Source organism: Tangfeifania diversioriginum (assembly GCF_900141875.1).
Lineage (GTDB): Bacteria > Bacteroidota > Bacteroidia > Bacteroidales > Prolixibacteraceae > Tangfeifania > Tangfeifania diversioriginum.
Genome location: NZ_FQZE01000033.1, coordinates 1 through 45498, shown reverse-complemented (window position 1 = coordinate 45498; position 45498 = coordinate 1). Strand labels below are relative to the sequence as shown.

The window sequence follows — 45498 nt, the reverse complement described above, 5'->3', positions numbered from 1 at the left end:
GAAAAAGCCACTTTTGGAGAGACTGAACTATTCATAAATTTTAAAAATATGAATAAAGTTCAGGTTAATCCCGACTTAGATGAAGTTGAACTTTTTTAAAAAAAGTTTTACTGAATCTTAGTCGTCCCGATAGTCATCGGGAGAGATAGGGATTATTTGTGAATAATCCGGGCTGAAAGTGTGATGAGGATAATTCTGAAAAATTAACCGGTTTTGGAACTGGTTTTATGAAATCAGGATCAGCTGCAAAAAAGCCCCGGCAAATCACAGCTTTTGTGGGAAGCTCATTTGCACCTGAAAAAACCTGCAAAACAACACCACACACCTAGCCTGTTTGGCAGCGAACATAAAAAGTTTCAGTTGCCGGCATTTCAGCATGAAAAGCTGGAAGACGCTTACGATGAAATTGAACTGCTGGGGTTCCCGCTGAGCGTAAACAATTTTGATATGCTGCAAACCAGCTTCAGGGGGCAAATAATGGCCAGAGACCTCGCAAATAATATCGGCCGGAAGGTAAAAATGACCGGCAACCTGGTAACCATAAAATACGTGCGTACCATCAAAAGAGAAATTATGCATTTTGGCACTTTCCTCGACTATACCGGTGAATTTTTCGACACCGTTCATTTTCCTGATTCATTAAAAAAATACCCGTTCAGGGGAAATGGCGTTTACCTGATATAAAATGCTTTCAATATCGAAAACTTCAACTGATGGAACAGAATTCCGCTTGATAGGCATACTATTCGGTGGCAACTGGTACACTGGCGGTCATATTTGCGCTTCCCCTTACAATAGTTGATATGTCCACAATTTGGGCTAACAAAACCATTCTCCAATTTCAATTCAATGAGATATTCATAACAGGCATTTTCGTCAGGAAAACGTTGCTGAAATTCAAAAATCGTTCTCTTTGTCGTCCACAATGATGAAGGCGGGCCTGCCCGACTGAAACCAACCAAACAAGCCTGCCATTTATTACCTTGATTTATAACTGCTTGAAGAAGTCATTCCCTTTGTTATCAACGATGATGAAGGCGGGCCTGTCCGCCGGAATCTCCCCAGTAATAATTTTATTGTAAACCTTAAAGCTGTTGAAAGAAATCGTTCCCTTTGTTATCAACAATGATGAAGGCGGGCCTGCCCGACTGCGTCATTCAGGCAGGCCTGCCCGACTGAAACCAACCAAACAAGCCCGCCATTTATTACTTTGATTTACAACTGCTTAAAAAAGTCATTCCCTTTGTCATCTACTATGATGAAGGCGGGCCTGCCCGACTGAAACCAACCAAACAAGCCTGCCATTTATTACCTTGATTTATAACTGTTTGAAGAAGTCATTCCCTTTGTTATCAACGATGATGAAGGCGGGCCTGTCCGCCGGAATCTCCCCAGTAATAATTTTATTGTAAACCTTAAAGCTGTTGAAAAAAATCGTTCCCTTTGTTATCAACGATGATGAAGGCGGGGAAATTCTCCACTTTAATTTTTCGAACAGCTTCCATCCCCAGCTCTTCAAAATCGATTACCTCAACCGATTTAATGCTGTCTTTGGCCAGGATAGCTGCCGGTCCGCCGATGGAACCGAGGTAGAAACCGCCATGTTTTTTACAGGCATCGGTAACCTGCTGCGAACGGTTGCCTTTGGCCAGCATCATAAGCGAGCCGCCCTGACTTTGGAATTCATCCACATACGGATCCATTCGCCCTGCCGTGGTTGGTCCAAAACTACCGGAAGCCATGCCTTTTGGCGTTTTGGCCGGGCCGGCATAATATACCGGGTGTTCTTTGAAATAATCGGGCATCGGTTTACCTTCGTCGAGCATTTTTTTGATGCGGGCATGCGCAATATCGCGGGCCACAATCAACGTTCCGCTAAGATTCAGCCTTGTTTTTACAGGATGTTTCGATAACTCTTTGCGTACTTCCTCCATTGGGCGATCGAGGTCGATATCCACCGCCGGCTGTAAATGAGGTGCTTCTTTGGGCAGGAACCTTGCCGGATTTTTCTCCAGCTCTTCCAGGAAAATACCCTCGGCGTTAATTTTGGCTTTGACGTTGCGGTCGGCACTGCAACTCACACCCAAACCAACCGGACAGGAAGCTGCGTGGCGCGGCAAACGGATTACACGCACATCGTGCACAAAATATTTTCCGCCAAACTGCGCTCCCACTCCGCTCTCACGGCAAATCTGCTCCACTCTCTTTTCCCACTCCAGGTCGCGGAACGCCTGGCCGCCTTCGTTGCCTTCGGTAGGCAGGTTGTCATAATATCCGGCAGAGGCTTTTTTTACTGTGGCCAGTGTAGCTTCGGCCGAAGTACCTCCGATAACCAGCGCTAAATGGTAAGGCGGGCAAGCCGAAGTTCCCAAATCCATAATCTTTTCTTTCACAAATTTCGTCAGGTTTTCTTCGGTAAGCAACGATTTGGTTTGCTGGTACAGGAAAGTTTTATTTCCTGAACCTCCTCCTTTGGTTACAAATAAAAACTCGTAACTGTCGCCTTCTTCGGCATAAATATCGATTTGCGCAGGCAGATTGGTTCCGGTGTTTTTTTCTTCGGTCATGGTAAACGGAACTACCTGCGAATACCTCAGGTTTTTATCTTTATACACATCATAAATTCCCTGCGACAAATGTTTGGCATCGTTGGCTCCGGTAAATACATTCTCGCCCTTTTTGCCAATTACAATGGCTGTTCCCGTATCCTGACAAGTGGGAAGTTCACCTTCTGCCGATACCACCTGGTTCAACAGCATGGTATGCGCCACAAAACGGTCGTTATCCGTGGCTTCCGGATCTTTCAGAATATCCGCCAGCTTTTGCAGATGGGCGGGCCTCAGGTAAAACGACACGTCTGAAATTGCTTCGCGTGCCAGCAGTTCCAGGCCTTTCGGATCAACTTTTAAAATTTTACGGCCATCCAGTTCACTGATTGAAACATAATCTTTGGAAAGCAACTTATATTTCGTATCATCTTTCTGAATGGGAAATGGTTTTTGGTATTTAAATTCGGTCATCTTTTAAGTGTTAAAATTCAACTTATTCACAAATATAAAACTATTCGCTATTTTAGATTTCAATAATTCAAATATGAACAGGAAGTTTAACTTTCTGCCAACTTTATTAATTTCACGGCAACCGAAAATGATTATTTGTACATTTATCATTTTTAAATAAAGGTGTATCAAAAATGAAAACAAAGCTGCTACTTCTCTTTATAATTACCTTTTTCACTGCCCGGTTCCTGATCGCCCAAACCAGTTCACTCACTGTAAAAACATGGATTTCTGAAGAATTAAAAACGAATACAAAACCCGAAGGCCGGATTTTTCTTTTTATAGCAGAAAGCAGTGGTCGCGAGCCCCGCCTGAGTAGCTCGCCGGGCGGTTCAACCCAAATATTTGCTACCAATATTGAAAACTGGAAGGCTGGCGAAATATTCACGTTCAATAGTTCAGCCGAACTATCCCGGTCGAAATCCATTTCGCTGGATGAAATCCCCGACGGGAATTACAGGCTGCAGGTTTTATGGGATCAGAACCGCGAAGCCTCACACATAAATGCCGCAGGAAACCTGTACAGCCAGGTAATGCGGATTCAACTTTCGGGCAACCTGGATGTAGAACTCTCGCTGGAAAATAGTATTCCACCGCAGGAACTGGCAAAACACAAGTTACTGAAAGAGGTAAACATAAAAAGCGAAATACTGACCGAATGGTGGGGCAAAGAGATGCGGTTAAAAGCCGCCGTTCTGCTGCCGCCCGCATTTCACGATGAACCGGAAAAGCATTTCCCGGTGCGTTACAGCATTGCCGGATACGGCGGCCGCTACACGCGGGCCAACCGCTTTGTGGAATGGGACACCAACTTCATGGACTGGTGGCAATCGGATGAATCACCCGAGGTGATAAATGTTTTTCTCGATGGCGAAGGCCCGTTTGGCGATTGTTACCAGCTCAACTCCGAAAACAGCGGCCCATACGGAACTGCATTGACCGAGGAGCTGATTCCGTACATCGAAAATAAATACCGGGCTCTCGGAACACCAGAAACACGATTTCTCGACGGATGCAGCACCGGTGGCTGGGTTTCATTGGCATTGCAGCTTTTTTACCCCGACTTCTTTGGCGGCTGTTTTTCCTATAGCCCCGACCAGGTGGACTTTGAAAACTGCCAGCTCATTAACATTTATCGCGATAAAAATGCTTTTTACAACGAATACGGTTACCTGCGGCCAATTATACGCGACGTTACCGGTGAGCCGGCGGTTTCGCAAAAAGCGTTTATTCAGCATGAAAGTACGCTGGGATGGAACAACACCTACACTACTTCGGGCGGGCAGTTTGGTGCATTCACCGCACTGTTCAGCCCCAGGGGAAAAAACGGATTGCCGGTGGCGCTGTTCGATCCTGAAACCGGTGAGATTGACCACGAAGTAGCAGAACACTGGCGTAAATACGATTTGAAACATTACGTGGATACCAACTGGGAAACGCTCGGCCCGAAAATACAAGGTAAAATCTGGATTTGGATGGGCGACATGGACAACTTTTTCCTCAATCCTGCGCTGCGGGCTTTTGACGAAATGCTGAGAACAAAAACCAATCCTGAATCGGATGCAGTAATTCACTTTTCTCCAATGGCAGGGCATTGTTCAGAATACAGCCACATTAAAGTGCTGAATCAGATAAAAGAGAAGCTGGAAAAATAGAAAATTTGAAAATATCCGTCGAGCGGTTGGAACCGCTTGACGGGTAAAACCGCTTGACGGATGTGTTATGATTCCAGAATCTTTTTCAGCAAGTTCACCGCAAACAGGAAAACAATGGCACCTATAACAGCAGTAACAAGCGTACCGATAATTCCGTGGCGGATGTAAATTCCCATTTCAGGAAGGAGCCAGTTACCAACAACAGCTCCGATAATTCCAATTACAATATTCAGCAAACAACCATAGCCTTTGCCCCGCACAATTAAACCAGCAATTGCCCCGGCTGCCAGCCCGATTAAAAGTACATACAACATATTTCAGTTTTGTAAAATTCAAACAAAAAAGAAAAGGTTGCTTCCGGTTATTGTAACCCAGGAAACAACCTCTTCAAAACATTTTATCGCACAACTGCTTCCTCCTCAGGAGCATTCTGTTTTTTATTCTTTATCCAAATAGAAAAAATAATGAACAGCACTACAAGGATTACCGGCAAAATGGCCATATTTCGTAGTGTTACCTGTGCCCCGGACGTGCCTATTGACTCGCCCATAATAGGCAGCACCATTGAGGTGGCCACAAACCCGGCTCCTCCCAGAATCGACATTCCCAACGCTCCGGTTTTGGGTGTATATTCTGCTGCAGCGCCAATCATTGTGGGCCAGAAATAACACACACCAACGGCAAATACAGCGGCTGAAAGAACGGTTAAAACAGGTCCGTTGGTTACACTCAGCAACAGCAATCCGGCAACTGAAATAACTGCAGACCCCAGGAGAACACCCGGTGTATTTAAACGATGAATTAAACCGCCGGCAAAATAACGGCCCACCGCCATTAAACCGGTCACCACCGCCAGAATTATCATGGGATGAATCCCTTTATCTGCCAGTAAAAGTTCAATAAATTGTGTGGTCCCCAGTTCTGTTGAGGCGGTAAGCAGCATGCAGGCAAATATGAAAGGAAACAGCAGTGTTATTTTGTTAACGGCTTTTCCTTCAATAATTATAAAGACAGCAATTACGGCAATGATTATTAACGGCACAGAATAATTTGCAGTAATGGCATGAGAAATGGACGAAACATTGGCAACCAGTATCATAAAAATTACAGCAAGTGTTATTGTAATCGGAGCACCTACATTGCGCATCATCTCTTTATAACTCACCCCGGAGGCAACACGTTCGGTTTCCGGGATTTTCTGACCGAAAAACAGGAATCCGTAGATAGCAAGCGGAATAAACAACAGGCCAACCAATACCTGCCACGGCAAATTCAGACTGTCCATTACAATTGCTGCAAGCAAACTGCCGATGACGATTCCTCCCGGGAACCACACATGAAACCGGTTCAGCATTTTCGATTTCTTCTCAGGATAGAGTGCCGTTACCAGCGGATTACAGGCAGCTTCCACACTGCCGTTTCCAAGCCCTATTAACACATTGGCAAGAAACAATGAAGTGTAATCTTTTGCTAAAAGCAGCAGCACAATTCCCACTAAATGCAGGCCGAATGCCAGCCAAACAATGGTACGGGTTTTAACAATATCAATAATATAACCGCCGGCGAACATCGCCACGGCAAATCCCCAGAATGCAGGTGCCAAAGCGCGGCCAACCTCCTCGGGGGATAATCCATAATCATCGGTAAAAACAGATGCGATTCTGGCTCGGATGGCAAAAGTGATGGCTGTTACCAACAACGCCAGGCAGCTCGCCACAAAAAGTCTCGTTCGGTTTACATTCACATTTTCCATAATTTTGATTTTAAGTTTGAATTTCACTTATCAATTTATTATATTTCATTCAGTATTGTTTCAATATCATAAATCAATGGTTTCTTTATTTTAGATGGGTTTTCATCTCCCAGATAGACAGAATGAAAACTAAAAGTCAATCCGTTGTAATTTATAATTGTATTACCATTTTTAAAAATGAAATATTTTGACGTAAAAATCATTACATAAACTATCTTTTGAAGCATTGGATTAGCATTTAACCTTTTTGAATAAATATCACATTGGGTAAATGCTGATTTTATTTTTTCTTTTAATGCTGATTGTAAAGCAATTTGGGATTTAACTCGTAAAATTTGTTTATATTCAATGAGAAATGCATTTGTATCATTTGTAGCTAAGGTATCAATCCTAGCATTTTTCAGTTGAACCTCCGACAGTGGAAAATATCCTTTATTAAATAAATACATTTCAAATTCTTTTTGCAACTGTCTCTCTCCTTCATGATAATCAGAAGCATTTCTATAATTCTCCATGAATGCGATAAAATTTTTGATTGTTATGTCAATGGAAAAGCCCTCATCAAGTTTCTGAATAATATAATTTTGTAATTTTTTGCAATCACTTAAATATTGTTCATCATTTTCAAAGTCTGTACCCGAAACTATCAAATTCTCGAATATACCTTCACTTGCACTTTGTGGAAGATGCATAGGGAAAATTGCATTATATAGATGATTCAACCTAATTGCACTATTTGCTCCAATATATTCTTTTTGAAATCCCGTTAAGTGTTCCAGAACAAACAATTCTTTCCTACAATTATTTAATTCAGTGACAATTTCAGTTAAATCGGATGTCTTGATGTGGTCTTCCCATCGTTCATAAATGGAAACAAGAATACTATAATTTTTATTAATGAATTCAATTTTTTTTGAAGAAATAAATTCTGGTATTTTTTCAATTTTGTCTAAAAGCAAACTTACTTCAATAGGTCTATGATCATTAAAGGGATTTTTCCATCCACCATTGCACTCAACTTTGAATTTTTTAAAATCTTGATGCTCTTTTAATAATCGAGAAATTTGTCTTAAATGCTCAATTGTTTTAATAATTGAATTGACATACTTTTCTGATAAATCTATAGTATCGTTGTACTTAAGCAATTCTTCAAACAAAGTTTGGGTCAAATAATTATTTTTTATGAAATGAATAAAAAAAGCAATCTCAGTTCTGAAATTTATGTTTGCTTTTCCCTTCGAATCTTTATCGGCTGTTCTAAGAACGTTTTGGTAAGCATCGTTGATATATTCTATACGGGAATCTAAACTATGTATCAAATTTTTATGAGCTGTCATCTGTTCTCAATTTGGAAATAACAGTTAGTAAATAAAATTAAAATTCATCCTTAATTATTCTTTTCAGCAAGGTATTCAATAGCCTGTGAAATTAACCGGCGATAAGCCGAAGATTCATAAGTATGATAATCATGCCCTGGTTGAAGGTACACAATGGTTGAGTTATTGTATTTATTCTCCCAGCCAATAATCGGTGAACTTTCGGGATGGCTGGTTTTCAGCAAAGGCGTTACATCGGGTAATACACGGTAATTTCCATACACTTCATCAAACAGCCTGAAATCATGAAAGCCTTTGGTAACCGGATGTTGCGAATCGACAACCTCAATATCAACCCACACATCGTGTTTGTAAGTCGAAAATTTTTCCGGCGGAATTCCCTCTGCTTTTTCCACGTACCGGCCACCGATTATTTTTTCAAACTCGTCCCAGTTCTGGTACGATACGATGGAATGGTGAAAAAACAGGAAAGGTTTACCTTGTGAGGTTAAATCGATATAAGCCTGCTTTTCCTTTTCAGAAATGGGTTGCCACATATCGTAAAAAACCAGCACATCAAAGTTTTGGGCAGCACCTTCGGCAATGGCTTTATTGGCCGCCGGCTGATGGAAATGTTCATACTCAATGCTATCAAGTGCATCAAAAAGTTGAAAAAACTGAAGCGTGTCGTAAGAGTGACCGCCGGTAATCAGCATTATTTTAACAGGTTGGGATTGCAGCGATAAACACATGAAAAACAAAGCAGCAAATACAACTAACTGTTTCATTTTATTTCGGTTTAATAGTTTTTCAGTTTATAAGCAAACTATAAAGCAGTGTTACTTCACTTAGCGCAATCACCGGACGTAGTATTAAAAAATTTCCGGGTCAATGTATAAAACAGAAACTGCTCTATTGTTTGTAAAAATAACAATAATATTCAGTCAGCCACGAAGTTCCTCCGATTTTTAAGCCGAAAAAGTTAGCCCACAAAACTCAAATAATTTTTGAACCCGGGTATTTTTTTTCCGGTTGAAGCAACCCTAAAAAAATTCTAATATCTTTATGTTTGTAACGTTATTTATTAAATGACCGAAACGGCAAAAAAAATACGGAAGATTTCAGGCTTGATACTAACCACCACTGCGCTTTTAGTTGTAGTTGCAGCCATTGTGGTGTGGATTCTTTTGCCCGGCTTCGCCAATAAAAAACTCACCAAATTTGTAACTGAAAAATCGGGTGGAAACTATCATTTAAGCATTCAAAAAATCGAACGGAAATATTGGCCATTTTCGATTAAATTTCATGAGGTGAGCTTTGTCCCCGATGAAGATTTTTCAGCAAAGGCGGTACAGGATTCAACAGGAAAAACCACCTATTCTGTTCGGGCAAAAAGCATTGAATTTGAGGGAATAAAATTCAGAAAACTGCTCCGCAACAAAGCATTTTTGTGCCGGAAAGTCAGTGTTGAAAAACCTGAAGTTTCACTGGCAGGTGATGAACTGGCGCAAAGCAACTCAGAACAAATGGCCGAAATGATACTTGCCCAAACCAGGCCCTTTATCAGCAATTATTTAAATGAAATCAACATCAGGCAAATTGAATTTACCGATGCAAGTTTCGGATTGTATGGCCCTGCCGGCGATTCAGCACTCGTTTCGGGAACTGATCAGGTTTCGCTGGAAGTGCTTGGTTTCCATACTGACACAGCCATGATTTTTCACCAAACCCATTTCTTTAAAACCGATGATGTGCTGGTAAAAATCACCGATTTCAACAATGAAATGGGCGACAGCCTCCACTTCGTAAATATTGACACCCTGGCTTACTCTCTGAAATCGACCGACATAAGGGCGGTTGGATTCCGGCTGGCCCCGCTTTACCGCAACACGGCAAAAAACCTGTACGAAGTTGACGTGCCCGAAGTATATGTAAAAAGCCGGAGCATTACCCACTTCGCCCTCAACGACTCACTGAAAATCAGTTTCCTGGAGTTCAAAAATCCGAATATACGGTTCTTTCAGAAAGAAAATCCGGACCGGCTTAATCTGGAGGACCTTAACCGGTTCGACTTGTACACCCTCATTCAAAATCAGTTTACCAAAATGGAAGTGGACAGTTTTCAACTTACAAGTGCCCGGCTCGAAATTTTTCGACAGCCTGATTATACCAGCTATCAGCAACAATTCGGCGCAATAGATATTACCCTGAATGGATTTGCACTTGATTCCACATCGGCACAAAACACTGAAAAACTGCTTCATTCCGATGAAATTGAAATGCGAGTAAGCGATTATTACCTTAGGCTGGAAGACAATCAGCACGATTTCAGGGCCGACTCACTCGTTGTTTCCACATATTCGGATCAGCTGGGTGCCTATAACATTAAAATTTCTCCTGGAATACAACAGGAAATGCAATCGCGTACCGAAGTTAACATTGCATGCGAAGCGCTGAATATTGAAAATGTAAACCTGCGAAACCTCTACCATACAAGGAGTTTGCCTACCTCCAAAATTGAAATTCAGAAACCTGATGTACAGCTGAAATATCATATCGACCGGGAAAAGCAAAAAAAACAGGAAGAGACAGGATTGCTCTACGAACTGGTAACCGACTATCTCGAGGGTGTTTATTCCAACCTGGCTTACATTGATAAAGGGAAACTGAACATTGAAAACCACCGCAACGAAAAACTGGAAGGTTATTTCGAAACCGACTTCACTTTCAGCCTCACCGATTTTTCGCTCGACTCGACCAGCCGGCAACGTACCGACAAATTTTTCTTTGCCACCAATTTCGACCTTCACTTTTCAGATTACGAGATGCAGCTGGTTGACGATTTGCACAAACTGGAAATCGGGCAGGCAACAATTTCAAGTACCAACCAGCATGTTCAGATTGAAAACCTGAAACTACAACCGGTTATAAACAATGTTTCCATAACCACAATGGAACAGTACAACCGTTCGGAACTGTACAACATTTCAATTCCTGAAATCAGCCTGAATAACGTCCGGCTGAACGATGCCTTTTTCAATAAAAAACTAAAAATAGATCACTTTAAAATTTCGACCCCAAAAATCTATTTTGAAAACTTTGGCACCCTGCGCAAAACCGGAGAAACCACGGATTTTACCGAATTTTACCAACTGGTATTCAATTACATTGAAGATTTCGACATCAACAAATTTTCGGCACCAAACGGCAAACTGACCTGGGTAAACCACACCCGCAATGGAAAAACCATATCGTTCGATAATGAATTTTCAGCATCGCTCGATAAATTCAGGCTGAATAAAAATGAAATTGGGAAACAGCGGTTATTTTTTTCCGACAATTTTGATGTAACCATTAAAGACCAGCAGTTTGAGCTTTCTGACAGTGTGCATATCCTGAAGGCCGGGGAGATTAGACTTTCTTCGGCGAACTCGCTGGTGAGCGTTAAAGATGCCCTGCTTTATCCCGGAATTACAACCGAAAATTACCATGAACTGGCAACAACTTTCCAAGTGGCCATTCCGGAGCTGATCATAAGCGATTTTAATTTTCCTGAAGCCTACTATTCGAGGCAGCCCAACATTGAACTTCTGGAACTTGTTTCGCCCAGATTCCAGGTGTACAGGCAAACGGACAAAGCCAAACCGCTGGACTTAAACAAATACCAATTCCCGCTTCCCGCTTTCCTTCAGTCACTGCACCTCAACGAACTCAAAATCAGCGATGCAAATGTGGTTACCTACGCAACCAAAGGCATTGACCACCGGGCCGTGGCCAACTTCAGCTTTAGCCTGTCGATGCCCGGATTGGTGCTGGAAAACAACGAACAGCAACAAGCACAAATATTGAGCAGCAACATTCTTTTAAACATTTCCGATTTTAAAGCACCTTTGGGCGAAGACCACAATTTTTCTGCAGGTTCACTGAATTTTAACCGGGACTTGAAAACAATTTCAATAGGAAATTTGCAAATTGATCCCTTCATGACCGGCCCCGGCAATAATCGCTTTTCCATTTCGGCCCCAAAAATCGAATTTACCGGTTTCGACCTGGCAACAGCATTGAAGCAAAGCAACTTTAATTTTGAAAAGATAGATATTCAGACCCCTTCTGTAGATATTGAAATCAACAAACAAATTCAAAATGATACCATCGAGTTTCTGCAAACCCTCGATTTGTATCCGTATGTGGAACCACTTTTAAACCAGATTAAAGTGAACAACCTCAGCCTTACCAATGCAGAACTCAACCTCAACTGGTTGAAAAAAGAGCTGTTCAACAATAAAATCAATCTTAGTTTTAATGACATTTTGATTGCCGAAAACCAGCCGCCCTCCAACTTTTTAAACTCGGCAGCATTTGAGATTTCCACAACCGGCCTGCAAACCAAAAGCAATGACAACCGTTACCGGTTCAGTGCCGGTTCGTTAACCTACAACTCATCGCGGCACCAGGTGTTGCTCACCAACCTTGCCATTGAACCACTGATTGATAAAGAAAAATTCCCCAAAAAGGACGGTTATCAGACAGATGTGGTGCAGGCCACCATAGATTTTGCCCAGTTGCAGGGAATTAACGAACGCAGGTGGTTAAACGATAACATTCTGGATGCCGAAATGCTGAAAATCGGCCCGGCCCGGCTCAATATTTACCGGAATAAACGCTATCCGTTTAACCAGCAACAACGCCCACCCTGGCCGCAGGATCTGATAAAAAACATCAGGCAGCCATTCGTGTTCGATTCCATAGTTTTGATGCCTTCGCACATCAGGTACAGCGAACTGCTGGGTACCAGCGACGAGCCTGGGTTTGTAGATTTTGGTAACCTCACGCTAAATGGCGGGCAGTTTACCAACATTGCGGAAGTGCTGCAACAGCACAACAATTTCATCATCGATGCACGGGCCGAACTCTACAATCAATCGACGCTGAGCGCCCGTTTTAATTTCGACATGACAAGCCACGATTATTATCACACCGTTAAAGGCTCCCTTGCACCTATGCCGCTAACCCCAATTAATAAAATGCTCGGAAGGGCTTCCCCCATGATAATTGAGACCGGAAATTTAAACCGCCTGGAATTTAAACTGGAACTCAACGCCACAAACTCGTCAGGATTGCTGTATATGGGGTACAACGATTTAAAAATTGCCGTAATGGAATACAACAGCAGTGAACAGGGGAAAGCCGGTTTCGCTTCATTCTGGGCCAATAAAATGATACTCAATTCACAGAATCCCAAAAAAGGTGAACTCGAACCGGCTCCCATTTATTACGAGCGCGATATCAAACGCTCCATTATTAACTACTGGTGGAAATCGATCTATTCCGGCACCAAAAAAGTGTTGGGCATAGAACCAAAGAAATAGTTCAACATAACGAATACGATTAGGATAAAATATACGTTAAAATCAAGTATGCTGTCAGCTATTTTTACAGGGAAGCTTTCCGGCAACAATTCTTTTTGCGTAACTTTGAAAAAATAAATGTAAAAAATAAAGACATGAAGATAAAATTCAATACACTTACCAAAACACTATTATTGAGCCTTTTAATATTTTCCTTTTCAGCCTGCCACAATTTATTTAACAACGATGACGACGAACCGGTTAATGAATATTTGGTTAGCTACGAAAATGTAAAATCATACCTTCCTGTATTTGTGAATCAGGCTTTCGACAAGATTTCAGAAGAATACCCGGCAGTTGCGCCTGCTATTTCCCCCATAAAAAATCGTGCGGAACACGGAATTATGGTTTATAAAATAACGTACTCCACTACTTTTCAGGGGAACCCCAAACTGGCATCCGGACTGGTTTGTTTCCCCATGGGCGAAGGCACTTTCCCGATAATGAGCTACCAAAACGGAACCAACACACTGCACAGCCAGGCCCCTTCAGTAAATCCAAATAATGAACTTTACCAGATGCTCGAATTTGTGGCTTCCACCGGATTTGTCATTTCAATTCCCGACTACCTCGGCTTCGGGGCTTCCGACAATATGTTTCATCCCTACCTGGACAAGGAATCAACCGTTCAGAGCGTGCTCGACATGCTGCGCGCAGTGGAAGAGTTGGCAACCAACTACCTCGATATTGACCTCAAAAACGACCTGTACATTAGCGGCTATTCGCAAGGCGGCTGGGCTACCATGCAGGTACAGAAAGCAATTGAACAACAGTTTTCAAACGAATTTAACCTAAAAGCAAGTGCCTGCGGAGCCGGACCGTACGACCTCAGCTACATTAACGAATACATTCTAAGTCAAACCGAATATCCCATGCCTTATTTTACCGGCTACATGCTAAACAGCTACACCAATCTTGGCGATGTTACAACTCCAACCGACACCGTGTTTAACGAACCCTATGCTGATAAAATTTCCACCCTTTACGACGGATCAAAATCGGGCGAAGAAATTAACGCTCAACTCACAACTTCTGTCGAGGATTTGTTCAATGCCAATTACATTGAAAATTATGCCACCGATTCCATTTACAATTCCCTGATGGAAACCCTGGAGGCCAACAGTATTAACGCCTGGGGCACTTCAGTGCCCACTCGTATTTACCATGGCCAGGACGATGATTTTGTGCCCGCACAGGTTTCGCAAAACATCTACCAGGAATTTCTCGGTGCCGGTGCAAACCAGGTTGAAATATATCCCTTACCCGGCTTGGATCACAGGGATGGGATTATTCCTATCGGCCTTGCATCTGTGAATTGGTTCCTTGAACTTACCGAGTAACAAATGCCCATTACAATTACAAATTGCTTGTTAATTTACATCGGTGCCATTTTTTCATAAAAAGAATCAGTTAAAGTTTAAAAATTTCCCAAATTCATTTTTATATTAGCACTCAAAATTGAGTAGTTATTTTATTCAATTTTAAACATCCATTCAACCTGCTCGGGCTGCTTTATGTAACTGAGGGGGCGGAGCTGTAAGAAAACCACAGGAAACAAAACCATAAAACCCTAATTACAAGCACACTCAAATATTATCATTGCAAATGATTGAATCATTAATTACATCCAAAACCCGCATTAAACTGCTGCTGAAATTCTTTTTCAACAGCCAGACCAAAAGTTACCTGCGAAGTTTGGAAAAGGAATTTGGGGAGTCGTCGAATGCCATCCGGATTGAGCTCAACCGGTTTGAAGAGGCGGGCATGTTAAAGTCGGAATACGTGGGCAACCGCAAATATTTTCAGGCCAATACAGAACATCCGCTTTACAACGATGTGAACAATATCCTGAAAAAATTCATTGGTATCGATAAAATTATTGATCGCATTACCAGCCAGATTGGCGACCTGGAAGCAGCTTATGTGACTGGGGATTTTGCCAAAGGCCGCGATTCAAAAATCATAGACCTGGTGCTGGTGGGCAAAAATCTCGACAACAATTTTATTGGCGATTTGGTAGAAAAAGCCCAGGAACTAATCGACAGGAAAATCCGGTATATTCTACTTACCGCCGACCAAATGCAGCAAATTTTCAACCAGAAACCGGCACTGCTCATCTGGAAACAGGATCAATAATACCCCCGCCAACTCCACAATTTCGTAATTCAACAGTGCTTTCAATTTTTACAATTTAACCGTTTAACAATTTAACAATTCATCATGCTCAACACTGCCATAAAAGCGGCCATAAAAGCCGGCCACGAAATACTAAAAATTTACAATGCCCCTGAAGCCAACTTTTCGGTTGAACGAAAAGCTGACAATTCGCCGCTCACTGTTGCCGACAAAGCCAGCCACCACGTTATAAACCAGCTGTTAAAAACCACAGGTCTGCCTGTTTTAAGCGAAGAAGGCCGCGATATTACCTTTGATGAACGGAAAAACTGGGAAACCTTCTGGATGGTTGATCCGCTCGACGGAACCAAAGAATTTATTAAACGCAACGGCGAATTTACAGTGAATATCGCACTCATTTCAAATAACCAACCTGTTTTGGGAGTCATTTATGTTCCGGTTACGAATGTACTTTATGTTGGAGATATACAACAAGGGGCCTGGAAACTGGAGAAAACACCTGAAGATGCATCGTTTCAGACTGTGAAAAATGGGGGAACCAAATTACCACTTGAGATTCAAAATTCTGGCTACACCATTGTGGGAAGCCGCTCGCACGCCAACGCTGAAACACGTGAATACATCGAACAACGAAAAATAGAACATCCGCAAATCAACATCATTTCAAAGGGGAGTTCATTAAAAATTTGCATGGTTGCCGAAGGAATTGCCGAAGAATATCCGCGTTTTGGCCCCACTATGGAGTGGGACACAGCTGCCGGCCACGCCATTGCCAACGCCAGCGGCAAAAAACTCTGGTTTACCAGTCTTGAAAAAGAACTCAGCTACAATAAAAAGAATCTGCTCAATCCGCATTTCATAGTAAAATAAACCATGACTTTCGATTCCTGGATAGTAATAATCGCGCTGGTATTTCTAATCGTTGCCTTTCTGCTGCGGGCCATGCGTCCCGGGCTGATTCTCTTCAGCGCGGCAGCCATTTTTATGGCCACAGGTATTATTACCGACCAGGAACTCATTGCAGGATTTTCAAACAACGGGGTTATCATCATCGTTGTACTGTTTTGGGTGAACGAAGCCATCCGTCAATCGGGACTGATAACCCGGCTGGCCCAGGCTTACCTTCCCCGAAAGAGAAACCCCATGGCATTTCTTCTGCCGCGTCTCATGGTTCCGGTGGCCTTCATGTCGGCTTTTCTCAATAACCTGCCCATTGTGGTGAATATTTCACCGGTGCTCATACGCTGGGCCGACGGGCTGAAAATATCGAGCAAAAAATTTCTGATTCCGCTCTCCTATGCTGCCATTTTCGGGGGAATGTGTTCCCTCATCGGCACCTCCTCCAACCTGGTGGTGCATGGTTTGATGATAGAAAACGGCTTTAGTGGGCTTCACCTTTTTGAACTGGCTAAAGTGGGCGGAATAATTGCCTTCATCGGTTTTGTCTATATGGCCGTTTTCGGAAATGTTTTGCTGCCCGGAAAAAAAATAAAACCCCAAAAAATAAATACCGAAGCCAAAGATTACTACTACAATCTGGTGCTGCCCCAAAACAGCCAGTTAGCAGGCCGTGAACTGGAAGGCCAACGGTTGCCGGGCCTCAGTCGCCTCGAAGTACACAGTATTGAACGCGACAATAAGCTTATTCCTCTGGAAACAAAAAATATTAAGTTGCAGGAAGGAGACGAAATACTGGTAAAAGGCGATGCGCAGAGCCTCAACTATATTCTTTCACACAAAGAAATTGAAATTAAAGGAATCGACTACCTGCGCCATGAAAAACCGGAAAACCTAAAACAATATGAAGTTGTGCTTTCTCCACGCTTCAGTGGCCTCGGGCAAACCGTGAAGGAATTTGATTTTTTCAACCATTTCAATGCAGTTATCCTGGCTGTGCACCGTAACGGCGAACCGATTACTGCCAGCCTCAACAACCTGAAACTGGAAGTAGGCGATAATGTGGTGCTGCTGGCCGGCGATAAATTCATTGAAACCTGGGAGTCGTCCACCATGTTTTACCTGGTGAACTATGTGCGCGACCATTACGTCAAGAGAAATTCGCTGCAACGCTGGACGGCACTTATTATCCTCACTGCGATGGTGGCCGGTATTGTCATCAACGAAATTGTATCGTACAGCTACGGAATGCGCCTGAACATTCTCGTGTATGTTTCCCTGGCTGCCGTTCTGCTGGTATGGCTAAAAATACTGCCTCACGAGAATTACACCCGCTCGGTGAGCTGGGACATGGTTATTGCCATTGCATCGGCGTTTGCCATAAACAAAGGTATTCAGAATTCAGGTATTGCCCAGGCCTATGCACAGGATGCAGTGAATTTTGTCAATTCACTTGGCCCTGTGGGAGTGCTTGCTGTTATTTACATTACCACCACCATACTTACCGAGATTATTACCAACAATGCCGCGGTGGCACTGGTATTTCCGGTGGCGGTTATTGCAGCTCAGCTGCTCGAAGTGAACCCGCAGCCTTTTTTCGTGGCCATTGCCATTGCCGGCGCCGCCAGCTTCATGACTGCCGGTGGTTACCGGGCAAACCTGCTCATAAAAGGATTCGGAAAATATACCCGTGGCGATTTCCTGCGCATCGGTGCCCCCATGCAGCTTATCGCGTTTTTTGTCAGCATGTGGCTCATCCCGTATTTCTGGCCATTCTGAATGAGAAGGAGGCAATTTTCAGTAGCAGTAGGCAATTATGTGAATAATGAGTTTAGAATCGCGTGAGAGGACAAAAGACTGGGCACCCGTCCGAAAAAGATTTTCAGCCTTGACTTTTTGGTACTTTTGTGTTAAGACAAAAGTACATCAATTAATAAAATTACATTAAAAAATACATCATGAACAACATCCACCCTGTATTCGACCGCATTAAATACCGCACAGCGTATGGAATGTCGATGGATAAATTAATGTCTGTCTGTCCCGAAAAAGTAGCGACTCAGGGTTCCAAAATCAGGGATAGCGTTGCGCATCAGGACAACTCGCAGCTAATTAAAACTAATTCCAAAATTATTATATTTGCTTAAAACAAACAATATGGTTACAACGATAAAAAAAGGAACATCCCGGAAAAAAATTATTGATGTTCTGAAAAAAAGAAAGACGAAAACGAAAGGCCTGGATCTAAAAAAATATTGTGGTTCCATTTCATTAGAGGAAGACCCGCTGGAAATGCAAAAAAAATGGCGTAATGAATGGGAATAATGTTCTTCTGGATACAAATGTGATACTTTATTTTCTAAATGGAGAAGAAACACTAATTCCAATTCTCGAGCAAAAAAGTTTGTTTATCTCATTTATCACACAGCTTGAACTTCTCGGAAGTAAAAATATTAAACATTTCATTGAAGAATGCACGGTAATTGATATCACTCCCGGGATTAAAGAAACTGCTATTCTGTTAAGAAAAAAATTATTCTTTAAAACTGCCTGATAGTATTATAATGGCAACTTCTTTGTGGCTTAATATGCCACTAATTACAGCAGATAAAGATTTTAAAAAAGTAGAAAATGCTGATTTAATTTTCTTTATACCTTAATTAAAATTCAATAGAAGCGACAAAAATCAACCCCCTCGCACACCCCTGATCCGCCAGCTGGCAGACAGCATGACGTGCAATTAATAAACATGACACTTTACGGATATTCATTTAACAATAAAATTATGGACAAAAATATTTATACAACATTCGACAAAATTAAAGACCGCACAGCGAAAGAAATTTATTTAAAACAGAAAGCAAAAGTGATCTGGTTTACAGGTCTCTCCGGCTCCGGGAAAACCACCCTGGCCAGCATGCTGGAGAAACGGTTGTTTGAACTCAACTACTTTTGCCAAATCCTCGATGGCGACAACGTGCGGTCAGGCATCAACAAAAACCTGAAATTTACAGAAGAAGACCGCATGGAAAACATCCGCCGGATTGCAGAGGTCTCAAAACTCTTCATGAACTGCGGCATTATTTTAATCTGCGCCTTCATCAGCCCAACACGGGAAATGCGCGAAATGGCCAAAGAAATTATCGGCGAAGACGACTTCCTCGAAATTTTTGTGGACACGCCCATTGAAATATGCGAACAGCGCGACCCAAAAGGATTATACAAAAAAGCGCGCTCCGGCGAAATCAAAAACTTCACCGGAATATCTTCCCCTTTTGAAGTGCCCAACAAACCTTTCCTGGTGGTTGACAACACCAATCCAAATATGGAAGATACCGTGCGTAACATGACAAAAAAAATCATTCCCGAAGTCCGGTTCGATCCAACTCCTATACTTTAGACCAGGTATTATTTGGAACAATTTCACCTCTACTTTTTATTCTATTCAGTACATTTGAATAAAACTTTTATCATGGAAACAACAATAAGAATAAATTCGAATGAAATTACACCGGAATTAATTGAAGGAATAAAAAAATTATTCCCAAATAAAACGATAGAAATTAATATACAACCAGCTGATACAACAGATTATATTCTAAGCAATCCAGAATACGTAAAAGTACTGGAAGAAAGAATAGCTCAATACGAAAACAAAAAGAAAACCATTTCTGTAAAAGCCAGCGATCTGGTATGAAAACAATTGAATTTGTTCCAGAAGCATTTAAGGAATATCAGCATTGGATTGAATCTGATCGGAAAATTGCGCTAAAAATTGGAGACCTCATACGCGATATTATCAGAAATCCATTCAATGGATTGGGCAAGCCTGAAGCTTTAAAGCATCAGTTTAAAGGGTACTGGAGTAGAATAATTAATCAGGAACACAGGCTTGTATATAAAGTCACAAAAAATTCAGTAGTAATTATATCCTGTTTTTCACACTATTAACCGCACTGGTACGAATTTGATATGAAGTGATCTCAATGAGGAAATCCACACCTCAGCTTTACCCTGTGAAATAAAATCGAAGATTTTGATGCGCAGCATCATTTCACAGGGTAAATCCTGTGAAATAAAATCGAAGATTTTGATGCGCAGCATCATTTCACAGGGTAAATCCTGTGAAATAAAATCGAAGATTTTGATGCGCAGCATCATTTCACAGGGTAAATCCTGTGAAATAAAATCGAAGATTTTGATGCGCAGCATCATTTCACAGGGTAAATCCTGTGAAATAAAATCGAAGATTTTGATGCGCAGCATCATTTCACAGGGTAAATCCTGTGAAATAAAATCGAAGATTTTGATGCGCAGCATCATTTCACAGGGTTAACAATTTAACCTTTTATCAATTTGACCATTTAACAATTTAATACATGAACTACAAAAAACAAATTCTCGAAAAAATTGCCACCAACAAAGAAGTGGTTGGAGTTATCGGCCTCGGATACGTTGGCCTCCCCCTCGCAGTAAACTTCGCCGAAGCGGGTATCAAAACCATTGGCTTCGACAAAAACCCGGACAAGGTGGACAAAATCAACCACGGCAGTAACTACATTGAAGACATCCGCGATGCCGTGCTGAAAGAAGTGGTGGACAATGTATCACTTAGTGCCACAACCGACTTCAGCCGAATGGCCGAGTGCGATGCCCTCATCATTGCCGTGCCCACACCACTCGACAGGTTTAAAAAACCCGACATGAGCTACATCGAAGCCGCCTGCACCGACATCGGCCGCTACATGAAACCCGGCACCTTTATCAGCCTCGAAAGCACCACCTACCCCACCACCACCGAAGAAGTGATGCTGCCCATTATAATGGAAGAAACAAAGAACAACTCCCTCTATAAAGAGTATTACGCTGAGCAGGGCGATCCTGACCTCCCCCCCTCGGGGGGATTGAGGGGGGCTGCTCCTTTCTGGCTCGCCTACTCCCCCGAACGCGTCGATCCAGGCAATAAATCATTCCACACCCGCAACACCCCTAAAGTATTGGGAGCCATGACACCCGACGGCCTTGAAATTGGTGAAGCACTCTACAAAAAAGCAATCGATCAAATTCACCCGGTAAGTTCTCCCCGCATTGCCGAAATGGTAAAAATTCTGGAGAATACCTACCGCCTCGTCAACATCAGCCTCATCAATGAGCTGGCACTGCTGGCCGGAAAAATGGATATAAATATCTGGGAAGTCATCGATGCTGCTGCCACCAAGCCATTTGGTTTCCAGCCCTTTTATCCAGGTCCCGGTATTGGCGGGCACTGCATCCCGCTCGACCCGTTCTACCTCGAGCACATCGCCAAAAAATACAACTTCGACCTCTCCATGATACATACCGCCGGGCACATCAACATGCGCATGCCGCATTACATGTACATCAAAATAGCCACCGCCCTCAACCGCCACAAAAAAGCCGTCAATGGCAGCAAAGTGCTCTTCCTCGGTGTGGCTTACAAACCCAATATCAACGATGAGCGCGAATCTCCCGCACTCGAAATCATGGACATCACAGCCCACAAAGGTGGAGTTGTAAGCTATCATGATCCGCACATTCCCGAAGTAACCACCAACGAAGGAAACCACTTTAAATCAGTGGAACTGACAGCCCAAACGCTCGAAAATACCGACGTTGTGGTGCTCACTACCAACCACAGGGCCTTTGATGTGGAATTCATCCAGCAACATACAAATATGGTGGTAGATTTGAGGAATATGATAAAAGAAGCGGGGGAAAAAGTGTATAAATTATAAATTCATAGCGCCACTTGCTGGCGCACATTTGTAATGTGTGCCTCAGCTTTAGCCTATGAAATAAAATCGGAAATTTTAATGCGAAGCATTATTCCACAAGGCTAAGGGCTGAAATAAATATTATTTTTAACAATGGCACGGATTGCCACATTGTGAGCCCTTCGGGACAAATCCGTACCAACAGAGGATTCGGGAAGGAGACAGAGCAGTAAAAAAATAATGTCAGCTGATTCAACGTCAATTCGGAAATCTTATAGTTACAATATCTTAAACTGAAATATATCCAACATCTTCTGGGTTATTAAATTCAATTTAATTTTGAAACATCCCTTCTTTGTAATACTATACATTTTTCTGTTCATTCAAACAAGCTGTGAGAAGGATGATATAGATGCAAAATTTATTATATCACTCTATGGAAAGGTTTCTGATATCAAAACCGGACAACCAATATCGGGCGTTATTATTAGTGATGGCTACACCACCTCAGTAACCGATGAAAATGGATTATACAGCTTTAAAGGACATACCGATGCACGGCATGTATTTTATTCGGTACCCGAAGCCTATGAAATACCCTTAATAGATGGAATTCCCGATTTTTACGAGACAATAAATACCGCGTTTGATTCCATTGAAACCAATTTTGAATTAACTCCCCTTAAAAATGGCATCGAAAATGAATTTACCCTTTTTTGCGTAGCCGACCCGCAGGTTTGGGATACCAGAACTATTAACAGACTTAAAAATGAAACAATAAATGATTTGAAAAATGAAGCACAACAGCATAACCTTGTTTACGGGATTACATTAGGAGACCTTGTAGGCGACAAACCTGAATTAATGAAAGATTTAAAACAGGCTTTTGTTTCAACTGAAATTCCGTTTTTTCACACCATTGGCAACCACGACTTTAATGAAGAAATCAGTAACCCATTACAATCTATTAAAAATTACGAAACTCACTTTGGACCGGTTGACTACTCCTTTAATAGAGGAAAAGCGCATGTGGTGGTAATGAACAATATCCTTTATAAAGGAAACCGAAAATATAACTTGGGTTTTACTCGCGAACAAATCGAATGGTTAAAATCAAACCTTCAACACGTACCTAAAGAAAAAATGTTGATTGTTTGTGTTCATATCCCGGTAAAAGATGACCCCAATGTGCAACACCGCAATGAATTCCTTAATGCTCTTAACCCTTTTAAAGAAGTACATATCATGTCAGGCCATTATCATTTGAACAGGAATTTCCTGCATAACGAACACAACATTTACGAACACATTACAGGTACTGCCTCAGGTTTATGGTGGAGCGGTACCGTTAACAAATGTGGCACACCAAATGGCTATGCTGTATATGAAGTGAAAGGAAATACTATTAAAAACTGGTATTATAAATCAATAAATTACGCCAAAGAACACCAAATACACATGTATGCACCATACACTTTTGGCGACACCAAAGGTTATGTGGTGGCAAATGTTTGGAATGCCGACAAAAACTGGAAAATTGAATTAATTGAAAACGGAAGCAACCGGGGAGAAATGGAAAGGTTTAAAGATTACGCCCCTGGTACTTATGCATTTTTAAAAGCTGCCGGGTTACCTGAGCCAGGCAACAAAAATGCATCTTCCCGCTATGCTGAAACAAACCATTTATACCGGTTAAAACCATTGAATAACAATGCAGAAATTACAGTAAAAGCAACCGACCGTTTTGGAAATACATATTTTCAAAAAAAGTTTGTTGAAAGTATTGACGAATTAAAAAAATACAGATGAGAATTGTTTTTTATTTAATTATTAGACATGAAAACAACAAAATCTAAGATTTCTCACTTTAAATGATTAAACGATTTATTATATACGGTCGGAAAAGGTTGTTAAAACTAGACGAACACACTCTTGAGGTAGTGCGCAAATCTTCTGCATCAACCGTGGCAAAGGTGGCTGGCATGGCCATTGGGCTGTTGGTAAGTGTTTTCCTAGGCCGTACAATTGGTGCAGAAGGATTGGGCATTATTAACCTAAGCAACCGTGTGGTAAATATTTTATTGGTTGTGGGTTTGTTGGGTATGCGCCAGGTAATTATTAAAGAAGTAGCCATTACCCATAACAAAAAGGACTTTGCCCATATTGGCAATGTAATGCACACGGCTTATTGGCTGAACGGGGGAATTACTTTGGTACTTTCAGTAATTCTGATATTTCTATCTCCATGGCTGGCCAACACTGTTTTTAATGAACCCAGGCTTCAATACCCGTTAATGATTGCGTTGGTGGTGATGACACCACAGGTGTTTTCCAGAATATTCTCTTCAGGCTTGGTAGGCTACCGGAAAATATGGCAAAGCAACCTAGTGGAACAAACATTAAGCATTGCTATTACCGGTATCCTTTTAGTTATTCTGTGGCTGCTTAAACGTGAAATTACCGTAAATATAGTTGCTGTTTGCTATGCTATTGGACGTGCTGGTGTAACAATAAGCGTCGGTCTGTACTGGCACAAATTATATAAATTTAAAGCTAAACGAATATTCATACCAAAACCATTGCTTAAAACATCAATTCCGTTACTGGGAAGCACGCTCGCAGCTATTGTTGTAAGTAATGCCGATGCAATCATGCTGGGTTGGCTGGGTACAACAAAAGAAGTAGGTTTATATTCTGTGGCTGCCAGATTAGCTTTGCTTACCAGCTTCTTTTTACAAGTGACAAATGCATCGGTGTCGCCTAAAATTGCTGCTTTATACGAAAGTGGAAAGATGATGGAACTGGAAAAAATGGTACAACGTGTTACCAAAGGATTAGGATTATTTGGTTTAATGCAGGTAGTCGTTTTTATTGGAGCCGGAAAGTTTATTTTAGGTATATGGGGCGCTGAATTTACAAGTGCATATTGGGTATTAATCATTCTTGGATTAGGCCAACTGGTAAATATAGGAACAGGGGCTGTTGGGCTTCTGTTAATTATGTGTGGATACGAAAAAACACAAAGCCATATTGCAGTAATTTCCATGCTCTTAAATCTTTTATTAAACTTTGTGCTGATAAAGTATTTTGGCGCAACAGGTGTGGCCATTGCCACAGCTTTAACTATTGCAGGTGTAAATATTGCAAGAGTATATTTTGTTAAAAAGAAATTGGGAATAATTACAATACCAATAAATATTTTGAATAAAAAATAATACACTATCAATGGATAAGAAACCAAATTTTTTTATTGTAGGCACTGCTAAAAGTGGTACAACAACTTTGTATTATCACTTGAGTAAACATAAAGATGTCTTTTTCAGCAAACATAAAGAACCCTATTTTTTCTCAACTAAGTATGTAAATCTTCCTCATAACGGACCTGAAGACAACATCAATGACGAAAGACGAAAAAAATTATCTTCTATCAATCATTATTTAAAACTTTTTGTTAACGCAAAAGATCAAAAAATTCTTGCTGAAGCATCTACAGATTATTTATATTATTCTAAAACAGCTAATGATATCTCTAAATTTAATCCAAATTCTAAAATTCTTATTGTCCTAAGAAATCCAATTGAACGAGCATTTTCTGCATATTATCATCAGGTAAATAAAGGACGTGAAACTCTTAGTTTTTCGGATGCTCTGAAAAAAGAAGAAAGTAGAATTGAAAACAATTTTAGTTTTATTTGGAGGTATAAGCAAATGGGTCTTTATTCCAAACAAATACAACACTACCTGAATGTTTTTCCTTCTGAAAATATTAAAATTCTTTTGTTCGACGATATTAAAAATGATGTCAATAAAGTAATAAAAGAAATATTAAATTTCTTGGAAATAGATACTAAGTTGTATGTTGATAAATCTGTAAAACAAAGAGTAACAGGTATACATAAAAACAAAACAATAAATTACTTATTTGAGAAACCAAATGCGGTCAAAAGAATATTTAAATCAATTATACCATTGAAAATTAGATCTAAACTAAAAAATAATATTAGCAATTGGAATATAAAAAAGCCCGAGATGTCTATATCGGATCGTAAATATTTAATTGATTATTTTAAAAATGACATTAAGTTGACAGAAAATATTATAGGCAGGGATCTTAGTAGTTGGATTAACGAATAAAACAATTATAATTATGCAAGCAATAATTTTAGCAGCAGGAATGGGTAAAAGACTTAAAGAATTAACTTCTGAAAATACAAAATGTATGGTAAAAGTTAATGGAACTTCTTTAATCGAAAGAATGCTTTCCCAACTTGACATGAAAAATTTAACAAAGATTATTATTGTTATTGGTTACCAAGGACAAAATCTTAAAGAGTTTGTCTTATCATTAAAACTAAAAACGAAAATAGTGTTTATTGAGAACGAATATTATTACAAAACAAATAATATTTATTCTTTATTTTTAGCTAAAGATTTCCTTATAACCGAAAACACATTACTTTTCGAATCAGACCTAATTTTTGAAGATTCTTTAATTGACAAATTAATAGAAAATGATTATCCAAATTTAGTATTAACTGCTAAATATGAGAGTTGGATGGATGGCACTGTTTTGACTATGGATAAAGAGAATAACATAACAAGCTTTCTAGGAAAAAAAGATTTTGATTTTTCCAACTTTAAAAATTATTATAAAACAGTCAATATCTATAAATTTAGCAGGAAGTTTTCAACCACACACTATGTTCCCTTTCTTGAAGCTTATTGTCAAGCATTAGGTAATAATGAATACTATGAGCAGGTTTTGAAAGTAATAAGTCTATTAGATAAGCCTGAAATAAAAGCATTACCGTTAAAAAACGAATTATGGTATGAAATCGATGATATCCAGGATTTAGATATCGCCGAAACAATTTTCACTGGTTCTGAATCAGAAAAACTCAAAAAATATCAGAATAGATATGGGGGTTACTGGAGATATCCCAAATTAATTGATTTTTGTTATTTAGTCAATCCTTATTATCCCACACCTAGGTTACTTACTGAATTAAAAACTAACTTTGACAAGCTTATAAGAGAATATCCGTCAGGCTTAAATATCAATAACCTACTAATTTCAAAGTATTTCGGAATTAAAAAAGATTTTATTTGTATTGGGAATGGTGCTGCTGAAATTATAAAGTCATTAATGTCAATTACAAATCACAAAGTTGGTATAATAACTCCAACATTTGAAGAATATCCGAATAGATTAAAAAAAGACAATGTTGTTAATTTTGTTCCTAAAAACAAGAACTATTCCTATAACACAAATGATTTAATCAATTTTTTTGAAAACGAAAATATAAGTACACTTATTCTAATCAATCCAGATAATCCATCAGGCAATTATATCAAAAAAGACAATGTAATCGATTTAATTAAGTGGGCAAATTTGAAAAAGATAAGAATTATTCTTGACGAATCTTTTATTGATTTTATCGATTCTGAAGAGCAAGGTTCTTTACTTGAAAATAATATACTTGAAAAATATCAAAACCTTATTATTATAAAAAGCATTTCAAAATCTTTTGGGGTGCCTGGGTTACGTCTCGGATTTGCAGCATCTGGCAATATTAAACTAATAGAAAAGATTAAAAAAGATGTTACAATATGGAATATCAATTCTTTTGCTGAGTTTTATTTGCAAATTTTTGGAAAATATAAGGATGATTATAAAAAAACAATTGAAAAGTTTAAAGAATCTAGAAATGACTTTTCATCAAAATTAAAAGATATTCAAATCATTAGAATTTTACCTTCTCAAGCAAATTATTTTTTATGTGAAGTAAAAAACTTTTCTGCTACTAAACTAGCGGAAATTCTTTTAAGTCAATATAATATTTTAGTAAAAGATTTATCTCAAAAAAAAGGATTTCATGGAAATCAATATATCAGAATTAACATTAAAACAAAAGATGAAAACAATCTGTTGGTTGATGCCCTTTTAGACATTCAATCAAAAATTAATTAAGTATTATTTCAATGAATGAAAATATAGAACATTATAATCAAGATGGTACTATGCTAAGAAAAGCACAATTAAGACTTCTTGAAATGTTAGAGGAGGTAGTTAAAATTTGTAAAAAACACAATATTAATTATTGGCTTGATGGAGGTACTGCATTGGGAGCTTACAGACATAAAGGTTTTATTCCATGGGACGATGATTTAGATATTGCGGTAATGAGAAAAGATTATAAAAGATTTTTAAAAATCTTAGAGAAAGAATTACCTGATAGATTTATAATTCAAAATCACAACAATGAAAAATATTTTCATATGCTATATGCACGAGTTGTAGATAAAAATTCGTTCTTTGATTATGGGAACAAACAGCCTTTTAGAAATAATTTTAAACATCAAGGAATTTTTTTAGATATATTTTACATAGATAGAGGAAACAAATTTATTAAAACGATTGTAGATTCAATCTATATACGGTCTTTTAGAATAATTCGAAATATCCCTACTCCCCAAAACATTCTTATTAAAATATTAGCATATCCTGCATGGCTCTTTTCAATTATCGTAGTTAAATCTATTCGACTTTTATCTTTTTTACAACCATCAGAAAAGTTAATTTATGGTTTTGGTGTGCCCTTCAATTGGGAATTTAGAAAAAGCGAAATTTTTCCTGTCCAACCTATACTTTTTGAAGGGAAGTATTTCTTAGGTCCCAAATTGCCTCATGAATATCTGGAGCGCTGTTTCGGCAATTACATGAAGATTCCTCCTGTTGAACAACGAAAAACACACGCCGAAAAAATTGAAGTTTACGATGTCAAATAAATCCAAAATGAAAAAAATAATCACATACGGCACATTCGATTTACTTCATCACGGGCACATCAACATATTAAAACGCGCCAAAGAACTGGGTGATTATTTAATTGTGGGAGTAACCGGTGAAGCCTACGATAAGGGAAGGGGAAAACTAAACGTACAAAAAAGCACCATTGAACGAATTGAGGATGTCCGCAGCACCGGCCTGGCCGATGAAATTATTATTGAAGAATATGAAGGCCAGAAAATGGATGACATTCAGAAATACAATATCGATGTATTTGCCATTGGTTCCGACTGGAAAGGAAAATTTGATTACCTCAATGAATTTTGCGAAGTGATTTACCTCGAACGCACAAAAGGAGTTTCAAGTACAAAATTAAGAAGCCAAAACCGCAAAATAATTAGCCTGGGTGTTGTTGGCAGTGGCCGTATTGCCAACCGTTTTATTCCCGAATCAAAATATGTAAGTGGTATTAATGTAAATGGGGTTTTTAATCCAAACATTAATGAAGCCAGGGAATTTGGTAAAAAACACGAATTGAGTTTTTATACCGATAACCTCGAGAAATTTTTCTCAAAAGTTGATGCCATATACATTGCTTCACCTCATTTATCCCATGCAGGTTATATTAAACAGGCATTGGGAAACGGGAAACATGTGCTCTGTGAAAACCCAATGGTTTTGACTGAACATGATGCACAAAACCTGTACGACCTGGCCGAAAACAAAAAACTGGTATTGATGGAGGCCATGAAAACAGCTTACGCTCCAGCTTTCAATCAACTCATGGCCTTCATAAAAAGTGGTGCAATTGGAACAGTAAAAGACGTTAATGCCACACTAACAAAGTTAACATCTGGTCCTTTACGCGAATTATCGGCAAATGAAGCAGGCGGCAGCGTTACCGAAATGGTTACCTACCCCCTCTTACCAATAATCAAATTATTCGGAAACGATTACATCGACATTCAATTCTATACATGGTATAAAAACGATATTGATTTATTCACACGCGGAATTATTCATTATAAAAATGCAGTAGGTTCGTTTAAGGTAGGTCTGGGAGTTAAATCAGAAGGAGATTTGGTAATTACCGGCACAAAAGGTTATGCCTATGTACCCGCTCCGTGGTGGCGTACTGAATATTTTGAGTTGCGCTTTGAGGACCTGAATAAAACCCAAAAATATTTTTCGAAATACGAAGGCGACGGATTACGTTATGAAATCAACGAGTTTCTGTCGCTGATAAATAATCCCGAACGGAACTATATGAAAATAAACCGGAAAGAGTCAACAACTATTGCCGTAATAATTGAAAAATTCAGAGCAGGCATTAATGTTCACTATCTCGAATAAACAATTAAAAGCACAATAATATGAAATATGCATTGGTAACAGGTTCAACAAAAGGCATAGGTCTTTCCATTGGAAAAGGTTTACTGGACGCTGGTTATTACGTTTTTTTTAATTGTCCACCAACTGACGATGATTTTACTGAATTTAATCAGCAAATTAATGAAAACTACAAAAACAAATATTCGCTCATTGAAGCTGACGTTTCAAATGTTGATTGCATAAATAAAATTTATGATGACGTCTCTGCGCTCACAAAGCAAATCGATTTATTTATTTTTAATGCCGGAATAACCGACAGATCGCCTTTTCAGGAAATCTCTTACCAGCAATGGATGAAAATTCAAAACATTTTTGTTAATGTGCCTGTATTTATATTACAAAAATTTTATTCGATGTTGAACCAGCAAAGCAATATTGTTTTTGTGGGTTCGATGCTTGGCGATATACCTCACTCTACATCGCTATCCTATGGTGTTTCAAAAGCAGGCATTCATGCATTGGTACGTAATCTTGTTAAATTCTTTGCCGATAAAAAAATACGGGTAAACGGTGTAGCTCCTGGCTTTATCGATACCCAATGGCAATTAAGCAAAGCTCCTGAAATTCGGCAACGAATTGAAAATAAAATTGCCTTAAAAAAGTTTGGAAGTCCTGAAAATGTGAGTGACTTGGTGTTGCACATCATCGGAAACGATTACATCAATGGAACAATTTTAAGAATTGACGGCGGGTATAGTTTTGAATAAAACCATATTTGAAAATCTTTTATAGTACTTTTGCATTTCTAAGCTTTTAAAACGCGCTAATTCCATGATAGTAAAAATATACAATCTCATATTTCCCTGGGTAATCAATAATATTCTGAAAATCCTGAAACTGAAAAAAAGAAATGAGAACCTGTGGATTTTTGGAGCTTGGGGAGGTGATAATTACAGCGACAATTCAAAATATCTTTTTGAATATGTAATTGAGCATCTGCCAAACATAAATGCAGTTTGGATAACCAAAAAACCTGACATAAAAGAAAAATTAAACCTTGCCGGGAAAAAATGTTACCTGTTTAACGAGCCCAATGGCCGTATAACACGATTAGCTGCCAATTATGTATTCTTCACCAACGGCATGACCGATTTTGGCAAATACGATTTATGCCACGGGGCAACAAAAGTGGCTTTGTGGCACGGTATGCCTTTAAAAAAATTATGGTTTGCTACTAATAACCTACAAAAACGAGACAAAAATATTTTTAGATTATTGCAATATATTGTATTGAAAATTTATAACCACGCTAAACGGGATTTCACAATTGCAACGTCTGAAACAACAAAAAAACTCTTAATTGAATGTTTTGAAGTAAAGCCTGAGACAGTGCTCATTACCGGCCAGCCGAGAAACGATGGGTTATTTAACACAAAGGAAATTCATTTGTTAAAGCAAAAATTAAATCATAACTCAAATGATAAATTTGTGTTGTATATGCCAACATGGCGCGAAATGGGAAACAATGAAATATTCCTTGAAAACATCCTAAATCAACTCATTAACGACTCAGCATTTCTTGATTCATTAAATAAAAACAACATCAAGCTTTACGTAAAACCTCACCCCAGAATAACAATAAATACCAAATCCACTAAAAACATTATTGTATTAAAAGGTATGTCAGATATCGACAATCAAGTATTAATTGGTGCTGCAGATGAATTAATAACGGATTATTCAAGTGTTTTTATTGATTATGCTTTGTTGGAAAGGCCTGTGCATTTCTTCGTGCCTGATTTGGAAGAATATAAAAAAGACCGTTTGGGCTTATTCTTTTCATTTGAAGATTTTGTAGAGGATTATTTCACCGATATTAATGAGTTAAAAAAGGTAATTCTGAATAGCACTATTTACGCTCAAAAGGGCATCAATAACAGTTTAAAAGTTAATTCTTTATATAATGACCCAATGTTACCTAAAGGTAAATACTGCGATTGTTTTACAGATACCTTTCTGTATTGCAAATAAGTAATAACTTTTTTGCACCAATTCTGAGGGGATCTATATGATATCCATATCAAAAATAAAATTTTTAAGTTCACCTTTTTTCTATATATGTTCTTGAAGATAAAACGTTTACATGCCGACAACTATATAGCATTTGTTGTGCTATTACAATCCTTACTGGTTGTCTTTCAACATGTATTAATATTTGTTTTTCATATTCCGGAAGAAATTACGACTGAATACAGAGTAATATTAACAGCTCTGCCATTGAGTGTTGCCATAGCACTAACAATGTATCGGAAATGGTATGTATTTTTTGTAGTTTATAGCATAACTATCTTAATACTATTAATTAACCTAACAGTATTTCCCCAAAATTCACAATACATAAGGTCTCAATCCATTAGGTTTTTATTGCCTGTAGTAATACCCAGCGCTTTATGTTTGATGTATGTTTCGAATATTGAAATTGTTGAAAAAGCATTATATAAAATATCTTGGGTTACGACAATCCTGGTCTTAATATTTGTTGTTAATTTTTTTATTGGCACATTTAGAATACATAGCTACAGTATGGGGCTTTCTTATGCCCTCTTGTTACCCATGATTACACTTTATTCAAAAAAAACTGTTTATTCACTACTCGCTGCCTTCTTTTTATTTTTAACAATATTGGCTATTGGCTCCAGAGGTGCGGCAGTCATCTTTTTCGTTTATTTAATTTATGACCTTTTTCAATCAAACAAAAAATTAGTAGTTCTCATCTTGTTAATATTAGGTGTCTTAATTTTATTATTACCAATTTTCGCACAATGGTTACAGAATGTCGGAATCTCATCTCGTACTTTAAAACTACTATTAAGCGAAAGAATAATTACTCACATGTCTGGAAGAGATCTCATATATGAAAAAATGATAAATGTTTTTTTTGAAAATCCCATAAAAGGCATTGGCCTTTTCGGAGATAGATATTATTTAAACGGAGCTTATACACACAATTTAATATTGGAATTATTTTTAAACTGGGGGTTTATAGGAGCCACTCTTATTCTTGGATTCTTTTCTCTTAAATTTATCATCACATTTAAAAAATCGAATAAGGCCAATAGAAATATTTTAATAAAATATTTTTTGGCAGGTGTAATGCCACTTATGTTTTCCGGGTCATATCTAACTAATTACGACTTGGGTGTATTTATAGGCGTATTGTTTTTAGTTAATAAAAAAAGTTAAAAAGAAAAAGTTAAAAACAAATCAGAATAACACAAGCAATAAATTACAACGGTTGTAATTCATATATTAACAAGATCAATTGATGAAACATATATTACATATAAATTCGTACTACATAACAAATAAATTACATTCTGAATTAGTTAAATCACTGGACAAAAAAAGCTTAAAGCAAACCGTTTTTATACCTGTATGTTCAAACAAATTAATTAATGCCAACAATATTGAATCACTCAAATTTGGAAAATTAATCTACAGCAAATCTTTTAACTCACTGACTCGTTTAATTTGGCCAGTTAAAATGCTACAAATTTGGGCTTCATTCCAGAAAACTGTAAAAAAAATTGAGCGTCCAAACATTATTCATGCACACAGCTTGATTGTTAATGGTTTAATTGCTTGGCTATATTCTTCAAGATACAATATTCCGTTTTCAGTTTCAGTTCGGAATACAGATATTAACGTATTTCTGAAACGAAGTCATATATTCAGAAAACTAGCTGAAAAGATACTGCTTAAAGCTGACAGCATTATGTTTCTTTCGCCTGCATACCGTGATGTGCATTTAAAAAGAATAATTTCCGATGAACTATTTACAAAAATACTCCCTAAAACTTATATTATCCCAAATGGTATTGATTCTTTTTGGATTGAAAACAGTTCCAACAAAACTACTTTTATAACAAAAAATATTTGCAGGATACTATTCTCCGGTAGAATAGATGGTAATAAAAATCTAAAAGGTGTTATCGAGGCATGCAATATTCTAACTTCTAAAAATCAAAATATTGAAATTGTTGTTGTTGGGGATGGTCCCCTTTTAAATGACTTAAAAAAGAAGAATTATTCCTTTAAAGTCACCTTTCATGGATATATAAATGAAAAAGAAAAATTGAAAAAAATTTATCGTTCGTGTCAAATACTGGTTGTCCCTTCTTTTCACGAGACTTTTGGTTTAATTTACCCAGAAGCTATGACTCAAGGGCTTCCCGTAATCTATTCAAATAACCAAGGTATTGACGGGTATTTCCCTGATGGACATGTTGGATATGCGGTAAGTCCTAAAAATTCAAATGATATTGCAAAAAAAATAGAAATGATTATAACTGATTACAAACGAATTTCAAAAAATGCGAATTACGAATCGCAAAAATTCTCATGGGATTTAGTTTCTAATTATGTTATAAAAATGTACAAGGCAAGCATTACTTCTCAATAAATAAGAGATAGATAATATATATACACCAAATCAATACAAAAAAGAAAATGCTATGCTAAAAGTATGAAAGTTGAATAAAAAAATGACCTGATGCAAACAGAATTTAATTGGATAGACAGCAAATTATTAGTTTACACATTTCTCATTTATACTTAAACAGATGAGTAGGCATTCGAAAGTTTCAATCATCACCCCAACATACAACTCCCACCAATTCATTGAAGCCACAATTCAATCCATCCTCAATCAAACCTATACAAATTGGGAATTACTAATTACCGATGATTGCTCAACAGATGGTACCTGGGAGTTGTTGCAGAAATACCAAAGACAGGATGAACGGATTAAAATATTTAAGCTCAAAAGAAACTCTGGCCCTGGTATTGCCCGTAATAATTCCATCAAACATGCACAGGGTCGTTTCATTGCTTTTTGCGACAGCGACGACCAGTGGAAACCGGAAAAACTGGAAAAACAAGTTGAATTCTTAACGACAAACAATCTTGCTTTTACCTTTTCTGCCTACCAAAAAATTGATGAAAAAGGCGAAAAAGGTGGTATTGTAAATATTCCTAATGAAGTAAATTATAACCACTTGTTAAAAACATGTCCAATTGGCTGTTTAACTGCCATATACGATACGGATAAAATAGGAAAAGTTTATATGCCCGAAATCCGCAAAAGACAAGACTATGGATTATGGCTTAAAATCTTTCAGATTATTGGTTCCACCAAAGGTACGAATGAAAACCTGGCCTATTACAGAGTTCGTTCCAATTCCGTTTCAAGTAATAAATTTACAGCAGCAAAATACCATTATAAAGTTTTACGCCAGGTTGGGAAAGTACCTTTAATTAAAGCTTGGTACTATTTTTTACATTATGCACTAAATGGGGTTTTCAAATATTTGAAATAAAATTTCTTGCCTCTACCAAATTCGATGCCACCAAAGCACACAATTGCGGTTCTCCCGAAGGGACCACTAAGTGGAAATCCCCCTACACATTAAAATTAGAACGCACCCCCCAACGCCCTGAATTGCGGGATGGTAAAACGGCCATGCGTTGTGCACAAGCCATTATTACCGGCCCGGGATAAAAAAAACCGGAAAATCGTAGAACGGCAGCTTCCACGAACCTGTCAGCATCGGCACAACCTGACAGCGTTTAAGCTAAATTAAGAAACTGCAGGGCGGATAAAAAAATAACGCCGGTAATTGTGCCTCCCTACCCGCCAAGCGGTTCAATCCGCTAGGCGGATAGCCTGAAATAACGATACAATTTGCGGCGCAAACAACGAAACATTTTCAAGCAACCAGCTGCTTGCGCCTTGTGTTCGCGTCGCTCATCAAACCCTCGGTAATACAAACCGGGGGCTATTGTTAGTAAGCGACTTCGATGGTCCCTTTCTGGTGTAGGTTTATTGTTTATTATTCCTGTCGGACATAGTTTTAAATGTTATTTGTAAATTCGCAAAAAATGACAATTATGGCACAGGTATCCGGAATCGAATTTTAAAAAAACAACGACGGAGTTAAACTATATGGTTGAGTTGACCTCAAAAAATCATGGTAAAGTATTTGAACCTTTTTCAGAAAAACCAAATAAAGTATGACTTTGGATAAAAAAAATAAAATAATGCTGTTTCCCAAAATCGGGAAATTTATAATCATCTTCTTTTCAATAGCTTTTTTAATAGTTGCCGGCCGTGGTTATCAGTTGTACAGGTATGTGTTTGAAGAAAATGTAAAAACCGAAAATGCGGTAATCATTCCCGAAAATGCTTCGTTCGATGCTGTTATCGACACCCTGCAACACCACCACATTCTGGAAAATTACAAAGCCTTCAGGTGGGTTTCGAAAAAGAAAAATTACAACGATGCCATCAAACCGGGCCGGTATCTTTTCAAAAAAGGTGAAAATACCAATCAGATAGTGAATAAATTACGCGGCGGAATACAAGAGCCGCTGGAACTGACCTTCAATAATGTTCGTTTCAAAGAAGATCTGGCCGGCAAAGTGAGCCGCTACATCCAGGCCGATTCCCTTTCTGTTTTAAACCTGTTTAACGACACCCTTAAAATTGAAGAGTGGGGATTCACACCTGAAACATTTAAGGCCATGTTTATTCCCAATACTTACGAACTTTACTGGACAACTTCGGCCGATGCGTTTGCACAACGCATGAAACAAGAATACGAACGTTTCTGGGATTCCGCCAGAAGGGAAAAAGCAGCTGAAATAGGGTTATCACCGGTGGAGGTTTCCATACTGGCTTCCATTGTGCAGGCAGAAACCGCGAAAGCAGAGGAATTTGAACGGGTAGCAGGATTGTATATCAACCGGCTGCAAAGAGGAGTTGCCCTGCAGGCCGACCCCACCGTGAAATTTGCGGTTGGCGATTTTTCACTGCGAAGAATACTGAACAAACACCTCGAAATTGATTCGCCATACAATACTTACAAACATGCCGGACTTCCCCCCGGCCCCATCAATTTTCCGGAAATTGCATCGCTGGAAGCCGTACTCAATTACGAAGACCACAACTATATGTATATGAGCGCCCGTGAGGATTTTTCAGGATACCACAACTTTGCTGTTACGCTTTCGGAACACAACCGAAATGCAGCGAGGTACAGACGTGCCCTCGACGAACGAAAAATATGGAAATAAAACAAATGCTTTTATAAAACATATTTAAAAGAATGCTTTTCCCGTAACTTTCAATGAATTTATAAAGTATCAGTAATAAACTGAAAATCTTAAATTCTTTGAAAGATGAAATCAGAAAAAACATTAAAAGTCTGTGGCTCCATAACCAAAAAAGAATCGTTGGTAAGGCTGAAAAACGACACACTTGAACATACCTATGTGGCAGAAGCGAACTTACCATATGCCAATTATTACGGGCGTGTTCCGGAAACGCTTCAGCCCAATTCCCTCTTCCTTTTTACCGATAGATTTTACACGCTGGAAGAGGCGCTTCGTTTCACCCAAAATATTGATATTTGTGAACGAAACAGGGTCAACACTGCCAGTGCTCAAATCCAGTTTAAAACGCACCGTTATCCGGCCATTCGCATCCGCAATTTTCCCGACTACGAACACCTAAAAATGCTCCAGGAATGTTTCCTGAAACTGGGAATGAAGTTCGCACGAAAAATAAGCATGGAACCGGAAGCACTGGTGACCGTCAATAAATGTTTCACCCTTGAGAAAAAAGAGGAAGGAATTTATTTTGACAAAGAACTTCCAAACGAGGGATACATCACCGTGGAAAAACGACTGGACTATGAAAATTTTGACAGTTTGATGCACGATGTGTGGAACAACGGAAATTGCAAAATTTTTGACGGTGCCATGGGCGGATTTTTAATCGATAATCATGTTACCGATATGATTCGTATTTATTCTGAACATATTGACATTAAACTGCTTAAATGCATCAAAAAAGAAGTTGACAAGCAAATGCAGTCCTATTAATTTTATAAAAATGAAGAACAATAGAAGAAACTTTATTCGCAATTCGGCATTGGCACTGGCTGGCGCAGGAATTGCAGGATCAGGCGTACAGGCACAAAATCAGAAAAAAACAGCGGGAAAAAAAATTGAGCGAAACCCAATTGGCGTTTCCAGCTATTCGTTTTGGCAGTTTAACGGCCCAAAAGAAAATGCCCCCATTGAAGATTGCATAGAAAAAGCAGCCCAAATGGGATTCGACGGCATCGAGTTTTTACTGGTGCAAATGCAGTCGGAAGAAAACAGCTACCTGCAAAAGCTAAAACGTCAGGCTTTTCATGCCGGTCTCGACATAATGGGCTTTTCCACCCATCAGGGCTATGTTTTTCCCGAAAAAGAAAAACGGCAGTCGGAAGTTGAAAAAACAATTCACCAGATTGAACTGGCCTACAAACTTGGAATCCCAACCATGCGCCTGAACACCGGAAGGTGGGGCACAAGCGGTAATTTCGATGAATTAATGGACAACAAAGGAATTGAGCCGGTTTTGGAAGGCCACACCGAAGACGAAGGTTTTAAATGGGTGATTGATGCCATTGAACAATGCATTCCCACCGCCGAAAAATGCGGGGTTGTGTTGGGCCTCGAAAATCACTGGGGACTTGGCCGAACAGCCGAAGGAGTGTTGCGCATCGTTAATGCCATCGATTCACCGTGGCTGCAAATCACATCCGACACCGGAAACTTTCTGGAACGCCAGTACGAACAACTGGAAATGATGGCCCCGAAAACGTTTCTCATTCAGGCAAAAACCTATTTTGGCGGAGGCAAATGGTACACCCTCGACATTGATTACCCGCGGGTAGCCGAAATTTTCAAAAAAGTAAATTACCGGGGATATGTTTCGGTTGAATTCGAAGGCGAGGAAGACCCGATGACAGCCGTGCCCAAAAGCCTGGAAATGATACGGGATGCATTTACCCGGGAGGTTTAACAAACAACAGGTTAAGGTTACTACGCATTTTTAAATTTGTGGCCGCATTCACGGCACTCAAACTGACTTTTATTTAAAAGTTTCTGAGGATTGGGTGCGGTGAATAATAATGCACTTCCAATAAACATAAAAAATAGTTTAATGCGCGTCCCGAAATCCATTTTCAAACCAACATTTTGCGAGTGACATTCCGGACATTTGACCAGCGTTTCCGGAGTTTCCATTTCTCCTGTTTCAATCATAATATTTCTGGCGTGGTCAACCTTATCTTCAGGCACTTGCAACTCCACCAGAAACGAGGGAATGTGATTTAAAACCTGCGTGGTGAGTTCGTTTTTCAGGCGGCACTCAATTTCTTCCGACTCCAGCCGGCTTTTCAGCACAATCAAATCATTTTGATAGTGCGATTCTTTAATTGTTACAAATTTCATCTCATTCGTTTTTAAGGTAATCTTTCGTTTTCGCCCAAATTTGTTTCTGCTGCTGCAGTGTTTATGCCATCCTGATCTTTTTCTTTCCGCGTGGCAATTAACGATATGGCCATAATTAGGCCGGTTGCAATAATTACTACAAACAACACCCCGCTCTCAAAACCCTCGCGCCGGAGCGATTCGGGAATAGCAAAAAATAACAGAATGGAAATTAGCCCGCGCGGGGCAATAAAAACCTGTGATGCAATGTTTCTTTTTTCAAAAATATAATAGAGCAGAAACCGTAACAGATAGGACACCAGCAGAAATATTCCGCTGATGAGCCACACATAACTGCTGAGCAACGTTTCAAGCGGTAAAGTAATTCCAAAAACAACGAAAAAAAGTGTACGAACCAAAAACGATGTTTCGTTGATAATCATATTGAATTCATTGAAAACACTTTTTATCTTTTTATCGTTCAGCCAGACTTCCAGTTGCCGAAACAGCACAACCTTATGATTCCGGAGCAAAATACCGAACATCAGAATCATTATCAGCGATGAGAGATGCAGTAATTTACCCACAGAATACAGCAACACCAGCACCGACAAAAACAGAAAGAAACGGGCGCTCCCTTTTATATTCTGAATGAGATACAGCAGCACATAGCTCAGAATAACAGAAACGGCAACCGTGATAATGATATTCCCGCCAACAGCAAATGCAAGTTCATTTACCCCATCAACATCAAGGTTTTCAACAATCATGTAAAACACCATTATTCCAAGGATATCGGAAAAAGTACCCTCGTAGGTTAAAAATTCTTTCTTGTACCTACTAATATTTGTAACACTCGGAATTATAACTGAGCTACTTAAAACAGAAAGAGGAATGGCATAAACAATGGCCGAAAGAAAACCAATATCAGTAAAAAAGAGCCGGATGAAAAATGAAATGGCCAGTGACGTAACCACCAGCGAAATAAATGCAATGAGAAATGATTTCCAGATTACAGGCCATTTTTCACGCTTTAGCTCCAAATCGAGTGCAGCTTCCAGCACAATCATTATTACCCCAATTATACCTAAAATTTCCAGCGGACTGGAAAAATCAGGGGCAAAATCGTAATTCAACAAAATTTGCTGCATGCCTACCCCAAGTCCCATCAACAATAAAACGCTTGGGATATTGGTTTTCCTGGAAATTATATTAAATATAAAAGATACAATTACTATTGCACAAATTATGATAATAAATATATATGCATCCATAATTGCACTCTTAGCTAAATTTAATTGTCGATAAAGTTAACAAAAAGAGAAGATATTAGTTTTTTCAATATGGCCCCAAATCAAGACAAAATGTCTTTGGCTTTTCGCATATCAGATTCGGCAACCTGCAGTTCGGCGAGTGGCGATGGAACAGCATTAGTCACCTGATTGGGCTTCTCTTTTTTTATCCTGCAGTTAACGCCAATTGCCTCCAGCCGCCTTTTCAACTCTTCTAAATCCTTTAAATTATCCGCTTTTTTAACTGTAATATAACTCATAATTTTAGTTTTTAAATTCCATTTTTGGATGAACTTTCAACGTTCGGTAACCATAAACTGCTATTACTACAAAGCTAATAAACGGGAGGATAAAAGAAAAATTAACGGCAGGCAGCCACCCCACCCTGCCCAAATCAATAATGGCACCCTGCAGAGGTGGCATCAAAGCTCCGCCAACAATGGCCATTACCAGCCCCGCTGCACCGAGCGTGGAATCGTCGCCCAATCCATCGAGGGCAATACCGTAAATAGTGGGAAACATCAGCGACATAAAAGCGGAAGTGGCAACAAGCAAATACAAACCTGCCATCCCCTGAATGAGAATGACACCGGTTGTTGTTATCATTCCGCCAATTGCAAAAATCATGAGTAATCTGCGCGAATTGAAATATTTCATCAGCGCTGTACTGATGAAGCGGCTCGACAGGAAAATAACCATGGCCACAATGTTGTAATTCTGGGCTGTGGCTTTTGGAATCCCCAGGTTATCAGCATAATGAATGATAAATGTCCAGCACATAATTTGCACGCCCACGTAAAAAACCTGGGCAATAACACCTTCGCGGTACCTTACATTTTTAACCAATCGTTTGAATGAATCAATCGCTCTGATGGTATGGTCAGCATCTTCACGTTTGGGCATTTTCGACAACAAAATCAGGATAAACATTAAAATTACAAAAAAGCCTAAAATAATGTACGGATCGCGGATTATCTCCAGGTCGTTGGTACGGATTGCGGCTTGCTGGGCTTCCGAAAGCGTGGGGAAAATCAAATCGCCCGCAGCATCTCTCCGGTCAGATTCCAGGTGGGTTAAAATAAACTTTGAAGCCACAAACATCCCCAGCAACGATCCTAACGGGTTAAACGACTGAGCAAGGTTCAGCCGCCGGGTTGCAGTTTCCGGATCTCCCATAGCCAGAATGTACGGATTGGCGGTGGTTTCCAGAAATGCCAGACCAAAGGTTAAGATGTAGTAAGAAACCAGAAAAAATTCGAAAATCTCGAACTGCGCTGCCGGGAAAAACAGCAGCGCCCCAACAGCATAAAGGGCCAGGCCAACCAATATTCCTTTTTTATAGCTGTAGCGTTTTACAAAAAGTGCTGCCGGAATGGCCATTGTGGCATAGCCGCCGTAAAATGCAAATTGTACCAGCGCAGCTCTGGCATTAGATGTTTCCATAATGGTTTGGAACGCAGCGACCATTGGATTGGTAAGGTCGTTGGCAAACCCCCACAGGGCAAATAAACTGGTAATCAATATAAAAGGCAGTACTACTTTTTTTGAAACGACTGGTTTGTTCGATTGTTTCATTTTATCAGTTTTAATCCAATATTTTAAAAATCCTAAAGTGTAGATTAGTTTTTTAACCGGTAACCTGTAGTAACCGGTTTTGCCATATTTCTTGTGGAAATTTTAAAGAAAATGGTTTCTATTTTCTGCTTTAAGCTGATCAACTATCTTTTTCACATCCTGGGCATTCTCTTTTTTGCAAACCAGGGTTGCATTTCCGTCGCGCACCACGATAACATCGTCGAGCCCCACCAGTGCAACCAGGCCTTCATCGGTAAAAACATACGAATTTTTGGCATCCAGAAAAATTGATTCGCCATTTGAAGCATTCCCGTTTTCATCCTTCTCTTCTTCCTGGTAAACCGATTGCCAGCTTCCCAAATCATTCCAGTCGAAATTTCCTTCCACCATGTAAATATTCCGGGCATGTTCCATTATGCCATAATCAACTGAAATACTTTCAACTGCCCTATAGATTTCATCCAGCGTTTGCGGATATGAAGGCTTGCCAATGACTGCCTGAATTTTCCGTAAATCGCTGTACAAAGCGGGTGCAAACTCCCTGACGGCTTCCAAAAAAACCGATACCTTGAAGACAAACAATCCGCTGTTCCAGAAGTATCCGCCATCTTCCAGGTAAGTTTTGGCCGTTTTGAGCTGCGGTTTCTCCACGAACCGGTCAACTTTAAACTGCCTGATTGTTTCAGAACCCGTAATGTCTTCGGCTGTTTTTACATATCCGTAGCCTGTTGCCGGAAATGTTGGCCTTATGCCGATGGTAACAATTCCATCCTTTTCACTGGCAATTTTGGACGCAGCCAGCACCGTGTCGCGAAATAATGCGTGGTCGTTCACCAGATGATCAGAAGGTGAAACCACCATAATTCCCTCCGGATTTTCTTTCTCGGCAAACAAAGCTGCCAGGCCAATACAGGGCAAAGTGTTTTTACCAACCGGCTCATAAATCAGGTTTTCGCGGGGAAGCTCGGGCGTTTGTTTTTCCAGTTCGGTGGCCTGGTTTTTATTGGAAACAATGTAAATATTATCAGTTTCGGTAAATGTTGAAAACCGTTTAATGGTTGACTCCAGCAACGAACCTTCGCCAAACATATCGAGGTATTGTTTGGGTTTTACCGTTCTGCTCCGGGGCCAGAACCTTGTTCCCGAGCCCCCTGCCATAATCAGACAATACAAATTTTCCATTTTTATGAATTAAAAAAACAAATATGAATAATCTCCGCCAATGAAACAACACCTTACATAAAATCAAATGCCTGCAAAGCTTTGCATTTTAGAATTAATGCTGTAAAACACATATAATTCAATTTTGGCAGAATTGGATTTTAAAACAGCGGAAGAATGTATTAAATTACAGCTTAAACGACACACTGCATTTGTATTCTCCATGCTGCAACAGGTTTAATTACTATTTTGAACAGGGGAAGTAATTACTACAATTTCATTAAATCGTAGCTTAAAGATAAACCGTGTTCAGTGGGAAATTTATAATTGCCACTCTCCATTATATTTCTAAATACGCAAGAATATCCAATTCCAATACCGTTTTTAAATTTCCACCGGGCATGTACAGCAAATGTTTTTCTGTATTGATGCGATGCACCAACCCATAATTTATCATCGTAATGAAAATTAATTGAGGCATGATAGAAAAAAGGCTCATCGCTACCATCCAGGATTAGACTAAGCAACACAATTGGTTGTACATCAAATTTTTCAACAACTTTAATCTTGTACCCACTCATAAAATATAATCGGTCAGGAAAAGGTGTATAGATGTAATTATCCGCTTTTTCCGAGTTGTCAGTTAAATCAAATGTGAGGGTTTGCGGACTCGAAATACCAGCAAAAAACGTATTGGTAGAAAAATGAATCCCCAATCCGAATTTAAGGTAATTTTTAACTAAATCATTAGCCAACAGAGGGTCGTGTTCATCAAATACTTCATATTCAGTCAATGGATTTTTGTAATTAAAATAACCGCCCCTGATTCCAATATTAAGGCTACTCTCCGAATTGAAATTCCAATTATAGGAAAAATCGGTTGAAACCTGTAAAAAATCTTCCATCCAAAATCCATCATACTTTGCATTTATTCCAAATCCAATTTTATTTTCAACAGACCTGGTATAGGCAGACAACAGGTAAGTAAATTCAGGTTCAATGGCTTTACCCAAATCATTATATCCATAAGCGAATGCCCCAAAATCCCCGTTTTGTCCAATGGCTGCAGGATTAATTAACTGAGGATGAAACATAAACTGATCAAAAAAAAGTTTATCCTGACCGCTTATTGATTGAGAAAGAAAAAAAGCGACCACAAAAAGCAACCCGCTGCTATTTATAGGTTTTTTCATATAATGCTCTGTTAAACATTGATTTTATGCTGAAAAACTTAGGTTCATTTATTTTTAAGTACGAACTATTTTTCAATATTCGTCAAAAATATAAAAACCCGGGGTATTCGAAGATTTAGTCACTCCAAAGTTCAACTAATTTCCTATGCTCTAAATCATACAGATTTGTGCTTGAACAGATGAAAAATTTGGGACAATCTTTTTCATTTTGGGAAAGAGTTCATTTTACGTCTTCTGATAACTGTTTTACAATCAGCAAAAAAAATATGTGGCTTCATTATTGTTTATACCTTGAAACAAAAGGGGTAGAACTCTTAATTTGATTGGTTTTGTGTATAGGGTTTGTAAATCATCAATCATCTTCAAAAAGCGTCCATATTGTTCTGCCTCTTTTTTCTTTTTTGGGGATTCCTGTTTTGCAATTTCATTATTTATGGGTCACATTGAAAATCCGGTGGGCTTTTATGGAATTCACAAACATCTTACTTGCAGTTATCAGCTTAATCGATAGTTAACCATATTCTTATGAATTCTGTTTTAAACTTTTCTCCTTAGATGAGAAAAGTAACAAAAGAATCAAGAAAAAAATAAGCTTCCACCCACTCCCGACTTTCTTAACGGCTTTCATATTACAGCTACTTCAGCCTAAAAGTCGGTTCACGCCTACCCCGGCCCGCATTTTTTTCAGGCCCGCGCGCTTATCCTGATTTCATCAGGATTTTGCTGGCTTCTAACTTCCAGTTCTGCGGCCTATTTTCATCGAAACCGGAATTAATATAGGGTTTGCTGAAAAACTAACGATTTATTTTTAATAGGCATTGTTCAACTCCGTTATTAGCAGGTTGAAAATTCACTAATAATTCCATTGTCTG

General features: G+C 39.1%; 41 protein-coding genes and 1 pseudogene. 29 read left to right on the top strand and 13 right to left on the bottom strand.

Translation table 11 applies throughout. The features are described 5' to 3' along the window. The first annotated feature begins 273 nt into the window (after window positions 1–273). On the top strand, window positions 274–684 hold the full coding sequence (locus BUC07_RS17235; RefSeq protein WP_139279628.1) for a hypothetical protein: 411 nt from the start codon (window positions 274–276) through the stop codon (window positions 682–684). Here the strand turns inward: BUC07_RS17235 and BUC07_RS20725 are convergent. Continuing rightward, window positions 678–962 (bottom strand): annotated as a pseudogene (locus BUC07_RS20725) (transposase); the annotation flags it as partial. The gene BUC07_RS17235 and the pseudogene BUC07_RS20725 sit on opposite strands and share 7 nt — an antisense overlap. Window positions 963–1415: 453 nt before the next feature. Then, window positions 1416–3020 (bottom strand): fumarate hydratase, encoded by a 1605-nt coding sequence (locus tag BUC07_RS17225; protein ID WP_073172579.1) that lies wholly within the window; start codon window positions 3018–3020, stop codon window positions 1416–1418. A 173-nt stretch (window positions 3021–3193) separates the two neighbouring features. On the opposite strand from BUC07_RS17225, the gene BUC07_RS17220 reads away from it, so the two are divergent. Next, entirely contained in the window at window positions 3194–4714 is a 1521-nt protein-coding gene (locus tag BUC07_RS17220) for an alpha/beta hydrolase (protein ID WP_073172577.1), read from the top strand. 65 nt (window positions 4715–4779) lie between these two features. Here BUC07_RS17220 and BUC07_RS17215 read toward each other — a convergent pair whose 3' ends face one another. The 4 genes from BUC07_RS17215 to BUC07_RS17200 form a co-directional block, all read right to left on the bottom strand. Beyond that, the gene (locus BUC07_RS17215; protein ID WP_073172574.1) at window positions 4780–5028 is read right to left on the bottom strand and encodes a GlsB/YeaQ/YmgE family stress response membrane protein; all 249 of its coding nucleotides are present in this window, start codon (window positions 5026–5028) and stop codon (window positions 4780–4782) included. A gap of 83 nt (window positions 5029–5111) precedes the next feature. Next, complete coding sequence (locus BUC07_RS17210) at window positions 5112–6467, bottom strand: MFS transporter (protein WP_073172591.1); 1356 nt, start codon at window positions 6465–6467, stop codon at window positions 5112–5114. A gap of 38 nt (window positions 6468–6505) precedes the next feature. Then, window positions 6506–7804, bottom strand: a complete 1299-nt coding sequence (locus BUC07_RS17205) for a hypothetical protein (RefSeq protein ID WP_073172571.1) — start codon at window positions 7802–7804, stop codon at window positions 6506–6508. Between the two features lie 50 nt (window positions 7805–7854). Beyond that, a complete protein-coding gene (locus tag BUC07_RS17200; protein WP_073172567.1) occupies window positions 7855–8571 on the bottom strand; it encodes a ThuA domain-containing protein in 717 nt (238 codons plus the stop codon). Between the two features lie 300 nt (window positions 8572–8871). On the opposite strand from BUC07_RS17200, the gene BUC07_RS17195 reads away from it, so the two are divergent. The 12 genes from BUC07_RS17195 (at window position 8872) to BUC07_RS17155 (ending at window position 20175) form a co-directional block, all read left to right on the top strand. Further along, window positions 8872–13152: a hypothetical protein gene (locus tag BUC07_RS17195; protein ID WP_073172564.1), complete on the top strand. Its 4281-nt coding sequence runs from the start codon at window positions 8872–8874 to the stop codon at window positions 13150–13152. Window positions 13153–13286: 134 nt separating this feature from the next. Then, window positions 13287–14531 (top strand): alpha/beta hydrolase family protein, encoded by a 1245-nt coding sequence (locus tag BUC07_RS17190; protein ID WP_139279627.1) that lies wholly within the window; start codon window positions 13287–13289, stop codon window positions 14529–14531. A 265-nt stretch (window positions 14532–14796) separates the two neighbouring features. Further along, window positions 14797–15327: a transcriptional regulator gene (locus tag BUC07_RS17185; RefSeq protein WP_073172558.1), complete on the top strand. Its 531-nt coding sequence runs from the start codon at window positions 14797–14799 to the stop codon at window positions 15325–15327. A gap of 84 nt (window positions 15328–15411) precedes the next feature. After that, a complete protein-coding gene (cysQ, locus tag BUC07_RS17180) occupies window positions 15412–16197 on the top strand; it encodes a 3'(2'),5'-bisphosphate nucleotidase CysQ (protein ID WP_073172555.1) in 786 nt (261 codons plus the stop codon). A gap of 3 nt (window positions 16198–16200) precedes the next feature. Beyond that, a complete protein-coding gene (locus BUC07_RS17175; RefSeq protein ID WP_073172552.1) occupies window positions 16201–18003 on the top strand; it encodes an SLC13 family permease in 1803 nt (600 codons plus the stop codon). A 179-nt stretch (window positions 18004–18182) separates the two neighbouring features. Further along, window positions 18183–18371 carry a hypothetical protein gene (locus BUC07_RS20720; protein ID WP_139279626.1) on the top strand — a complete coding sequence of 63 codons (189 nt, stop codon included), beginning with the start codon at window positions 18183–18185 and terminating at the stop codon, window positions 18369–18371. Between the two features lie 10 nt (window positions 18372–18381). Then, complete coding sequence (locus BUC07_RS20985) at window positions 18382–18549, top strand: hypothetical protein (protein ID WP_175552560.1); 168 nt, start codon at window positions 18382–18384, stop codon at window positions 18547–18549. Beyond that, window positions 18536–18778 (top strand): PIN domain-containing protein, encoded by a 243-nt coding sequence (locus tag BUC07_RS17170; protein ID WP_217652725.1) that lies wholly within the window; start codon window positions 18536–18538, stop codon window positions 18776–18778. The genes BUC07_RS20985 and BUC07_RS17170 overlap by 14 nt, the downstream gene beginning before the upstream one ends. Window positions 18779–18788: 10 nt before the next feature. Further along, window positions 18789–18884 (top strand): hypothetical protein, encoded by a 96-nt coding sequence (locus BUC07_RS21685; RefSeq protein ID WP_217652724.1) that lies wholly within the window; start codon window positions 18789–18791, stop codon window positions 18882–18884. 125 nt (window positions 18885–19009) lie between these two features. Beyond that, on the top strand, window positions 19010–19624 hold the full coding sequence (gene cysC / locus BUC07_RS17165; RefSeq protein ID WP_083578323.1) for an adenylyl-sulfate kinase: 615 nt from the start codon (window positions 19010–19012) through the stop codon (window positions 19622–19624). A gap of 72 nt (window positions 19625–19696) precedes the next feature. Beyond that, window positions 19697–19921: a hypothetical protein gene (locus tag BUC07_RS17160; protein ID WP_073172546.1), complete on the top strand. Its 225-nt coding sequence runs from the start codon at window positions 19697–19699 to the stop codon at window positions 19919–19921. Next, on the top strand, window positions 19918–20175 hold the full coding sequence (locus BUC07_RS17155) for a Txe/YoeB family addiction module toxin (protein WP_073172542.1): 258 nt from the start codon (window positions 19918–19920) through the stop codon (window positions 20173–20175). The genes BUC07_RS17160 and BUC07_RS17155 overlap by 4 nt, the downstream gene beginning before the upstream one ends. Here the strand turns inward: BUC07_RS17155 and BUC07_RS17150 are convergent. After that, the gene (locus BUC07_RS17150; RefSeq protein ID WP_073172539.1) at window positions 20164–20547 is read right to left on the bottom strand and encodes a hypothetical protein; all 384 of its coding nucleotides are present in this window, start codon (window positions 20545–20547) and stop codon (window positions 20164–20166) included. The genes BUC07_RS17155 and BUC07_RS17150 overlap by 12 nt on opposite strands. A gap of 56 nt (window positions 20548–20603) precedes the next feature. Between BUC07_RS17150 and BUC07_RS17145 the strand changes: the two genes are divergently transcribed. The 15 genes from BUC07_RS17145 (at window position 20604) to BUC07_RS17075 (ending at window position 38995) form a co-directional block, all read left to right on the top strand. Then, a complete protein-coding gene (locus BUC07_RS17145; RefSeq protein WP_073172536.1) occupies window positions 20604–21980 on the top strand; it encodes a nucleotide sugar dehydrogenase in 1377 nt (458 codons plus the stop codon). Window positions 21981–22298: 318 nt separating this feature from the next. Continuing rightward, on the top strand, window positions 22299–23768 hold the full coding sequence (locus tag BUC07_RS17140; protein ID WP_073172533.1) for a calcineurin-like phosphoesterase C-terminal domain-containing protein: 1470 nt from the start codon (window positions 22299–22301) through the stop codon (window positions 23766–23768). A gap of 62 nt (window positions 23769–23830) precedes the next feature. Continuing rightward, a complete protein-coding gene (locus tag BUC07_RS17135; protein ID WP_073172530.1) occupies window positions 23831–25174 on the top strand; it encodes a flippase in 1344 nt (447 codons plus the stop codon). Between the two features lie 10 nt (window positions 25175–25184). Then, window positions 25185–26093 (top strand): sulfotransferase domain-containing protein, encoded by a 909-nt coding sequence (locus tag BUC07_RS17130; protein ID WP_083578322.1) that lies wholly within the window; start codon window positions 25185–25187, stop codon window positions 26091–26093. Between the two features lie 13 nt (window positions 26094–26106). Next, window positions 26107–27930, top strand: a complete 1824-nt coding sequence (locus BUC07_RS17125) for an aminotransferase class I/II-fold pyridoxal phosphate-dependent enzyme (protein ID WP_073172523.1) — start codon at window positions 26107–26109, stop codon at window positions 27928–27930. A gap of 11 nt (window positions 27931–27941) precedes the next feature. Next, window positions 27942–28748 (top strand): LicD family protein, encoded by an 807-nt coding sequence (locus BUC07_RS17120; RefSeq protein WP_073172520.1) that lies wholly within the window; start codon window positions 27942–27944, stop codon window positions 28746–28748. Window positions 28749–28755: 7 nt separating this feature from the next. Next, entirely contained in the window at window positions 28756–30102 is a 1347-nt protein-coding gene (locus tag BUC07_RS17115; protein ID WP_073172588.1) for a Gfo/Idh/MocA family oxidoreductase, read from the top strand. A gap of 20 nt (window positions 30103–30122) precedes the next feature. Next, window positions 30123–30848 carry an SDR family NAD(P)-dependent oxidoreductase gene (locus BUC07_RS17110; RefSeq protein WP_073172516.1) on the top strand — a complete coding sequence of 242 codons (726 nt, stop codon included), beginning with the start codon at window positions 30123–30125 and terminating at the stop codon, window positions 30846–30848. Window positions 30849–30912: 64 nt separating this feature from the next. Next, window positions 30913–32112 carry a CDP-glycerol glycerophosphotransferase family protein gene (locus BUC07_RS17105; RefSeq protein WP_073172513.1) on the top strand — a complete coding sequence of 400 codons (1200 nt, stop codon included), beginning with the start codon at window positions 30913–30915 and terminating at the stop codon, window positions 32110–32112. A gap of 93 nt (window positions 32113–32205) precedes the next feature. Next, complete coding sequence (locus tag BUC07_RS17100; protein WP_139279625.1) at window positions 32206–33324, top strand: O-antigen ligase family protein; 1119 nt, start codon at window positions 32206–32208, stop codon at window positions 33322–33324. 82 nt (window positions 33325–33406) lie between these two features. After that, complete coding sequence (locus BUC07_RS17095; protein WP_073172507.1) at window positions 33407–34543, top strand: glycosyltransferase family 4 protein; 1137 nt, start codon at window positions 33407–33409, stop codon at window positions 34541–34543. Between the two features lie 160 nt (window positions 34544–34703). Continuing rightward, window positions 34704–35459: a glycosyltransferase family 2 protein gene (locus BUC07_RS17090; RefSeq protein WP_073172503.1), complete on the top strand. Its 756-nt coding sequence runs from the start codon at window positions 34704–34706 to the stop codon at window positions 35457–35459. A gap of 694 nt (window positions 35460–36153) precedes the next feature. Continuing rightward, complete coding sequence (gene mltG / locus BUC07_RS17085) at window positions 36154–37215, top strand: endolytic transglycosylase MltG (protein ID WP_073172500.1); 1062 nt, start codon at window positions 36154–36156, stop codon at window positions 37213–37215. A gap of 105 nt (window positions 37216–37320) precedes the next feature. Then, a complete protein-coding gene (locus BUC07_RS17080) occupies window positions 37321–38025 on the top strand; it encodes a hypothetical protein (protein WP_073172497.1) in 705 nt (234 codons plus the stop codon). Between the two features lie 10 nt (window positions 38026–38035). After that, on the top strand, window positions 38036–38995 hold the full coding sequence (locus BUC07_RS17075) for a sugar phosphate isomerase/epimerase family protein (protein ID WP_073172494.1): 960 nt from the start codon (window positions 38036–38038) through the stop codon (window positions 38993–38995). Between the two features lie 20 nt (window positions 38996–39015). Here the strand turns inward: BUC07_RS17075 and BUC07_RS17070 are convergent, their stop codons facing one another. The 6 genes from BUC07_RS17070 to BUC07_RS17045 form a co-directional block, all read right to left on the bottom strand. Continuing rightward, a complete protein-coding gene (locus tag BUC07_RS17070; RefSeq protein WP_073172491.1) occupies window positions 39016–39426 on the bottom strand; it encodes a putative signal transducing protein in 411 nt (136 codons plus the stop codon). 11 nt (window positions 39427–39437) lie between these two features. Then, window positions 39438–40679 carry a cation:proton antiporter domain-containing protein gene (locus tag BUC07_RS17065; protein ID WP_073172488.1) on the bottom strand — a complete coding sequence of 414 codons (1242 nt, stop codon included), beginning with the start codon at window positions 40677–40679 and terminating at the stop codon, window positions 39438–39440. A gap of 80 nt (window positions 40680–40759) precedes the next feature. Beyond that, on the bottom strand, window positions 40760–40957 hold the full coding sequence (locus BUC07_RS17060; protein ID WP_073172485.1) for a hypothetical protein: 198 nt from the start codon (window positions 40955–40957) through the stop codon (window positions 40760–40762). Between the two features lie 4 nt (window positions 40958–40961). Further along, on the bottom strand, window positions 40962–42272 hold the full coding sequence (fucP, locus tag BUC07_RS17055) for an L-fucose:H+ symporter permease (RefSeq protein ID WP_073172480.1): 1311 nt from the start codon (window positions 42270–42272) through the stop codon (window positions 40962–40964). A gap of 102 nt (window positions 42273–42374) precedes the next feature. Next, the gene (locus BUC07_RS17050; protein WP_073172476.1) at window positions 42375–43454 is read right to left on the bottom strand and encodes a mannose-1-phosphate guanylyltransferase; all 1080 of its coding nucleotides are present in this window, start codon (window positions 43452–43454) and stop codon (window positions 42375–42377) included. 248 nt (window positions 43455–43702) lie between these two features. Beyond that, window positions 43703–44626 (bottom strand): PorP/SprF family type IX secretion system membrane protein, encoded by a 924-nt coding sequence (locus BUC07_RS17045; RefSeq protein ID WP_073172473.1) that lies wholly within the window; start codon window positions 44624–44626, stop codon window positions 43703–43705. Window positions 44627–45498: the final 872 nt, after the last annotated feature.

Excerpts from the sequence above, each read along its gene's own strand:
- BUC07_RS17225 (WP_073172579.1), bottom strand. The coding sequence starts at position 3,020 with ATGACCGAATTTAAATACCAAAAACCATTTCCCATTCAGAAAGATGAT.
- BUC07_RS17220 (WP_073172577.1), top strand. The coding sequence starts at position 3,194 with ATGAAAACAAAGCTGCTACTTCTCTTTATAATTACCTTTTTCACTGCC.
- BUC07_RS17215 (WP_073172574.1), bottom strand. The coding sequence starts at position 5,028 with ATGTTGTATGTACTTTTAATCGGGCTGGCAGCCGGGGCAATTGCTGGT.
- BUC07_RS17210 (WP_073172591.1), bottom strand. The coding sequence starts at position 6,467 with ATGGAAAATGTGAATGTAAACCGAACGAGACTTTTTGTGGCGAGCTGC.
- BUC07_RS17205 (WP_073172571.1), bottom strand. The coding sequence starts at position 7,804 with ATGACAGCTCATAAAAATTTGATACATAGTTTAGATTCCCGTATAGAA.
- BUC07_RS17200 (WP_073172567.1), bottom strand. The coding sequence starts at position 8,571 with ATGAAACAGTTAGTTGTATTTGCTGCTTTGTTTTTCATGTGTTTATCG.
- BUC07_RS17195 (WP_073172564.1), top strand. The coding sequence starts at position 8,872 with ATGACCGAAACGGCAAAAAAAATACGGAAGATTTCAGGCTTGATACTA.
- BUC07_RS17190 (WP_139279627.1), top strand. The coding sequence starts at position 13,287 with ATGAAGATAAAATTCAATACACTTACCAAAACACTATTATTGAGCCTT.
- BUC07_RS17185 (WP_073172558.1), top strand. The coding sequence starts at position 14,797 with ATGATTGAATCATTAATTACATCCAAAACCCGCATTAAACTGCTGCTG.
- cysQ (WP_073172555.1), top strand. The coding sequence starts at position 15,412 with ATGCTCAACACTGCCATAAAAGCGGCCATAAAAGCCGGCCACGAAATA.
- BUC07_RS17175 (WP_073172552.1), top strand. The coding sequence starts at position 16,201 with ATGACTTTCGATTCCTGGATAGTAATAATCGCGCTGGTATTTCTAATC.
- BUC07_RS20720 (WP_139279626.1), top strand. The coding sequence starts at position 18,183 with ATGAACAACATCCACCCTGTATTCGACCGCATTAAATACCGCACAGCG.
- BUC07_RS20985 (WP_175552560.1), top strand. The coding sequence starts at position 18,382 with ATGGTTACAACGATAAAAAAAGGAACATCCCGGAAAAAAATTATTGAT.
- BUC07_RS17170 (WP_217652725.1), top strand. The coding sequence starts at position 18,536 with ATGAATGGGAATAATGTTCTTCTGGATACAAATGTGATACTTTATTTT.
- BUC07_RS21685 (WP_217652724.1), top strand. The coding sequence starts at position 18,789 with ATGGCAACTTCTTTGTGGCTTAATATGCCACTAATTACAGCAGATAAA.
- cysC (WP_083578323.1), top strand. The coding sequence starts at position 19,010 with ATGGACAAAAATATTTATACAACATTCGACAAAATTAAAGACCGCACA.
- BUC07_RS17160 (WP_073172546.1), top strand. The coding sequence starts at position 19,697 with ATGGAAACAACAATAAGAATAAATTCGAATGAAATTACACCGGAATTA.
- BUC07_RS17155 (WP_073172542.1), top strand. The coding sequence starts at position 19,918 with ATGAAAACAATTGAATTTGTTCCAGAAGCATTTAAGGAATATCAGCAT.
- BUC07_RS17150 (WP_073172539.1), bottom strand. The coding sequence starts at position 20,547 with ATGATGCTGCGCATCAAAATCTTCGATTTTATTTCACAGGATTTACCC.
- BUC07_RS17145 (WP_073172536.1), top strand. The coding sequence starts at position 20,604 with ATGAACTACAAAAAACAAATTCTCGAAAAAATTGCCACCAACAAAGAA.
- BUC07_RS17135 (WP_073172530.1), top strand. The coding sequence starts at position 23,831 with ATGATTAAACGATTTATTATATACGGTCGGAAAAGGTTGTTAAAACTA.
- BUC07_RS17130 (WP_083578322.1), top strand. The coding sequence starts at position 25,185 with ATGGATAAGAAACCAAATTTTTTTATTGTAGGCACTGCTAAAAGTGGT.
- BUC07_RS17125 (WP_073172523.1), top strand. The coding sequence starts at position 26,107 with ATGCAAGCAATAATTTTAGCAGCAGGAATGGGTAAAAGACTTAAAGAA.
- BUC07_RS17120 (WP_073172520.1), top strand. The coding sequence starts at position 27,942 with ATGAATGAAAATATAGAACATTATAATCAAGATGGTACTATGCTAAGA.
- BUC07_RS17115 (WP_073172588.1), top strand. The coding sequence starts at position 28,756 with ATGAAAAAAATAATCACATACGGCACATTCGATTTACTTCATCACGGG.
- BUC07_RS17110 (WP_073172516.1), top strand. The coding sequence starts at position 30,123 with ATGAAATATGCATTGGTAACAGGTTCAACAAAAGGCATAGGTCTTTCC.
- BUC07_RS17105 (WP_073172513.1), top strand. The coding sequence starts at position 30,913 with ATGATAGTAAAAATATACAATCTCATATTTCCCTGGGTAATCAATAAT.
- BUC07_RS17095 (WP_073172507.1), top strand. The coding sequence starts at position 33,407 with ATGAAACATATATTACATATAAATTCGTACTACATAACAAATAAATTA.
- BUC07_RS17090 (WP_073172503.1), top strand. The coding sequence starts at position 34,704 with ATGAGTAGGCATTCGAAAGTTTCAATCATCACCCCAACATACAACTCC.
- mltG (WP_073172500.1), top strand. The coding sequence starts at position 36,154 with ATGACTTTGGATAAAAAAAATAAAATAATGCTGTTTCCCAAAATCGGG.
- BUC07_RS17080 (WP_073172497.1), top strand. The coding sequence starts at position 37,321 with ATGAAATCAGAAAAAACATTAAAAGTCTGTGGCTCCATAACCAAAAAA.
- BUC07_RS17075 (WP_073172494.1), top strand. The coding sequence starts at position 38,036 with ATGAAGAACAATAGAAGAAACTTTATTCGCAATTCGGCATTGGCACTG.
- BUC07_RS17070 (WP_073172491.1), bottom strand. The coding sequence starts at position 39,426 with ATGAAATTTGTAACAATTAAAGAATCGCACTATCAAAATGATTTGATT.
- BUC07_RS17065 (WP_073172488.1), bottom strand. The coding sequence starts at position 40,679 with ATGGATGCATATATATTTATTATCATAATTTGTGCAATAGTAATTGTA.
- BUC07_RS17060 (WP_073172485.1), bottom strand. The coding sequence starts at position 40,957 with ATGAGTTATATTACAGTTAAAAAAGCGGATAATTTAAAGGATTTAGAA.
- fucP (WP_073172480.1), bottom strand. The coding sequence starts at position 42,272 with ATGAAACAATCGAACAAACCAGTCGTTTCAAAAAAAGTAGTACTGCCT.
- BUC07_RS17050 (WP_073172476.1), bottom strand. The coding sequence starts at position 43,454 with ATGGAAAATTTGTATTGTCTGATTATGGCAGGGGGCTCGGGAACAAGG.
- BUC07_RS17045 (WP_073172473.1), bottom strand. The coding sequence starts at position 44,626 with ATGAAAAAACCTATAAATAGCAGCGGGTTGCTTTTTGTGGTCGCTTTT.